At 61.6% G+C, this 57,671-nt stretch carries 48 protein-coding genes, 1 pseudogene and 1 riboswitch (2 of these 50 cut by a window edge); of the genes and pseudogenes, 26 read left to right on the top strand and 23 right to left on the bottom strand.

Annotation, left to right across the window (positions count from 1 at the left end; translation table 11 throughout):
- Nucleotides 1-193, bottom strand: the beginning of a protein-coding gene (locus tag U5G49_RS11150) for an MFS transporter (protein ID WP_018242255.1). Its footprint begins 1,211 nt before the window's first position; the window shows 193 of its 1,404 coding nt (coding positions 1-193); its start codon is at nt 191-193; the stop codon falls past the left edge of the window.
- Between the two features lie 174 nt (nt 194-367).
- Nucleotides 368-555: riboswitch (cobalamin riboswitch) on the top strand.
- A gap of 42 nt (nt 556-597) precedes the next feature.
- Here U5G49_RS11150 and bluB point away from each other — a divergent pair.
- Both bluB and U5G49_RS11140 read left to right on the top strand, forming a co-directional pair.
- Nucleotides 598-1,284: a 5,6-dimethylbenzimidazole synthase gene (bluB, locus tag U5G49_RS11145; RefSeq protein WP_193442452.1), complete on the top strand. Its 687-nt coding sequence runs from the start codon at nt 598-600 to the stop codon at nt 1,282-1,284.
- Nucleotides 1,281-1,958 (top strand): annotated as a pseudogene (locus U5G49_RS11140) (molybdopterin-dependent oxidoreductase); the annotation flags it as partial. The gene bluB and the pseudogene U5G49_RS11140, both read left to right, overlap by 4 nt.
- Before the next feature lie 109 nt (nt 1,959-2,067).
- Here U5G49_RS11140 and U5G49_RS11135 read toward each other — a convergent pair.
- Both U5G49_RS11135 and U5G49_RS11130 read right to left on the bottom strand, forming a co-directional pair.
- A complete protein-coding gene (locus U5G49_RS11135) occupies nt 2,068-3,252 on the bottom strand; it encodes a phosphatase PAP2 family protein (RefSeq protein ID WP_018242252.1) in 1,185 nt (394 codons plus the stop codon).
- A gap of 531 nt (nt 3,253-3,783) precedes the next feature.
- Entirely contained in the window at nt 3,784-4,626 is an 843-nt protein-coding gene (locus U5G49_RS11130; RefSeq protein WP_193442450.1) for a PhzF family phenazine biosynthesis protein, read from the bottom strand.
- A 313-nt stretch (nt 4,627-4,939) separates the two neighbouring features.
- Here U5G49_RS11130 and U5G49_RS11125 point away from each other — a divergent pair, with 313 nt between their 5' ends.
- Complete coding sequence (locus U5G49_RS11125; RefSeq protein ID WP_193442447.1) at nt 4,940-5,686, top strand: SDR family NAD(P)-dependent oxidoreductase; 747 nt, start codon at nt 4,940-4,942, stop codon at nt 5,684-5,686.
- A gap of 117 nt (nt 5,687-5,803) precedes the next feature.
- Here the strand turns inward: U5G49_RS11125 and U5G49_RS11120 are convergent, their stop codons facing one another.
- Nucleotides 5,804-6,901, bottom strand: coding sequence for a DUF2865 domain-containing protein (locus U5G49_RS11120; protein ID WP_047621324.1), 1,098 nt, complete (start codon nt 6,899-6,901; stop codon nt 5,804-5,806).
- A gap of 495 nt (nt 6,902-7,396) precedes the next feature.
- Here U5G49_RS11120 and U5G49_RS11115 point away from each other — a divergent pair, with 495 nt between their 5' ends.
- A complete protein-coding gene (locus U5G49_RS11115) occupies nt 7,397-7,930 on the top strand; it encodes a ribonuclease H family protein (protein ID WP_193442445.1) in 534 nt (177 codons plus the stop codon).
- Nucleotides 7,931-8,097: 167 nt separating this feature from the next.
- Here U5G49_RS11115 and U5G49_RS11110 read toward each other — a convergent pair whose 3' ends face one another.
- Nucleotides 8,098-10,410: an NADP-dependent malic enzyme gene (locus U5G49_RS11110; RefSeq protein ID WP_130652509.1), complete on the bottom strand. Its 2,313-nt coding sequence runs from the start codon at nt 10,408-10,410 to the stop codon at nt 8,098-8,100.
- A gap of 234 nt (nt 10,411-10,644) precedes the next feature.
- Between U5G49_RS11110 and U5G49_RS11105 the strand changes: the two genes are divergently transcribed.
- Nucleotides 10,645-12,084 carry an FAD-binding oxidoreductase gene (locus tag U5G49_RS11105; protein ID WP_193442443.1) on the top strand — a complete coding sequence of 480 codons (1,440 nt, stop codon included), beginning with the start codon at nt 10,645-10,647 and terminating at the stop codon, nt 12,082-12,084.
- Nucleotides 12,085-12,382: 298 nt separating this feature from the next.
- Here the strand turns inward: U5G49_RS11105 and U5G49_RS11100 are convergent, their stop codons facing one another.
- Nucleotides 12,383-13,132, bottom strand: a complete 750-nt coding sequence (locus tag U5G49_RS11100; RefSeq protein ID WP_193442440.1) for a histidine phosphatase family protein — start codon at nt 13,130-13,132, stop codon at nt 12,383-12,385.
- 211 nt (nt 13,133-13,343) lie between these two features.
- Between U5G49_RS11100 and U5G49_RS11095 the strand changes: the two genes are divergently transcribed.
- Both U5G49_RS11095 and U5G49_RS11090 read left to right on the top strand, forming a co-directional pair.
- Nucleotides 13,344-14,183, top strand: a complete 840-nt coding sequence (locus U5G49_RS11095; RefSeq protein WP_193442438.1) for a UDP-2,3-diacylglucosamine diphosphatase — start codon at nt 13,344-13,346, stop codon at nt 14,181-14,183.
- Between the two features lie 165 nt (nt 14,184-14,348).
- Complete coding sequence (locus U5G49_RS11090) at nt 14,349-15,569, top strand: MFS transporter (RefSeq protein ID WP_193442436.1); 1,221 nt, start codon at nt 14,349-14,351, stop codon at nt 15,567-15,569.
- On the opposite strand, the gene dgcA is transcribed toward U5G49_RS11090, so the two are convergent.
- Entirely contained in the window at nt 15,521-16,504 is a 984-nt protein-coding gene (gene dgcA / locus U5G49_RS11085; protein WP_193442434.1) for an N-acetyl-D-Glu racemase DgcA, read from the bottom strand. The genes U5G49_RS11090 and dgcA overlap by 49 nt on opposite strands.
- 100 nt (nt 16,505-16,604) lie before the next feature.
- Between dgcA and U5G49_RS11080 the strand changes: the two genes are divergently transcribed.
- From U5G49_RS11080 to U5G49_RS11060, 5 genes are all read left to right on the top strand, one after another.
- Nucleotides 16,605-17,774, top strand: a complete 1,170-nt coding sequence (locus tag U5G49_RS11080; RefSeq protein WP_193442432.1) for an ABC transporter permease — start codon at nt 16,605-16,607, stop codon at nt 17,772-17,774.
- A gap of 1 nt (nt 17,775) precedes the next feature.
- Nucleotides 17,776-18,621, top strand: a complete 846-nt coding sequence (locus U5G49_RS11075) for an ABC transporter ATP-binding protein (RefSeq protein WP_003559847.1) — start codon at nt 17,776-17,778, stop codon at nt 18,619-18,621.
- Nucleotides 18,622-18,630: 9 nt separating this feature from the next.
- Nucleotides 18,631-20,001, top strand: a complete 1,371-nt coding sequence (locus tag U5G49_RS11070; RefSeq protein WP_018072308.1) for an MlaD family protein — start codon at nt 18,631-18,633, stop codon at nt 19,999-20,001.
- Between the two features lie 24 nt (nt 20,002-20,025).
- The gene (locus U5G49_RS11065; RefSeq protein WP_113542080.1) at nt 20,026-20,637 is read left to right on the top strand and encodes an ABC-type transport auxiliary lipoprotein family protein; all 612 of its coding nucleotides are present in this window, start codon (nt 20,026-20,028) and stop codon (nt 20,635-20,637) included.
- 147 nt (nt 20,638-20,784) lie between these two features.
- Nucleotides 20,785-22,038 carry a sensor domain-containing diguanylate cyclase gene (locus U5G49_RS11060; protein WP_193442430.1) on the top strand — a complete coding sequence of 418 codons (1,254 nt, stop codon included), beginning with the start codon at nt 20,785-20,787 and terminating at the stop codon, nt 22,036-22,038.
- 143 nt (nt 22,039-22,181) lie between these two features.
- Here U5G49_RS11060 and U5G49_RS11055 read toward each other — a convergent pair whose 3' ends face one another.
- Entirely contained in the window at nt 22,182-23,057 is an 876-nt protein-coding gene (locus U5G49_RS11055) for a D-alanyl-D-alanine carboxypeptidase family protein (protein ID WP_193442427.1), read from the bottom strand.
- Between the two features lie 371 nt (nt 23,058-23,428).
- Between U5G49_RS11055 and U5G49_RS11050 the strand changes: the two genes are divergently transcribed.
- Nucleotides 23,429-24,178 carry an aminoacyl--tRNA ligase-related protein gene (locus U5G49_RS11050; protein ID WP_193442425.1) on the top strand — a complete coding sequence of 250 codons (750 nt, stop codon included), beginning with the start codon at nt 23,429-23,431 and terminating at the stop codon, nt 24,176-24,178.
- Between the two features lie 54 nt (nt 24,179-24,232).
- On the opposite strand, the gene U5G49_RS11045 is transcribed toward U5G49_RS11050, so the two are convergent.
- Both U5G49_RS11045 and U5G49_RS11040 read right to left on the bottom strand, forming a co-directional pair.
- Nucleotides 24,233-24,793 (bottom strand): cysteine hydrolase family protein, encoded by a 561-nt coding sequence (locus tag U5G49_RS11045; RefSeq protein WP_193442423.1) that lies wholly within the window; start codon nt 24,791-24,793, stop codon nt 24,233-24,235.
- 113 nt (nt 24,794-24,906) lie between these two features.
- On the bottom strand, nt 24,907-31,815 hold the full coding sequence (locus tag U5G49_RS11040; protein ID WP_193442421.1) for an apolipoprotein A-IV repeat region-like domain-containing protein: 6,909 nt from the start codon (nt 31,813-31,815) through the stop codon (nt 24,907-24,909).
- Nucleotides 31,816-32,277: 462 nt separating this feature from the next.
- Here U5G49_RS11040 and U5G49_RS11035 point away from each other — a divergent pair, with 462 nt between their 5' ends.
- Nucleotides 32,278-32,661 carry an Hpt domain-containing protein gene (locus U5G49_RS11035; protein WP_017964526.1) on the top strand — a complete coding sequence of 128 codons (384 nt, stop codon included), beginning with the start codon at nt 32,278-32,280 and terminating at the stop codon, nt 32,659-32,661.
- Between the two features lie 262 nt (nt 32,662-32,923).
- Complete coding sequence (locus tag U5G49_RS11030) at nt 32,924-33,244, top strand: 2Fe-2S iron-sulfur cluster-binding protein (protein ID WP_003540151.1); 321 nt, start codon at nt 32,924-32,926, stop codon at nt 33,242-33,244.
- Between the two features lie 316 nt (nt 33,245-33,560).
- Here the strand turns inward: U5G49_RS11030 and U5G49_RS11025 are convergent, their stop codons facing one another.
- Entirely contained in the window at nt 33,561-34,187 is a 627-nt protein-coding gene (locus U5G49_RS11025; protein ID WP_018242231.1) for a DUF922 domain-containing Zn-dependent protease, read from the bottom strand.
- A gap of 101 nt (nt 34,188-34,288) precedes the next feature.
- On the opposite strand from U5G49_RS11025, the gene folP reads away from it, so the two are divergent.
- Genes folP through folK form a run of 3 tightly spaced genes read left to right on the top strand, consistent with a single transcriptional unit; the run spans nt 34,289 to nt 36,031 of the window.
- A complete protein-coding gene (gene folP / locus U5G49_RS11020) occupies nt 34,289-35,158 on the top strand; it encodes a dihydropteroate synthase (protein ID WP_168320158.1) in 870 nt (289 codons plus the stop codon).
- Complete coding sequence (gene folB / locus U5G49_RS11015; protein WP_003540148.1) at nt 35,155-35,520, top strand: dihydroneopterin aldolase; 366 nt, start codon at nt 35,155-35,157, stop codon at nt 35,518-35,520. Before folP ends, folB begins: the two co-directional genes overlap by 4 nt.
- Nucleotides 35,513-36,031, top strand: coding sequence for a 2-amino-4-hydroxy-6-hydroxymethyldihydropteridine diphosphokinase (gene folK / locus U5G49_RS11010; RefSeq protein ID WP_193442481.1), 519 nt, complete (start codon nt 35,513-35,515; stop codon nt 36,029-36,031). Before folB ends, folK begins: the two co-directional genes overlap by 8 nt.
- A gap of 68 nt (nt 36,032-36,099) precedes the next feature.
- Here folK and U5G49_RS11005 read toward each other — a convergent pair whose 3' ends face one another.
- The gene (locus tag U5G49_RS11005) at nt 36,100-36,651 is read right to left on the bottom strand and encodes a hypothetical protein (protein ID WP_003540146.1); all 552 of its coding nucleotides are present in this window, start codon (nt 36,649-36,651) and stop codon (nt 36,100-36,102) included.
- Between the two features lie 9 nt (nt 36,652-36,660).
- On the opposite strand from U5G49_RS11005, the gene U5G49_RS11000 reads away from it, so the two are divergent.
- Nucleotides 36,661-36,798, top strand: a complete 138-nt coding sequence (locus U5G49_RS11000; protein WP_162804581.1) for a hypothetical protein — start codon at nt 36,661-36,663, stop codon at nt 36,796-36,798.
- Nucleotides 36,799-36,861: 63 nt separating this feature from the next.
- Here the strand turns inward: U5G49_RS11000 and U5G49_RS10995 are convergent, their stop codons facing one another.
- The 3 genes from U5G49_RS10995 to U5G49_RS10985 form a co-directional block, all read right to left on the bottom strand.
- Nucleotides 36,862-37,941, bottom strand: a complete 1,080-nt coding sequence (locus U5G49_RS10995) for a YcjF family protein (RefSeq protein WP_193442419.1) — start codon at nt 37,939-37,941, stop codon at nt 36,862-36,864.
- The gene (locus U5G49_RS10990; RefSeq protein WP_193442417.1) at nt 37,938-39,413 is read right to left on the bottom strand and encodes a YcjX family GTP-binding protein; all 1,476 of its coding nucleotides are present in this window, start codon (nt 39,411-39,413) and stop codon (nt 37,938-37,940) included. Before U5G49_RS10990 ends, U5G49_RS10995 begins: the two co-directional genes overlap by 4 nt.
- A 76-nt stretch (nt 39,414-39,489) precedes the next feature.
- The gene (locus U5G49_RS10985) at nt 39,490-39,984 is read right to left on the bottom strand and encodes a SixA phosphatase family protein (RefSeq protein ID WP_193442415.1); all 495 of its coding nucleotides are present in this window, start codon (nt 39,982-39,984) and stop codon (nt 39,490-39,492) included.
- Between the two features lie 276 nt (nt 39,985-40,260).
- Between U5G49_RS10985 and dksA the strand changes: the two genes are divergently transcribed.
- Nucleotides 40,261-40,680, top strand: a complete 420-nt coding sequence (dksA, locus tag U5G49_RS10980) for an RNA polymerase-binding protein DksA (RefSeq protein ID WP_017964517.1) — start codon at nt 40,261-40,263, stop codon at nt 40,678-40,680.
- Between the two features lie 138 nt (nt 40,681-40,818).
- Here dksA and U5G49_RS10975 read toward each other — a convergent pair whose 3' ends face one another.
- Together U5G49_RS10975 and U5G49_RS10970 are read right to left on the bottom strand one after the other, a co-directional pair.
- Entirely contained in the window at nt 40,819-41,454 is a 636-nt protein-coding gene (locus tag U5G49_RS10975; protein ID WP_018242225.1) for a DUF1062 domain-containing protein, read from the bottom strand.
- A 418-nt stretch (nt 41,455-41,872) separates the two neighbouring features.
- Complete coding sequence (locus U5G49_RS10970; protein WP_193442413.1) at nt 41,873-42,931, bottom strand: flagellar biosynthetic protein FliO; 1,059 nt, start codon at nt 42,929-42,931, stop codon at nt 41,873-41,875.
- 297 nt (nt 42,932-43,228) lie between these two features.
- On the opposite strand from U5G49_RS10970, the gene cckA reads away from it, so the two are divergent.
- Nucleotides 43,229-45,832, top strand: coding sequence for a cell cycle histidine kinase CckA (cckA, locus tag U5G49_RS10965; protein WP_193442411.1), 2,604 nt, complete (start codon nt 43,229-43,231; stop codon nt 45,830-45,832).
- 262 nt (nt 45,833-46,094) lie between these two features.
- Here the strand turns inward: cckA and U5G49_RS10960 are convergent, their stop codons facing one another.
- Together U5G49_RS10960 and U5G49_RS10955 are read right to left on the bottom strand one after the other, a co-directional pair.
- Nucleotides 46,095-47,021 carry a pseudouridine-5'-phosphate glycosidase gene (locus tag U5G49_RS10960; protein WP_018445184.1) on the bottom strand — a complete coding sequence of 309 codons (927 nt, stop codon included), beginning with the start codon at nt 47,019-47,021 and terminating at the stop codon, nt 46,095-46,097.
- 84 nt (nt 47,022-47,105) lie between these two features.
- Complete coding sequence (locus U5G49_RS10955; RefSeq protein ID WP_193442408.1) at nt 47,106-48,050, bottom strand: carbohydrate kinase family protein; 945 nt, start codon at nt 48,048-48,050, stop codon at nt 47,106-47,108.
- 229 nt (nt 48,051-48,279) lie between these two features.
- Here U5G49_RS10955 and recA point away from each other — a divergent pair, with 229 nt between their 5' ends.
- Both recA and alaS read left to right on the top strand, forming a co-directional pair.
- Nucleotides 48,280-49,374, top strand: a complete 1,095-nt coding sequence (gene recA / locus U5G49_RS10950) for a recombinase RecA (RefSeq protein WP_003540131.1) — start codon at nt 48,280-48,282, stop codon at nt 49,372-49,374.
- A 154-nt stretch (nt 49,375-49,528) separates the two neighbouring features.
- On the top strand, nt 49,529-52,183 hold the full coding sequence (gene alaS / locus U5G49_RS10945; RefSeq protein WP_193442406.1) for an alanine--tRNA ligase: 2,655 nt from the start codon (nt 49,529-49,531) through the stop codon (nt 52,181-52,183).
- A 94-nt stretch (nt 52,184-52,277) separates the two neighbouring features.
- Here the strand turns inward: alaS and U5G49_RS10940 are convergent, their stop codons facing one another.
- Nucleotides 52,278-52,910 carry a LysE family translocator gene (locus tag U5G49_RS10940; RefSeq protein WP_112903324.1) on the bottom strand — a complete coding sequence of 211 codons (633 nt, stop codon included), beginning with the start codon at nt 52,908-52,910 and terminating at the stop codon, nt 52,278-52,280.
- A gap of 128 nt (nt 52,911-53,038) precedes the next feature.
- Here U5G49_RS10940 and U5G49_RS10935 point away from each other — a divergent pair, with 128 nt between their 5' ends.
- Nucleotides 53,039-53,890 (top strand): AraC family transcriptional regulator, encoded by an 852-nt coding sequence (locus U5G49_RS10935; RefSeq protein ID WP_193442404.1) that lies wholly within the window; start codon nt 53,039-53,041, stop codon nt 53,888-53,890.
- A gap of 54 nt (nt 53,891-53,944) precedes the next feature.
- Here the strand turns inward: U5G49_RS10935 and U5G49_RS10930 are convergent, their stop codons facing one another.
- The 3 genes from U5G49_RS10930 to U5G49_RS10920 form a co-directional block, all read right to left on the bottom strand.
- Entirely contained in the window at nt 53,945-54,571 is a 627-nt protein-coding gene (locus U5G49_RS10930; protein WP_193442401.1) for a glutathione S-transferase family protein, read from the bottom strand.
- A gap of 88 nt (nt 54,572-54,659) precedes the next feature.
- Nucleotides 54,660-55,106, bottom strand: coding sequence for a GNAT family N-acetyltransferase (locus U5G49_RS10925; protein WP_018242216.1), 447 nt, complete (start codon nt 55,104-55,106; stop codon nt 54,660-54,662).
- A 71-nt stretch (nt 55,107-55,177) separates the two neighbouring features.
- Nucleotides 55,178-56,389: an NADP-dependent isocitrate dehydrogenase gene (locus tag U5G49_RS10920; protein ID WP_047621290.1), complete on the bottom strand. Its 1,212-nt coding sequence runs from the start codon at nt 56,387-56,389 to the stop codon at nt 55,178-55,180.
- 186 nt (nt 56,390-56,575) lie between these two features.
- On the opposite strand from U5G49_RS10920, the gene U5G49_RS10915 reads away from it, so the two are divergent.
- On the top strand, nt 56,576-57,124 hold the full coding sequence (locus tag U5G49_RS10915; protein ID WP_193442398.1) for a hypothetical protein: 549 nt from the start codon (nt 56,576-56,578) through the stop codon (nt 57,122-57,124).
- Between the two features lie 102 nt (nt 57,125-57,226).
- A protein-coding gene (locus tag U5G49_RS10910) for an FUSC family protein (RefSeq protein WP_193442396.1) crosses the window boundary here: on the top strand, nt 57,227-57,671 show its 5' portion. The gene runs 1,589 nt beyond the window's last position; 445 of the gene's 2,034 nt are visible here — the first part of the coding sequence; it begins with the start codon at nt 57,227-57,229; its stop codon lies beyond the right edge, outside the window.

Genomic DNA, 57,671 nt, shown 5'->3' with positions numbered 1-57,671 from the left:
TGTTGCGTGCGCCGAAACGATCGGACATCCAGCCGCTGATCGGGATGAAGATCGCCAGCGCCACGAGATAGCTGGTGACGGCGAGCTTCAGCGCGATCGGCGAGGTGCCGATATCAGCTGCGATCGCCGGTAGGCTGGTGGCGATCACGGTCGAATCCATCTGTTCCATGAACAGGGCGACCGCAAGGATCATGGGCGTGAGGCGGGGCACGGGCAACCAAAGTGCAAAGAGAAAAAGTGCGGCGCCATGGGCGTCGGTCAGGATCGGTTTGTTTCTAAGGCAGCGATGCGCCTCTGTCCATGAAGTCGATGTCGCATGCAACGTGTCTGCGGTATGAGGGCCGGCTTGCCGCCGCCGCGCTTTCCTGAAATAGATGCGCCGTCAGGTGCCCGCCGTCCAGGCGGGAGAATCGGGAATCCGGTGCAAAGCCGGAACGTGCCCAACGCTGTAAGGCCGACGCTTGCCGCTTCATCACGCCACTGGCTTCTCGCCGGGAAGGCTGCGGCAGACGGATGACGCCGAGTCAGAAGACCGGCCTGGCTAGATAGACCGATCCGCGCGGACGGCGGGGCGGTTGCGTTGTTGGGGATTTGACGATGCGACCCTTTGATGAGGATGCCCTTTCAGCGGCGTCCGGTTTTTCCTTGGCCGAACGCGAGGCCGTCTATCATGCGATCATGACGCGGCGCGACGTTCGCAGCCAGTTCCTGCCCGATCCCTTGCCGGATGACCTTGTGCAGCGGCTGCTGACGGCTGCCCATCATGCACCCTCCGTCGGCTTTATGCAGCCGTGGAATTTCATTCTGGTGAAAAGCGCAACCGTGCGGGCGCGCGTCCGGGATGCTTTTGGGAGGGCCAACGAGGAGGCGGCGCTGATGTTCGAAGGTGAACGACGGCAGGCCTACCGCTCGCTCAAGCTCGAAGGCATTGTCGAGGCGCCGCTCGGCATATGCGTGACCTGCGATCCTACCCGCAGCGGCAGCGTCGTGCTGGGGCGCACGCACAATCCCAGGATGGATAGCTATTCCACAGTCTGCGCCATCCAGAATCTCTGGCTTGCGGCGCGGGCGGAAGGGGTCGGGATCGGCTGGGTCAGCATCTTTCATGAAGGCGACCTGAAGAGCATTCTCGGCATACCCCAGCATATCGAGGTGGTCGCCTGGCTCTGTGCCGGTTTCGTCGACCGGCTCTATGACGAGCCGGAACTGTCCGTCAAAGGCTGGCGGCAGCGGCTGCCGCTCGAGGAACTCGTCTTCCATGATGGATGGGGACTGAACACCTAGAGGTCGTCTTCTTCGGCACCGACAAAGGCGAGGTCACGATTCGCGACATCAAGATGCAACAGAACTTCGCTCGCAGCATGTCGCTCGCAGACACGATGAACCCCGACAATCTGCTCTGCTACGAAATGAACGGGGCGACCCTGCCTGCCCCCAACGGTTTCCCGCTGCGGCTGATAACTCCGGGCTGGTACGGGATCGCCAACGTCAAGTGGCTGAAGGGCATCGAGGTTCGCGACACCCGCTTCATGAGCCTGCTGATGGGCCGCGACTATGTCACCATCCGGGAAGAAGAGCACAACGGCGAGACCGTGCGGGCCGAGACCTCGGTCGGCCGGGCCTTGCTGAAATCCGCGCCCGCCAAGGTCACGCGCAACGACTCGGGTCACCGGGTCGTCGGCGCAGCCTGGGGTGCACCGATCGACCGGGTCGAACTGAAAATTGATCAAGGGCCCTGGATGCCGGCAGTCATCGATCACAGCGAGGAGGCCGAATACGCCTGGAAGATTTGGTCACTGGATTGGCCAAATCCCTCGCCTGGAGAACACACGGTGACCTCGCGCGCGATCAGTACCGCAGGGCAAATTCAACCGGCGATGGACGATCCCTTGATCGCCAAAAAGCACACATACTGGGAAAGCAATGGCCAGGTGACGCGCCGCATCCGCATCGTTTGAGAAACGTTGCTGCCTCGCACGTCGGCTGCTGAGTGAACGGAACGTTCCACCGAGAACCCCTCGCTTAGGATTGCGACATTTCAGGAGAAAGGCGCTAGCGGCCCTTCCGCTAGTCTGCCCCGTCTTTTTTTGCCCGCTCGATGAATTTCCCGGCGACTGCTTTGCCAAGTGCGGCACCGGCCCGGTTGTCCATTTCATAGTGGATGCCGGCCCAGATGCGGGAATCGCCCGCTTCCTTGCCGACCGTTCGGATGAACTCCGCCTGGTCGGGGAACAGATAGGCAAGCACCTCGCATCGGGCAGTCGACAACGTGGAGTGATTCGACGGATAACTGGGATGGGCCGGCACTGCGAACAGGGGAGTGATGCTCGGGTCAAGCATGTTGGGCCGCAGGTACCAATAAGCGTATTTCCCGTCGTTGCTTGCGATGTAGGCGTCGTAATAGACCGTTGCGAGCATCGCGTAAGCCCGTGCGGCGCGCGGCGGGTTCGAATCCGTCTTGTCCTCGAACATCCACTTGCTGGCATAGTCATACCAGTCGGTGAACAGGCCGGATGGACTTTGCCAGTAGAACGCCTTGTAGCTGTTGGGGAATTTTCGCTCAAACTGGCGGACTGCATCCGTCTCGGCCTTCACGGCCGCAGACTTGCAGTCGGGCGGAGTCGGTGGCCTGAATTCATCGGCTGTCTCGAGCAGGATCGGCTTCCAGTTTGGCATGGTTGCATTGGCGGGTTTGTCTCCGACCCACATGCACGGCCCGGTCGGCACAGTGCCGGTCCAGACGGCATCGGAGCCGTCGGCCTTTGCCCGCGCAATCACTTGCTCTGCCACGCGTCGCCCCAGTTCCAGGCCGGCGGATGAATCGCTTGGGAACTGGACACCGGCAAGGACACGCGACTGTGCGGCTTCTTCGGCCATCGCCTGGAACGACGACGCCTCGTCGGGAAAGAAATAGGCAAGAACGGTCGCGGCGGCGGCGGCGGCGGCGGCGTGTTCGGATGGATAAGCGGGACTCCGAGGCGTAGGCAGCGCGGTCGGCAGTGTCGTATCCACCTCGCTCGGGCGGGGGCGATTGTAGAAGTATTTCGACTCCCAAGCCGCGATGGTGGCGTCGTAGACCGCCATCGTCAAATAGGTGTAGACGCGATGCGCATTGGGGATCGTCTGGTTTGCGAGAAGACGGTTGTTGACCAGGTCGATCCATCGATAGCCGGGCGAACCGGCGTCCCAGAATGTGATCTTGGCGGCGACCTGCGCATCGTTCTTTGCGACAAGTTCGCGGACCTGCTCCAACTCGGTTGCGGAAGTATCCGGTGGGGGCGGGACTCGGAAGTCTTTGCCCGACGTGATTACCCACGTCTTCCACATTCCAGCGTTTGGCTCTATCTGATCCGATTGGGCGAAAGCGAAGTTCCCTGACAAAAGGATTAGCGCGCAGGCCCTGCTAAAGCCGCTAAGCATTTTCGACCCCCATGGTTGATCCCCGGCCCAAAGACGGAAGGTTTTCTGTTTTGACGGCCGTCCCATTTTCTATTTTAGCCCGCTCTAATTATACCGCGAAGCGCTGCCAAGTGAAAGGATCAATGAGAGCAGGATCAAGGAGGCCGCTCTCGCCAAGATCGATCCGTATAATGGACAATCGCCTGGCCGGTTCAGGGCTGGCGACAATCTATTGGCGTTTTTAGACAAACTCTGATCCCTGCCGGAGCTAGGGACATCGCGGTGAGGGCCGCGACGTCCATGCCGACCCCACCAATTATCGAGGAACTTTCAGTAGGCAGAAAAGCGCCAATTGCAGTCATCGGCCTCAGGTCGATGACTGTCTTAGAGGATAGCTTTTCCGTTTATGCAGGTAACGACATTGCCGCCAACCCAAATATCTTCAGATTCGAGCCGGACATGTACCCGCCCTGACCTGCCCAAGACCGTCCCTTGCGCAGCGATGTATGAAGGCGGCGCGAGATTTGCGGAAATGAGCCATTTTGCCAAACCCGCATTTAGGCTACCAGTGACTGGGTCTTCGTAACCAGCGGCGGTGAAGGCGCGGACCTCGAAATCCACACCATCGACGTCCCCCAAACATGGTGCAATCAGGCCTACCCTTAGTCCGGAAATACTCTGGTAGTTCGGACGGACACGTAGGACATCGTCTCTGCTTTTCAGGAGCAAGGCCATCCAACCGGGACCGTTGTCTACCCAACTCGCATCGACTATCATCTCAGGTGACAGACTTAGACCGCTCATAACTCGTTTCATTAGATCGTTATCGATATGTCCAGTCTTGATCAAATCTGGAGCCAGAAATGAGAGGATATCGCCGTCTCTTCTGATCCCGATCAAACCCGCCTGACATTCCTGGATGACAACTGGCTGCTTTGGCTTTCCGCCCAAGGTCAGCCATGCGTGGCAGCTACCCAAAGTCGGGTGTCCGGCAAAGGGCAGCTCCTGATGCGGCGTGAAAATTCTGACGCGATAATCAGCATCCGGGACCGTCGGCTTTAGGAGGAAGGTCGTCTCGCTTAGATTGGTCCAGTTGGCAAACCTGGCCATCGTTGATGTATCAAGATCGTCCGCATCCACTACCACCGCAAGTGGATTTCCACCCATTCGCTCCGAGGAAAAAACATCAACCTGTTGAAACGATAGCTCTTTAAGATTGCTGTTCATAGCATCTCCTACTGTTCGTTCGCTAATAGCGTGCGCCAATGTCTATACACAAGGGGGCTGCAGAATGCCTTTCGGAGTAACGGATGCAGACAAAGATTTCCGCTTCGGGCATACCCGGTCTTCCAAAGCGTTCAAATTATGCCGAGCTTTTAATCCTTGATTACCGGAAATCTCGGGCTTTAGGGAATGGGCTCGGCATAGTTTCAGACTCGGGATAAATTCCTGACCTTCATATCGATACGCTGAAGGCGAAATCCCGGAATTTCCAATAGATATTCGGCTATCGGTGGCTCACTCGGAGGATAACGGCCCAATGAACATGATCGACTTGAAGGAACGGATCATCGTGATCACAGGCGGTGCGCGCGGCATCGGCTACGCTATCGCAGAGCGCGTCATCCAGTCCGGTGGCAAGGTGGCCATCTGGGACCTGAACGAAAACATGGCGAAGGACAGCGCTTCCGCTCTCGGATCTGGCACGGTCGCTTTCGGCGTCAACGTCGCAGATCCCGTATCAGTGAAAAATGCGGCGGCGGCGACCGAGGAGATTTTTGGCCGTATCGACGGCCTCGTCAATTCCGCCGGGATTACCGGTCCGGTAAAGCCCACGATCGAATACGATTTCGGTGAATGGAAAGACGTCGTCGATGTCTGCCTCACGGGAACCTTCAATTGTTGCCGGCACGTCGTTCCGGTCATGTTAAAGCGCGACTACGGGCGGATTGTGAACATCTCTTCGGTTGCGGGCAAGGAAGGAAATCCGAACATCGCCGCCTACAGCGCAGCGAAAGCTGGTGTGCTGGGCTTCACCAAGTCTCTTGGCAAGGAACTCGCAAAGACAGGAATCGCCGTGAACGCGGTAACGCCAACCACAGCAAAGACACCTATATTGGACGGGCTGACATCCGAGTTTATCGAATATATGCGCGTCCGCATTCCGCGCGACCGTTTTGTTGAACTTGGTGAAATCGCTTCGATGGTCGTCTGGCTGCTCTCCGAAGAGAACTCCTTCACGACCGCATCGACGTTCGACCTGAGCGGCGGTCGTACGACCTACTGACCATGCTCAAGCGACCCGCATTCACATCCCGCCGCACGTTCAGCTGACATCGCCGTCATCTCATGCGCCCTTGCACAACGCCGCTATGGCTCCGCCACCGCACCGTAAGCTGTTCAATCACTGCTGCTGTTGTGGCTGCGGGCCCGGCGTTGCCGGATTGGCGAGGTCGATCGAGCCCTGATCGCCGGCAAGAAACTGCGGGCCGACCTGACGGACGCGGTTCTGCGTGGGATCGTAGGGGCGCTCGGGAACGGATGGTTGCGGCGCGGCGGCTGCGGCATCCTTCGCCGGGGGATTGGTGCGGATGGTGGTGATCGAGCCCTGCTGCGGCGGTTCGCTTACCGCCTGCTTGCCGCGCATCTCCTCATAATAGGCTGTGAGATTGCAGGCGCAGGAGGATTTTTCCCCGGGCGTGCGGTTCTTGTAGGCAAAGGCATTTTTCATGGCGCTGTAGGGCGTGCCCGTCGCGACCGAGATCATGTTCGAGGCTTCGGTGCTCGTCACGTCACGATAGAACAGTTCGGTCTCGATGCCCGGGCACATCTTGGCGCAGGTCTGAGCATCGCGGCCGAAATCGACCGACGTGGCGTTCGAGCTGATCGGGAAGAAGCCGCCGTCGCAGCTGCGCACGCACATGGTGCTGACCGGCGAGAGCATCTCGGCCCGGGGCAGGCCGTAACGCGGATCGACCTCTTCGCCGCCGCCGAGCGGAATGAAGGTATCGGTGCGTAGCGCCTGTTCCTCGACGCTTGGCGCGGGGTCGGCGGCGCTGCGATCGCTCGGGGCATAGAAGTTTTCGCTGTTGCAGCCATTGCGGTCGAGAGCCGCGACCAGTTCGCGGCGCGCGTCGTCATCAGCGCCGTTCTGGTCGGCCAGTTCGTTGCGGCGGTCCTGGAGATAGTGGATATTGTCGATCATGCGCGCTTCGGACTGCGAAAGTTCGGCGCAATAATCGTCATTCTCGCCGCCGATCACCACCATGCTGCCCGAGGTGCAGCCATTGCTGCGCAGCTCGTTGCGAACCTTGCGCAGCTCGAGGTTCTGCTCGGCCATGGCGCTGGAATATTGGCGGGCTTCCGGGCCGTTGCCATTGCCGATCGATCGCGGCAAGTCGGCAAGGCGACCGTGCAGGTCCTCACAGACGGCGCTGTTTTGCGCGGCGGCAGGCGCCGCAAAGGCAAGGAGAAGGGCAAGAGACAGGTTTCGGCGTTTCACGGCGTCGTCCCGGAATGAGCAAAGAATCGATCGGTCGATTGCGGCCTCGATCACCGCGCGTTGTCTCTTAACGTGTTTCTCTTAATAAGCTTGGAGAAAATCCTAGCGCATTTTCGCGATCTTATCCAGCAAATGCGGGCGACCCATCTGTTGGGGGGAATTTGTTGTGCCGCCAAAAGCGGGACTTTCTTCTTTCAGTTTTCCGGGACTCGATTCTTCTTCTCGCTCGCCAGATCAGCTTTCATAGCTACCTCCGCCACTACCCCCCAACGAGGGATGGGGAGAATTCCGGTCGCTGCAATGCCGCTTGGCGCCGGGTAGGTTTACAGACGGTGCATTCTTTATGATACCGCACTTGCCACGCCTCGATGATGGCCAGTGCTTCGATGTTGACGCCGCCGCGGGAGGTGATCAAGACGTGGGATATGGGGGCAGGTCGCCGCAAGCCGCAGCGGTCTTGCGGTGGGCACGGCGAAGGCGAGAAGGACGGCGAAAATGTCAGGTATTTCCAACGAACTTCGCTCCCCTGCTGCGACAGTCGGGATACCCGAAGCCCAACACGGCCTCCACGTCTTCGTGGACGGTTGTCATGAACCCGGTTCCGGGCACGGGGGCTGGGCATTTGTCGCCTATCGTGATGCCGCAGAAATCGCCTCCGGCTTCGGTGGCGTCGAGGATTCCGCCAATAATTCGATGGAATTGACCGCCGTCCTCAGGGCGGCAATCTGGATCAACAGCGGAGCAAGCGGCGAGCCCGCGACTATCTGGTCCGATTCCGTCTATGCCGTCAAAGGCTGCAACAGCCGGCGACATATCTGGAAGAACAACGGCTGGAAGAAAAGCAATCCGAACGGGAATGCCCGAAGCCGAACGATCGCCAATGCGGAATTGTGGAAAGCGGTCGATCTTCAACTATCCCAGAATGGTCTGGTGACCATTGCCTGGTGCAAGGGCCATTCCGGCATTGCCGGCAACGAGCGCGCGGATGCGCTTGCGGATAAAGGGCGTCTGTCGTTACGAGGTGCCTGATATGGCATCAGGACATGTATCGGAGCGGCTTCAAGGGCCGCTCGCACCAGAGGATTTTATCCCAGGCCCCGGCCTGATATCTGCTGCATATCAACCGGCTGCAGATGCTCGGGACAAGCCCGAGCATGACGAAAGGGTGGCCGACTTTGTCAGCAGTCTGAGCCGGCTCAGGCCGGTTGCGATGCCTCGACGACGGCGAGTGCCGCCATGTTGACGACGCCGCGGGAGGTGACCGAGGGGGCGAGGATATGGGCGGGCAGGGCGGTGCCGAGCAGGATCGGGCCGACATGCAGGCCGTCCGTCATCGACTTCACCACACCGAGCGTGATGTTGGCGGCATCGAGGTTCGGGAATACCAGGAGGTTCGCCTCGTCGTGCAGCGTCGTGTCCGGCATGACGCGCTTGCGCAACGCTTCAGTGATGGCGCTTTCGCCGTGCATCTCACCGTCGACCTCGAGGTCGGGTGCGGCTTCGCGCACGAGCTGCAGCGCATTGCGCATCTTCGTGGCGCTTTCGGATTCACGCGAACCGAAATTGGAATGCGAGACCAGAGCGGCGCGCGGCGTGATGCCGAAACGGCGGATTTCCTCGGCCGCGAGCACCGTCGCCTCGGCGATCTCTTCGGCGTTCGGATTAAAGGTGACGTAGGTGTCGGTGAAGAAAGTGGCGCCGCGCTGCGAGATCATCAGGCTGAGGGCTGAGAAATCGCGGACATCCTTGCGCTTGCCGATGATCAGGCGGACGTCGCGCAGGTGCTTCTCGTAGCGGCCTTCGAGGCCGCAGATCAGCGCATCGGCCTCACCGCGCCGCAGCGCCAGTGCGCCGATGACGGTGGTGTTGGTGCGTACGATCGTGCGGGCAGCTTCCGGGATGACGCCGCGGCGGCCGACGAGGGAGAAATAGAGATCGACATATTCGCGGAAGCGCGGATCGTCTTCCGGGTTGATGACCTCGAAATCCTGCAGCGGCCGGATGCGCAGGCCGTAGCGCTTCAGGCGTGTCTCGATGACTTGCGGGCGGCCGATCAGGATCGGTTCGGCAAGGCCTTCCTCGAGCAGCACCTGGGCGGCGCGCAGTACGCGTTCGTCCTCGCCTTCGGAGAAGATGACGCGCTTGCGCTCTGCCGCCTTGGCGGCGGTGAAGATCGGCTTCATGACGAAGCCGGAGCGGAAAACGAAGCGGTTCAGCTGGTCGAGATAGGCGTCGAAATCCTGGATCGGGCGGCGCGCGACGCCGCTCTGTTCGGCGGCCTTGGCGACCGCAGGCGCGATGCGCAGGATCAGGCGCGGATCGAAGGGCGAGGGGATCAGATAATCGGGGCCGAAAACCGGGGTCTCGCCGGAATAGGCGCGGGCGGCGACATCCGACGGCTCTTCGCGGGCAAGGGCTGCGATGGCGCGCACGGCCGCCATCTTCATTTCTTCATTGATCGTCTCGGCGCCGCAATCGAGCGCGCCGCGGAAGATATAAGGGAAGCAGAGGACGTTGTTGACCTGGTTGGCGAAATCCGAGCGGCCGGTGCAGATCATCGCATCGGGTCGGGCAGCACGGGCGAGATCCGGCATGATCTCCGGCGTCGGATTGGCAAGCGCCATGATCAACGGCTTGTCGGCCATCTGCGCCAATAGTTCCGGCTTCAGCACGCCGGCCGCCGACAGGCCGAGGAAGACGTCGGCGCCGCCGATATTTTCGGCCAGCGTACGCGTCTCGCTCTTCTGGGCATAGATGGATTTCCATTCGTCCATCAGCTCGATGCGGCCCTCATAGACGAGGCCTTCGAGATCGTGAACCCAGATGTTTTCGCGTTTTGCCCCGAGAATGACAAGCAGGTTGAGGCAGGCAAGGGCGGCGGCACCGGCACCGGAGGCGACGATCTTGATGTCGGCGATGTTCTTACCGGCGAGTTCCAGCCCGTTCAGGATCGCGGCGGCGACGATGATCGCCGTACCGTGCTGATCGTCGTGGAAAACGGGGATCTTCATCTTCTCGCGCAGGCGCCGCTCGACCTCGAAACACTCCGGCGCCTTGATGTCCTCGAGGTTGATGCCGCCGAAGGTCGGCTCCAGCGAGGCGATGGTCGAAACCATCTGGTCGACGCCTGCCGCGTCGATCTCGATATCGAAGACGTCGATGCCGGCGAATTTCTTGAAGAGCACCGCCTTGCCCTCCATAACAGGCTTGGAGGCAAGCGGGCCGATATTGCCGAGGCCAAGCACGGCGGTGCCGTTGGAGATGACGGCTACGAGATTGGCGCGCGAGGTATATTCGGCCGCCATTTCGGGATTGTCGCGGATGGCAAGGCAAGGGGCGGCAACGCCGGGCGAATAGGCAAGCGCCAGGTCGCGCTGGTTGCCGAGCGGCTTTGTCGCCTGGATCTCCAGCTTGCCGGGGCGGGGATAGCGGTGGAAGAAAAGCGCCTGTTCGTCGAGATCGCCGCTCGTCAGATTCTTTTCCGTCTTCGATTTTTCCGGGTGATCCATCGCCGCCTCCGTGCACGTCTTTTGGGGAGTTCCCTCCATACATCAATCGGATACGGGCGACAGTATGGAAATGAGGGATGGGAGAAGTTTTCGTGAGATGGGCGGGGGGCCCGCGGGACGACCATTCGTCCCTGATGCCAATGGCTAATCCTTTTGGAAAACTTGTTTGACGACCTCAACAGGCGCAGGATGCCGGCCGCGACGGTGCGGGGCGCCGGTCGCATGGAGGAAATCATGGACAATTTGAACCTCACGACCCTGCAAAGGGGGCAGACGATGGTCAATGACGTGGCCATCGATGCTTTTGCCGCCGGATTTCGCGGCAGTCTCCTGACCAGTAAGGACATGGATTACAACGAAGCGCGGACGATCTGGAATGCGATGATCGACCGCCGGCCCGGGCTTATCGCGCGCTGCGCCGGTGCTGCCGATGTGGTGCGGGCGGTGCGGTTTGCACGCGACAATAATCTGCTCCTTTCGGTGCGTGGCGGCGGCCACGGCATCGCCGGCAATGCTGTCTGCGAGGGCGGTATCGTCATCGATCTGTCGGCGATGAAATCGGTGCGGGTCGATCCACAGACCAAGCGCGCCAGGATCGAGCCGGGCGCGACACTCGCCGACGTCGACAAGGAAACGCTGGCCTTCGGGCTGGTGCTGCCGACCGGCATCAACTCCACGACCGGCATCGCCGGCCTGACACTCGGCGGCGGTTTCGGCTGGCTGACCCGCAAATTCGGGCTGACGCTCGATAATCTGCTTTCGGTTGATGTGGTGACGGCCGATGGCGAGCTGGTCAAGGCGAGCGAAAAAGAAATGCCGGATCTCTTCTGGGCGCTGCGTGGCGGCGGCGGCAATTTCGGCGTCGTGACTTCTTTCGAATTCCAGCTCAACCCACTCAACACAGAGGTTCTCGCTGGGCTCGTCGTGCATCCCTTCGCCGATGCTGAAAAGGTGCTCAAGGAGTACCGGCAGGCGCTGGAGGCGGCCCCTGACGAACTGACCTGTTGGGTGGTGATGCGTCAGGCGCCGCCGCTGCCGTTCCTTCCGGCCGAATGGCACGGCAAGGAGATCGTGGTGCTGGCCATGTGCTATTGCGGAGACATTGCGGCGGGCGAAAAGGCAACGGCCAGATTGCGCGCGATCGGAAATCCGATTGCCGACGTCGTCGGCCCAGTGCCGTTCACCGGCTGGCAACAGGCATTCGACCCGCTGCTCACGCCCGGTGCGCGCAATTATTGGAAGAGCCAGGATTTCGCCTCTCTCTCGGATGCGGCGATCGACGTCCTGCTCAACGCCGTGCGCAAGCTGCCCGGACCGGAGTGCGAGATCTTCATCGGCCATGTCGGTGGTGCCGCTGGCCGCGTACCCACCGAGGCGACCGCATTTCCGCAACGAAGCTCGCATTTCGTCATGAATGTGCATGCGCGCTGGCGGGAAGCCGGGATGGATGGAAGCTGTATCGGTTGGGCGCGGGAGCTCTTCGAGGCAACCAAGCCGCATTCGGTCGGCACCGCCTACATCAACTTCATGCCGGAGGACGAGGTCGATCGGGTCGAAAGCGCTTACGGCGCCAACTACGGTCGCCTTGCCGAAATCAAGCGGCGTTACGATCCGAACAATCTGTTCCGGATGAATCAGAACGTGAAACCGATGGCGGCGGTGCGAGCTGCCTGACGGGACTGGCGTGGAATCAAGGCGTTGGAGCCTCCGCCGCGCGTTTGCTTAACGCGCGGCGGACCTGCCCAAGGCGAGCCGCAACCGCGCGGTGATGTCGCTCCAATGCATTGAGGCGATCCTCATGATAGAGTCGGTTTGTGGCCAACGTCCTCGCCATCAAGGGGCTCTAGTTTCGGGGCAAGGCCACATGACGCATTGATGTTCGCTGCGCGTGACGATTGGGCCGAATACGGCGCTGGCAATTTGGTGAGCGTGACCCGCCACTGGTCCTGTAGCGGCGCTCTGCAAGGCGTCGCTAACCGCCGGGCTTCGGCGTAAGCGTCACGTCGGCGCCATAGGCGTCGCGCAGTTCGCCTTCCTGTCCCGGTTGCCGGTCGGCGGCCTGATGCAGCAGGATCGACTCGTATCCTTGCGAGCGCGTCCCCTCGATCAGCGTGATATCGGCGTTTCCAGGATTGTCGGAGCGCTCGAACCACTCGACGGGGCGGTGCAGGAAATTCATTTCGACCGCCCGGTTGGTGACGCCATGACCGACGATCACAACGTTGTGGTCGCTATTTTCGGCATCGTGCATAACGGTCTGCAGGAACAGGCGCACCCGCTGGGCCACATCCGCCCGGCTTTCGCCATCCGGCGGTCGTGCGTAGAACTTGCCGCTGTTGCTGCGCAGCCTCGCCCATTTTTCGAACTCCTCGGGAAACTTCTGCTTCTGTTCGGCGTGGTCATAGATTTCGGTGAAGAGACCGAAATCCTGCTCGCGTAGCAGATAATCTTCCCTGATGTCGCCGACAAAGCTTTCCGGCAGGGCTTCGAGCAGCGCATCCTTGCTCTGCCGCGTCCTCAGAAAGGGCGAGTACCAGATCTGCAGCTTGCCGAAACCCGCGCTCGGCAATGCGTTGAGATAGGAGGCGATCACGCCGCCTGCCTCGAGTGCCTGCCGATGGCCCCACTGCGTCAGCGGCACGTTGTGATCGCCGAATTGGCGGTAGGCCTGTTCGTTGATGTTGCCGAGGGATTCGCCGTGGCGAACGAGAAAAAGACGCATCAGCCATCCCGCATTGTCGGATATGAATCGCCGCCATCATGAACGCCCTGAATGCGCAGGGCAACATGGCCGGTAGGCCTGGCGGCGACGGGCATCCTGCCCGCGTGGCGACAGGCATCCTGCCCGCGCGGAATGATCGGGTTTGCAGCGCTTTTCCCGGTCTTGTCATCTTCCTGAAACACGAGTCTGTTTTTGGAAGGCTAGATGAAAGATGGGACATGAGCGGCAGCTCGTGAAAGACATGATGGAACCCAGACATTTCCGCACGCTCTTCATTTCCGATGTCCATCTCGGCTCGAAGGCCGCGAAGGCCGACTTCCTGCTGGATTTCCTGCGCCACCACGAGGCCGATACGATCGTGCTCGTCGGCGACATCGTCGACGGCTGGCGTCTCAAGCGCAGCTGGTACTGGCCGCAGGTCTGCAACGACGTCGTCCAGAAGCTGTTGCGCAAGGCGCGCAAGGGCACGCGCGTCGTCTATATTCCCGGCAATCACGACGAATTCCTGCGGGCCTTCCCGGGCATGCATTTTGGCGGCATCGAAGTCGTCGAGCGCATGATGCATGACGGCGCAGACGGCAGAAAGTACCTGATCCTGCACGGCGACGAGTTCGACGTCGTCGTCCGCAATGCACGACTGCTCGCCTATCTCGGCGACTGGGCCTATGACACGGCGATCCGCATCAATATCATCCTGGCGGCGGTGCGCCGTCGCCTTGGCATGCCCTACTGGTCGTTCTCGGCCTGGGCGAAGCTGCAGGTCAAGCATGCCGTCAATTTCATCGGTGAATTCGAGCGCGTCGTGGCAGAGGAAGCCCGCAAAAATGGCGCCGATGGGGTGATCTGCGGACATATCCATCATGCCATCATCCAGGATATGGACGGTATCCGTTACATCAACACAGGTGATTGGGTGGAAAGTTGCACGGCGGTCGCCGAGCACGAGGACGGCACGTTCGAACTGATCACCTGGCGGGCGCTCGCCAGCAGTGTGACAGCACTTGCCGCCATCGAGCGGGAAGACGCAGAACTGGCTCCTCAGGCCGCCTGATTTTGGCGCCGGCGCATCCGCGCCTGCGCTCCCTCGAATTTAGCCGTTACCGTTAGGCGACAGGCCCTATTTATTTTCTAAAACGTTTCAGAACGGCTATTTCTCGTAATAGTCGCCTCCAGGGTGGTGTGTTAGGACAACGTCCAGTTTCCTTCAGGTCCACCCATGATTCCCGCTCAAAATTCCCCGACGGGTGAGGGAGCGCCGCCGCGCTTCCGGCTGCTTAGCGCGCTTTCCTATTGCGCGCCGCTGCTCGTCAACGGCATCGTCCTGCCGTTTTTTCCCGTGTGGCTCGCAACCCACAGCTTCAGCGACCACGAGATCGGCATCATCCTTGCCATACCGATGGTGGTTCGCGTGTTGGTGGCGCCTGTCGTCGCCATGATCGCCGATCGATTGAAGGAGCGCGCCGACGTGCTGCTTTGGTCGGGTTGCCTATCGCTGCTGACGGCGATCGCGCTTTTCTGGACGACGACCTTCTGGCCCGTGACGATCGTCTATGCGCTGCAGGGCGCCACTTTCGCGCCCTATGTGCCCGTCGTTGAATCGATCGTCATCTCGGGCGTGCGCCGCTGGGGGCTCGATTACGGATCGATGCGCGTGTGGGGCTCGATTGCATTCATCGTCTCGACGCTGGTCGGTGGCCAGTTGATAAGCCGGTGGGGCGGCGAAATGGTGCTGCCGGTCATGGTCTTCGGCTTTATCATGACCGTTGTCATGGCGATCTTCTGTCCGCGCATCGGACCGACGCGACGGCGCGGCCAGCCGATCGACATTCCGGCAGCCACCGGCAGCGGTCTGCGCGAGCCGCACCTTCTGCTGCTTCTGATCGGCGTCGCCATCCAGCAGTCGAGCCATGCGGTGCTGAACGCCTTTTCCTCGATCTACTGGCATCATCTCGGCTTCTCCGGCACGCAGGTCGGCCTGCTCTGGAGCGCCGGCGTCGCTTCGGAAGTGACTGTGTTCTTCCTGTCGAAGCGTCTCAACCGTCGCTTCGATGCCTGGACGCTGATCCGCTTCGGCTGCGCCATCAGCGTCTGCCGCTGGATCCTGTTTCCGATGAATACAGGCTTTGCCGGTTTCTTCCTGCTGCAATGTTTCCATGGCTTTACCTACGCCTTCGTGCATACCGGCGTGCAGCGGCGGATCGTGGCGACCGTGCAGGAAACGCAGGAATCCTCGGCGCAGGGCGCCTATTTCTTCTATGTCGGCATGGCGATGGCGCTGATGACCCTGGCGTCGGGTTATCTCTATGCCTGGCTCGGCGTCGTCAGCTATTACGTCATGGCCGTGGTCGCGTTCTCCGGCCTCGGCCTCGTCATCTCAGCCTATTATCTTCAGCCCCAGAGGGTGGTTTCGGGCGGAAAGACCAGGGAAGCGGCGTAACGAAGACCGGGTTCGCGGTCGCGGGCAAGCAGCAGCGGACCGTCGAGATCGACAAAATCGGCATTCTGAGCAAGCAGAACGGCGGGCGCCATGGCAAGCGAGGTGCCGACCATGCAGCCAATCATGATGCTGAATCCAAGCCGTTCGGCCTCGGCCTTCATCGTCAGCGCCTCCGTCAGGCCGCCCGTCTTGTCGAGCTTGATGTTGATCGCGTCGTAGCGGTCGGCAAGGCTTGCGAGATCGCCGGTGTGGTGGACGCTCTCGTCGGCGCAGACGAGGAGCGGGCGGCGGATTTCGGCGAGGAGCCCATCGCGGCCGGCCGGCAGCGGCTGCTCGACGAGGGCCACACCCGCTTGCGCCGCGATATTGAGGTGACGTTCCAACACCGCTTCCGGCCAGCCTTCATTGGCGTCGAGGATGATTTCGGCATCGGGCGCGGCGGCGCGGACGGCACGGATGCGGCTTTCATCGTCGCCGGTGCCGACCTTGACCTTGAGCAGGGCGCGGCCGGCATGCTCGCGCGCCTGGGCGGCCATCACCTCCGGTTCGCCGAGCGAGATGGTGTATGCGGTGGTGAGCGGCTGCGGAGCGGAAAGGCCGAGGCGGGCGGCGACGCTGTCTCCTGTCTGCTTCGCCTCGAGGTCCCAGAGGGCGCAATCGACGGCGTTGCGGGCCGCACCCGGCGGCATGGCCGACAGCAGGTCGCTGCGCGAGATGCCGGCCTCGATCAGCGGTCGAGCCGCCTCGATTTGGGCGAAAACGCTCTCCATCGTCTCGCCGTAGCGGCGATAGGGCACGCATTCGCCGAGCCCGTGCGCTCCCTCTTCGACAAGCGTGCAGGTGATGACCTCGGCTTCGGTCTTTGCCCCGCGCGAGATGGTGAAGGTCCCGTCAATCGGAAAGGAATTCGTCTGGATATCGAGGGTGCGCGGCATTATTGCTCTCCTGCAAGCATGGAAATTGCACGGTGCTTCTGTATATTGACGCGCCGGGCGAACGATCTGCTTCGCGATTCGCGCAATGTCGCTGTAAGCCTTGAAAGACACAAGTATCTTGAACGCCGAGAATCGCAACGCCGCCTCACTGCAAGTGGACGACCAGGCTGATGGCTCGGGACAGCGTGTGCGTCTTCAGGGAAATTGGCGCAGCGCCTACATCCATCTGGTGCTGCGCGATTTCGAAAAGCTCCTGCAGAAGAAGACCGGCGACCTGACGGTAGACCTCTCGGACATTGCGGAGATCGACACAGCCGGCATCTGGCTGCTGTGCCGGCTGAAGAAACAAGAAGAGGCTGGCGGGAGTACGGTTCGCTTCGAAGGCACCAACCCGCATATCGACGAAATGCTGGAGATGTTTTCCGAGGAGCCGGCCAAGCCCGAGCCGGAGCAGACGGAAAAAGTATCGCTTGCCGCGCGCATCTTCGCGCCGATCGGCAAGATGACCTACGACCTCTGGGACAATTTCGCCGCCTCCATGTATATCCTCGGCTCGGCGGTGCGCGGCGCGCAGATGAAGTTCGGCCGCGGCAGCGGCGTTTCGCCAGCCTCCATCGTCAACCAGATCGACCATATGGGCGTTCGCGCCGTTCCGATCATCTTGCTGATGTCTTTCCTGATCGGGGCCATCATCGCCCAGCAGGGCGCCTTCCAGCTGCGCTATTTCGGCGCTGAGGTTTTCGTCGTCGATCTCGTCGGCATCCTGCAATTGCGCGAAATCGGCGTGCTTCTGACGTCGATCATGATCGCCGGCCGTTCGGGCAGCGCCATCACCGCCGAAATCGGCTCGATGAAGATGCGCGAGGAGATCGACGCGCTGAAGGTGATGGGGCTGAACCCGATCGGCGTGCTGATTTTCCCGCGGCTGGTGGCGCTGACCATCGCGCTGCCGCTCTTGACGGTGCTCGCAAATTTCGCCTCGCTCGGGGGTGCTGCCGCCGTCGCCTGGGGCTATTCCGGCATCACCTTCGCCAATTTCCTATCGCGCCTGCATGAGGCGGTGACACTGTCGACGGTGCTTTCAGGCATGATCAAGGCGCCGTTCATGGCGCTGGTCATCGGCATCGTCGCCGCCGTCGAGGGGTTGAAGGTTGGTGGCAGCGCGGAATCGCTCGGCCAGCATGTGACGGCCGCGGTGGTGAAGGCGATTTTCGTCGTCATCCTGATGGACGGGCTTTTTGCGATGTTCTATGCAGCGATCGATTTCTAGGATGGCGGACCGCGTGGACGAGAAACCGATCGATACGGAAGACAAGGACGAAAGGGACATTGTGCTGTCGGCGCGCGACGTCACCGTCGGCTTCGGCTCCAAGGTCGTGCTCGACAATCTGAACCTCAATATCTACCGCGGCGAGATCCTGGGCTTCGTCGGGGCGTCCGGCACAGGCAAATCGGTGCTGATGCGCACCGTGCTCCGGCTGTTACCGCGCCGCTCCGGCACGATCAAGATCCTTGGCCAGGATTTCGACGAACTCGACGAGCCGCAGCGCAACGCGCTCGACATGCGGCTCGGCGTGCTGTTCCAGCAGGGGGCGCTGTTCTCGTCGCTGACGGTCAAGGAAAACATCCAGGTTCCGATGCGCGAATATCTCGACCTGCCGACTTCGCTGATGGACGAGCTGGCGCATCTGAAGATCCGTATGGTCGGGCTTGCAGCCGATGCCGCCGACAAATACCCATCCGAACTGTCCGGCGGCATGATCAAGCGCGCAGCCCTTGCGCGCGCGCTGTCACTCGATCCGGAACTCGTCTTCCTGGACGAGCCGACCTCCGGCCTCGACCCGATCGGCGCGGCCGAATTCGACGAACTGATCGCCAACCTGCGCGATAGTCTGGGATTGACCGTGTATATGGTCACGCACGACCTCGACAGCCTGTTTTCGGTCTGCGACCGTATTGCCGTGCTCGGAAAGAAGCGAGTAATGGTGGAAGGCACGATCGACGACATGCTGGCCTATGACGATCCGTGGGTGCAGGCCTATTTCAAGGGCAAACGCGCGCGGTCAATCGTGCCGCAGAACGCCGCTGCCGCGCGGCACGACAGCAGCGGAAAGTGACCGGATAAGATGGAAACCAAAGCCAATTACACGATTGTCGGTTTTTTCACGGTGCTGGTGATCGCAGCTGCCTTCGGCTTCGTCTACTGGATGGCCGAATATGGCCGCGGCGGCCCGATGACGGAACTGATCGTTCGTATTCCGGGCTCGGCCAACGGCCTCAGCGTCGGCTCGCCGGTGCGCTTCAACGGCATCCAGATCGGCTCGGTGCAGACGCTTTCGATCGATGCCGACGATCCGCAATATTCGCTGGCCTTCACCCAGGTGCGCACCGATGCGCCGATCTATCCCTCGACCAAGGCCGCCTTGGAAATCCAGGGTTTGACGGGCGCTGCCTATATCGAACTGTCAGGCGGCCGCAAGGGCGAGGAAAGCATCCTCCAGCATGCGATCGACAATGGCAAACGCGCTGTCATCGTTGCCGACCAGTCGAGCGTCACCAATCTGTTGGCGACGGCCGACAAGATCCTCGATCGCGCCAACGACGCTGTCGGTGAACTTCAAGGTTTCATTGAGGATTCGCGCGGGCCGCTGACCGAGACGTTCAAGAATGCCGAAACGTTCTCGGATGCACTGGCCAAGAATTCCGGCAATATCGACTCCTTCCTGCAGAGCGTCGGCCAGCTCTCGGAGACGGTGAAGGCGGTCTCCGGTCGTGTTGATTCGACCCTTCAAGCCGTCGAATCGCTGGTCAAGGCGGTCGATGCGCAGAAGATCGACAACATCGTTTCCAATGCCGAGAAGATTACCGCCAATGTCGCCGATGCCTCGGGCGACCTTAAGGGCGCGATCCAGAAGTTCGACCAGACGGCCACCACCTTCAATGATTTCGGCAAGCAGGCGCAGGCGACACTCGACCGCGTCGATACGCTCGTTGCCCAGATCGATCCGGCGAAGGTGAAGGGCTCCGTCGACGATATCTCGCAGGCGACCAAGGATGCGCGCGCCGCCGTCGCCTCGATCCGCGATGTCGCCAACACGGTTTCGGCGCGTCAGAAAGATATCGATCAGACGATCCAGGACGTGTCGCAGCTTTCCAATAAGCTGAATTCGGCCTCGACCCGCATCGACGGCATTCTCATCAAGGTCGATGCGCTGCTCGGCACCGACAATACGCAATCGCTGTTCACTGAAGCGCGCGATACGCTGGAATCCTTCAAGAAGGTCGCCGACAACCTGAATTCGCGCATTGGGCCGATTGCCGACAATCTGCAGAAATTCTCGAGCGGCGGCTTGCGCGACGTGCAGACTCTCGTCAACGACATGCGCGGAACCGTGAGTAATCTGAACGATACGATCACCAACTTCGACCGCAATCCGCAGCGCCTGATCTTCGGCGGGGACACGGTGAAGCAATATGACGGCCGGACGCGGCGTTAACTGGGAAATCAAGGGTAGCCTAATATGGTCGCATCGCATCTGTTGTCGCGCCGTTCTTGGATCAGGGGAACGGTGATCGCGCTGCCGCTGACGGCAATGATTCTTTCGGGGTGCGGCACCGCGGCCAAGAACGACACCTACGACCTGCCCGCCGCCGTCGATGGCAGCGGACCCGCGGCCAAATCCCGCCAGATCCTGATCGCCAGCCCCACAGCGCTAAGGTCGCTCGACAGTGAGCAGATCGTCATCCGTGTTTCGCCTTCGGAAATCCAGTATCTCTCAAAGGCGCAGTGGGGCGACAAGCTGCCGCGCATAGTGCAGTCGAAGCTGGTGGAAGCCTTCGAGAACTCGGGCAAGCTCGGCGGCGTCGGCATGCCGGGGCAGGGGCTGGCGATCGACTACCAGATCGTCACCGATATCCGCTCCTTCGAGATCGATGCTTCGAACGGCAACCAGGCGGTGGTCGAGATCTCCGCCAAGATCCTCAACGATCGCAATGGCTCGGTGCGCACTCAGAAGGTGTTCCGCGCCATGGCGCCGGCCGGCGGCGACAATGACGGCTTCGTCAAAGGCCTCGACCGCGCCTTCTCCACGGTTGCCTCCGAGATCGTCAGTTGGACACTGCGCTCAATCTGAACTGGAATTCCGAGGCCACCCCGTGAATATCGGGGGTTGTCGATTGTGAAAATTATTTGATCCCATGGCATAGGGGTCGTTATCGTATTCAATTTCTTCATGAATTTGTGGAACGCATCATGTTATCGCTGTCAGGAGGCATGCTGCATGGTGGCTGCACGAGTATTCGGGAAATCGTCATTGGAGGCGATCCAACGCGAAAATGATCGCCTGGCTGCGCTGCAGCAGCTCGATCTCCTCGACACTCCGAGGGACGAGGGCTTCGAGCGCATCGTACGCCTAATAAAGGAAATCTTTTCCATCGACATCGGCATCGTGTCGCTGATCGATGCGCATCGGCAATGGTACCAGGCTTGCTCCGGCCTTTCGGCCGACGAAGTGTCGCGCGAAGACACTTTCTGCCGCTACGTCGTGGACTGTGAAAGGCCTGTTGTCGTGCAGGACGCCACCAAGGACTTGCGGTTTTCACAGCATCCTTCGGTGACGGGCGAGGACAATATTCGTTTTTACGCCGGCGTGCCGTTGAGAACAAAAGCCGGGCACATGGTCGGAACGGTATGCGCGATCGACCGCAGGCCACGATCGTTCGGCAACAGAGATCTCGGCATTCTCGAGGAACTGGCGGGGGCTGCGATGGACCGCATCGAGCTCATGCAGTCGGCCGCGATTGACAGCCTTACCGAGGCGATGACGCGGCGGGCCTTCAAGCAGGAGGCCGATCAGCTCATTTCGCTCGCTCTGCGGCACAAGCACGACCTCTCATGCATCGTCTTCGATATCGACCATTTCAAGAAGGTGAACGATACGCATGGACATGCCGCCGGAGACGAGGTCCTCAAGGTGGTGGCATCGACCTGCAAGGCGACCCTTCGAGCCGGTGATCTGTTCGGCCGTCTTGGCGGCGAGGAATTTGCCGTCATCCTGCCGCATGTCGATCGGGAAGGTGCCGTCGCAGTCGCCGAGAAACTCAGAGCCGCTGTCGCCTCTGAGATCATTCGCGGCGATCATGGCGCTCTGACCGTTACAGCCAGCTTCGGAACTTCGGCACTCTCGATCGTCAGCAAAGAGATCGAAACCCTGCTGGCTCAGGCGGATGCGGCGATGTATCAGGCCAAGCATGGCGGACGGAATCGTTGCGTGTCCTGGAGTTCCATCCACGCCGATCACGCCATTGGCGCTCGACGGCGGGTGCTGAAGGCGGGTTCGATCCTGTTCAACGATCGACGCTCGACCATCGACTGCACCGTCAAATCCATTGGATCGGAGAGCGCCGGCATTTCGGTCTCCAATACATCAGGCATTCCTTCGGAATTCATTCTGGCCATCAAAGGCGAAGGATTCGAAACGAATTGCAGGGTGATCGCGCAAGACCGGCAGCATCTGGAAGTGGCTTTCAGATAGCCCGTTAGAGCGCCGTGCGTCCTTTCGGACGCATTAAGGGCGCTCCTCTTTCAATCCTCGCATCGTGCTTTCCGAAAAATCGATTCCGATTTTCGGGCCGATGCGCTAGCAAAAACCTGCCGGCAGGTCTCTGCTCATCGGGCCTATTTGGTCGGCTGCGAATCCGTCATCGTCGCTCCCGGCTGGCTGCCCGGTGTCGTGGAAGCCGTGGCGGTCGATGACGGCGAGAGAGTGCTGTCCAGCAGGCTTGCCATCTTGTCGTCGCGTATGCTCGCGGTCTTTTCGCCCATGACGACGCCGACCACGCGGCGGCCATCCTTCAGCGCCGACGTCACGACATTGTAGCCAGATGCGTCGGTGTAGCCGGTCTTGATGCCGTCGACGCCGTCATAGCGATACATGAGGTTGTTATGGCCGCGCAGCTTCATGCCGCGGAACTGGAATCCGCGCATGGAGAAGAGCTTGAACTCCTCGGGAAAGTCGCGCATCAGCGAAACGCCGAGTGTCGCCATATCTCGCGCCGTGGTGACCTGCTCAGGATCGGGAAGGCCCGACGGATTCTTGAAGACCGTATCCTTCATGCCGAGCTGACGTGCCTTCTCGGTCATCGCCTTGGCGAAAGCCGGTTCGGAGCCGCCAAGCTGCTCGGCGATCGCCACAGCCGCATCGTTGGCGGACAGCACGACAATCCCTTCTACCGCTTCGCGCAGCGTCACCTTGCGGCCGGCGCCGACGGCGAGCTTGAAAGGCTCCTTGCTCTCGGCATTTTCCGACATGGTGAGCTTCTGATCCCAGCTGAGGCGTCCGTCATGCAGGGCCTCGAAGGCGAGATAGAGCGTCATCATTTTGGTCAGCGACGCCGGATAGTTCAGATCGTCCTGGTTGGAGCCCTCGAGGACCTGACCGGACTGCACATCAACGACGAAGCTTGCCTGGCCTGCCTGAGCCAGAGTGAAAGCGCCCATCAGGAAAACGGAAGAGAGCGCGGTGGCAAGGAGCCGGGATGTCGTCTTGGTCATCAATGTTGCTGTCTCAATCGTTTGGATGGTGGAGTGAGCCATTCGCTTTAATGTGAGCGGATCAGAAAAGTTTGTGACGGAATGAAGGACAGGGGGCAATAAAAAAGGGTCATCCACAGCTGATTCCTTTTGTCTCACCCCCTTCGGTTTTGACAATGATGCGCTCGGCGCGTAGAAAACTCGCCGTGAGCATGAAGAGCGCGCCTTTCTCCCGTCGTATCAGCACCTGCCTGCAGGTCGCGATTGCGCGCGCTTTTGGCGAACGAGGTCTTCGCGTCCTGCTGTGACGTCAGGGCGCTCAGGCGTCCGGCGCGCTGCTGGACGTAAAGCCCCTCACCACGTCAATCAAGGCTGCCAGGGAGACAGGCACCGTGCTCAATATTTATCATGTCAATTCGCTCGTCCATTGGGAGGAGCGCGAGATCCATCTGCGCGATCATATGGTCGGCTTCTTCTCGCAAGAGGTCCGCAGTTTTCTCAGATCCGTCAATCCGGCCTGGGATGTCAGGAGGGTCGAGGCGCCGGCCCTGATGCCGCGGTCGCTGGTTTCAAGCGCCTATTCGAACGCCGATATCTGGGTTCAGGAACAGCTCTCCGCCAGCGATACTATGCTGGTGCTGAGACCGGAGACCACGCCGTCGACCTACATCTACATGCAGCATATTCTCGGCAATCACTCGAAGACACGGCTACCACTCTGCGTCTGGCAGGCCGGCAAATCCTATCGTCGCGAGCAGGAGCAGCCGACCAAACACATCCGGCTGAAGGAATTCTGGCAGCTCGAATTCCAATGCGCCTTCACGGCCGATAGCGGCAACGACTATCACGCCGCCTGCCTCGAGCCGGCCCGCCGCATGATCGCATCGCTGATCCATCTGCCGACGCGGATCGTACCCTCCGACCGGCTGCCGGCCTATTCCGAGGTGACGATGGATATCGAGGTCGACAATGGCGACAAGTGGATGGAGGTCTGCTCGATCTCGCGACGCACGGATTTTCCCCAGCGTTACCGGTTGCAGCCGAGGAAGGGAGCAGCCGTCGACCACGACGTGCTGGTGCTTGAGATCGCCATCGGCCTCGATCGGTGCATTTATAACTGGAGCGTAGCCGCCGATCGATGAGATATCGTGAATGGGGACCGCCAAACGGTCCCGGTTCACGTGTGGTCCGAAAATTTATGAAAAGTCGATCTCGGCGGCGAGGCGGATTTCTACCGTCGCCTTGCCCGCATCGAAACCATCGAGTGTTTCATTGTGGTGGGCAATGATCTCGGAGAAAGTGAAGGTCGCCGTGTCGCCTGTCGTGTGGCCATCGGCAATCAACGTCACATCATATCCGAGCGACACGGCTCGCCTGACTGTCGTATCGACACAGAATTGCGACATGCATCCACCGACGACGAGGTGAGTGACCGATCGGTCGCCCAGGCGTTCTGCAAGATCGGTCTCGAAGAAGGAGTCGGCGCTTTTCTTGCGCACAACGACCTCGGCCTGCCTCGGCGCGATCTCGTCGCGCAGCGCCCAACCCGGCGTGCCGGTAGCCAGTCGATGGCCGCTGTCGCCGTCATGCTGAACGAGCACGATCGGCGCGCCCGCCTGCCGAGCTTTTTCCTGCAGCACGGCCAGCCGTGCGACGGTCTCGTCGAGTGCGGCATCAATATCAGGTTGCCGCTCCGGCGAGGCTTTGCCGGAGAGGATGGCATTCTGGACGTCGATGATCAGAAGGGCCTTGGTCATTTCGGGCGAGGTTTCCGCGGCTGGATGGCGAATGGACAACACTCGCGCTTCAAAGAGCGAAAGCCGCCCGACACGTGGTCAAGCGGCTTTCCAATTGAGGGCACCAGTCAGGCTCAGCCGAGCCTGCCTGCGGCGTGGGCGAGCATGGTGTAGACCTTGCCCGTATCCGAGGTGAGGTAGGACTGCGTCACCGTCCGGTTCGGGTCGGTGCGGGCGACGTCGGCGAGCAGCTTTTCGAAATCACCAATGTAGCGGTCGACGGCGGTGCGGAACTCCGGTTCGCGGTCGTATTTGCGCTTGATCTCGTCGAAGGTCTGTTGGCCCTTCAGCGTGTAGAGGCGGCGGGTGAAGACGTCGCGCTCGCCGCGCTGGTAACGGCGCCAGAGATCGACCGAGGCGTCATGGTCGATGGCGCGGGCGATATCGACCGAGAGCGAGTTCAGCGATTCGACGACGTGACGCGGATTGCGGCTGTCGTTGCTGCGCGCGACCGGTGCGGCAGTTTCCGCCGGTCGGGCCGGAGCGCGGGCAGCCGCCTCGTCGGCAGCCTCCTCACGCGATGCGCCACGCAGGAGATCGCTGATCCAGCCGCCGCTTTCCGGACGCGCCGGCTCCTGACGGCCTGTTTCCTGGCGAGTGGGGGCAGGCTGCGGGGCGGCGCGCTGGGGAGCGGCAGCCGGCGCAGATGGTGCGATCGTTCCGCGCAGACCTGCCGCTTCGATCGGCGGGGGTGCTGCCGGCTGCGGCGGCTGGGCGACCGGCTGGGCGGGACGCGGGGCAGGCTGCACCTGAGCGAGCGTGCGGGCGACAGGCTCGGAGATCTCGAGCTGCTGGCTGGAGCGGCCGACGAGCTGGGAGATATCCTGTAGCGCCTTGATCTGCTCGGCGACGGCCCGGCGCATGGCCGAGGCGCTTTCCTTGGCTTCCTCGGGAAGATCGAAGGCGCCACGCTTCAGCTCGGCGCGGGTGGCGTCGAGCTCGTTACGGATGTCGGCCGCGGAGCGGCGGATATCCTCGGTGGCGCCGGAGAAGCGGCCGACGGCATCATCGATCGCCTCGCGCAGCGCTTCCCGCATGTTCTGGGCGGCACCGTCGGAGGCACGGCCGGCTTCCCCGAGCATACGCTCGACTTCCGACAGCGAGGCCGTGAGACCGCCGCGAATGCGATTGGAGAGATCGCCGGAACGGCGTTCGACATTGGCGAAGGTGCCGTCGATCGTCGTATTGGCCTCGTCGCCGGCGCGGGTGATCGCCTCGCGCATCGTCTCTGCCGCTTCCTGGGCACGCTTCTCGGTTTCGGTGAGAATGCGGCCGATATCGGCGAAGGAGGATTGCACACCTTGGCGCAGATTGCCGGTGACCTGGTTGGAGCGTTGCTCTGCCCGCTCGAACACAGTCTCGATCATGCTGCCGAGGCCTTGCATGGTCTTTTCGATCTCGGCGGAGCGCTGGACGAGGCCGACAGAGAGTGTCTGCAGCGCGCTCTCGCGCTCTTCGAGCGTCGAGGCGAGGTTGGACTGGGCGGCGCCGAGAAGCTGCGAGGCCTGAGTCAGGACCTTGGAGTGTTCGTCGAAGCGGCCGATGATGCCGCCGACCTGCGCCAGCGTCTGGCCCGAGATGTCGGAGAGGCGGTCGATCTTGCCTTCGAGGAGCCTGGTCGAGGCGGAGACCATTTCAGCGGCCTTGGTGGCGGAGTCGGCAAAGCGCGTGGTGGTGTCGCCGAGACGGCCGTCGACGCTGGCCAGTTGTTCGGCGGAGCGGTTCATCATCATCGCCATCGCCGCACTGCTTTCTGACATGCGCTGGACGAGGCCATTGACGTTGCCGACCAGGCTGTTTTCGATGGCGCTGACGGCATTGGCGACATTCTCGGTGCGGGCGGCAACGGCGCTGGCGAGTGCTTCGTTTTCGGCGCGCAGACGCTCGGCGCTGAGATTGGCCGCGGCGGTGATGCGGGCGGCAGCCTGCTCGCCGGCATCGGTGTAGCGGTCGATGATCGGGCGGGCCGTTTCGTCGAGGATGCGCGTCAATTCGACCGAACGGCCTGATAGCATCGAGTTGAGGTCGCGGGTGCGCTCTTCGAGCGTCGAGCGGATCGAGTTGCCGCGCGTTTCCAGTGCCCGGTCGATATCGGAGAACGTCGTATCGATCTCGCGGGCACGCTCCTCGAGATTGGTGCGAATGGCGCTGCTGCGCGCTTCGAGCGCCCGGTCGACATCCGCCATGGTGGCGGAAATCTCGCTGCCGGCGCCCGACAGTGTCGAGCGGATGGCATTGCCGCGTGTCTCCAGAGACTGGCCGGCATCCGACAGCACCTTGGAGATGGCATTGACTTGCGTGCCGACGATGGTCTCGGCCTCGGCGACCTTGTTGACGATGGCGTTACCGGCTTCCGAGAAGGTCTGGGCGACGGCAGCGGCCTGGCTTGCCAGCCGGTTCTGAGCTTCAGCGACACGGGTGACGATCTGCGACGAGCGCTCATCCATGGTGCGGGTGAATTCGTCGCTTTTCGCATTGAGATCCTCGGCGAATTGCTGGCCGGTCTTGCCAAGCAGTTCGGTGGTTCTCGTCGCTTCGCCTTCCATTCCCTGGGCCGCGTCGGCAACCGCGCTGCGCAGCGTCGAGGCGAGACCGGCGGCCTTGCCTTCGATGGTGCGGTTGACGGCCTCGAGGCCGACGGTCAACGCACGGTCCATGGTGGAGAGGCGTTCCTCGATGCGTTCATTGCCGCGGTCGAGCGTTTCGCCGAGGCTCGCGGTGCGGCCCTCGATGGCGCCCGTCAGGCTGGTGGTGCGGCTGTCCAGCGTCTCGGCCAGATTGGCGGTGCGGCTGTCGATCGCCTGGGTGAGGTTCGCAGCACTGCCTTCGAGCGTCGCGGAGATGCGCCGAGTGGTATCGTCGCTGAGCGCGCCGAGACGGGAGACGCCGTCGGCAAGCACGCCGGACAGCTGGCCGGTGGCCGCTTCGACCTTTTCGGCAACGCCGCCGACGCCGTCGCGGATGCGGGTCTCGATTGCTGCGAGACCGGTTTCCACACGTGATCCGGTTTCTTCAAAACGGCCCGTCAGGCTTTCGACCGACCGATCGAGATGGGCGGAGAAATTCTGGGTGGAGCTCGAAATCGCATGTGCCGCCTCCTGGAAGCGGCTGGCGATCTGGCCGGCGCCGGCATGCATGCGATCTTCCAATGTCTGGGCGCCGGCATCGATCGCCTGGCGGATCGCAGCTTCACGGTGCTCCAGCGACAATTCGAGCATGCCGACACTCGTCGCCACCGATGTGCCGATGCTGGTCGCCTGTTCGGCCAACGTATCGCTGATCAGAGCATGGGCCTGGTTCAGCGATAGGTCGATGGCGTTGGCGCGGTCTTCGAGCGTCGTGCGGATGCGCTCATGGGCAGAGGCGAGCCCACCCTCGATGCGCGCTGCGGCCTCGTCGGCGAGGCCTCCGAGCCGTGTATGTGCATCGGTCAGACGGCCTTCGATGCGGCCGGTCAAACCGCCGACGAGATCCTCGAAGCGGGCGCCGCCGGTATCGAGAACGCCCGAGAGGGCGGCGCTATGTTCGGAAAGCGCATTTTCGAGCCGCTGCTGATTGTCGGTATAGGCGGTGCGGATCGCATCGGTCTTGTCGGAGAAGGCGCCGGCGACTCGTGCCTCGGCACCGGAGACGGCCTCCATAATGGCGTTGCTGCGGGCTTCGAGCACACTGTCGAAGCGGCTCTGGTTATCGTCGAGCGAAATGGCGAGCGCCATGGTCTTTTCATCGAGCGTATCGGTGAGCCGGTCGTGGGTTGCCGTCACGGCGCCGATGATCGCGGCGGTGCGGTGCCCCAAGGCTTCCTCGAGGCGGGCCTGGCCTTCGTTCAGCGAGGCGGCGAGGGCGGCGGCCTTCTGGTCGAGCACACCGTTCAGGCCTTCGCGCGTGCCGGAGACCGCATTGGTGATCGCTTCGGCGCCTGTTGTCAGCGTCTCCTCGAGACGGCTCTGGCTCTCGTTCAGCGAGATGGCAAGCGCCATCGCCCGGTCGTCGAGTGTCTCGGACAGGCGGTCGTGGGTGGCGGAGACCGCATTGAGGAAGGATTCCGAGCGGCTCTCCAGCGTGTCCTGCAGGCGGCTCTGGCCTTGGTTCAGGGAGGCGGCGAGCGCCGTCGCCTTTTCGTCGAGTGTGTCCTCGATACGCGTCTGAGTTTCGTTGAGCGAAATGGCGAGCGTCATCGCCTTTTCGTCCAGTGTTTCGGAGAGGCGATCATGGGTGTCGGAGACAGCGTTCAGCAGAGCTGCGGAGCGGGTTTCGAGCGTATTCTCGATACGGGCCTGGCCTTCGCTCAGCGAGGTGGCAAAAGCTGCCGCCTTGCCGTCCAGAGTCTCCGAGAGACGGTCATGAGTGCCGGAGACGGCGTTCAGAAGGGCCGTGGAACGGGTTTCGAGCGTGTCCTCGATGCGGGCCTGGCTCTCGTTCAAGGTATTGGCCAGCGCCATGGCCTTCTCGTCGAGCGTCTCGGCAAGGCGATCGCGCGTGCCGGACACGGTGTTCAGCAGCGCCTCGGCGCGCGCTCCAAGCGCATCCTCGATGCGGGCATGGCGCTGGTCGAGCGAGGTCGTAAGGGCGGCCGCCTTGATGTCCAGCGTTTCTGACAGGCGATCATGCGTGCTTGATACGGCGTTGAGGAAGGCCTCGGAGCGGGTCTCGAGCGTATCCTCGATACGAGCCTGGTTTTCATTGAGCGAAATGGCGAGAGCCATCGCCTTTTCGTCGAGCGTCTCGGAGAGGCGGTCATGCGTGCTTGATACCGCATGCAGCAGCGCTTCGGAGCGGGTCTCGAGCGTGTCCTCGATGCGGGCCTGGCTCTCGTTCAGAGAGATGGCCAGCGTCATCGCCTTTTCGTCGAGCGTCTCGGCAAGACGGTCATGGGTACCGGAGACGGCATTGATGATGGCGTCGGAGCGCGTCGCCAAGGCTTCCTCGAAGCGGCCGTGATGGGTGGTCAGCGCCTCGACGAGCGCGCCACCGCGCTCTGCCATGACGCTGTCGATACGGCCGTGCGCCGTGCCGAGCGCTTCGCTGATTTCGGCCGCACGGGCAGTAAGCACGCCGCTTAGCTCCTCGGCGCGACCGCCGAAGGCAGCGGTCACCTGCTCGGTGCCGGCGGCAACGGCTGTCGTCAGATCGGTGGTGGTGGTGCGCAGAGTGTCGCGGAATTCGGCCGAGCGTGTCTGAAGGTTGTTCTGCAGCTCGGAGGTACCGGTCGCAAGCGTCAGCGCGATGTCAGACGTAGCGCTCTGCAGCGCCGAGGTCAGTTCGCCGGTGCGGCTGGTGAGTACTGTGGTGATTTCGTCCGCGCGGCTGCCGAGGGTGCTTTCCAGGACTTCGTGGCCGGTGGCGAGCGTGGTGGCGAGCGCCAGCGACTGGTCGGTCATCGACGAACCAAGGCGGTCAATGCCGGAATTCAGGATGCCGTCGATCGAATCTGAGCCGCCGGTCAGCGTCTCGTTGATACGGGCGAGGCTCTCCATCAGCTTGGTGTCGAGCGAGCCTGTGCGTTTGTCGAAGGCGCTGGTGAATTCGGCGACGCGTTCGTCGAAGGCGGTCGACAACTGGGCGACAGTCGTCTGCAGCCGCTCCTCGAAGAAGCCGGAGCGCACGTCGAGATCCATGACGGCGTCGTCGGCGGTGGTCTGCAGGCTCTGGCGGAAGCTTGCACCCTTTTCGTCGAGCGCGCTGTTCAACTTCGACAGCACGTCGTCAAGCGTGCCGCCGATCGTGCGTTCGCCTGACGTCAGGCTCTCGTTGATCTCGCGGGTGCGGGCGATCAGGATCTCATTGAGCTGGTGCGTACGCTCGTTCAGCGCCGCATTCAGCTTTTCCGTGCTGCTGTCCATGGTCGAGGCGCGCGTCTCGAACTGGCTGAGCAGCCTTTCGCCATGGTCGTTGAGATTGACGGAGAGGGCTTCGAGGCGGTTGTCGAATTCGGTGGCCAGCGCAAAACCCGATGCGTTCAGTGTCTGCAACAGGGTATCGGTCTTGGCTGCGAGCAGGCTGCCCATCGACTGCAGGGCGCTGTCCGACTTTTCCAGGATCGTCGCGGCGCGTGTATCGATGAGCGAGGCGAAGGCTTCGCCCGATGTGGCAAGCCGTACCGCGATCTCTTCGGTCGCAAGCGAGAGCTCTTCCTTCAACTGATCGTGTACGCTGCCGATCGAGGTGCGGATACGGTCGGCATGGTTGACGATCGCTTCGCGCTCGGAGCCGAGTTCGTGGACGAGACCGCGCACGCGCAACTCGTTGTCGGCATAGGAACGTTCAAGGGCATTGACTTCGGAATGGACGAGCGTTTCCAGCTCGGAGGCACGAGCGATGGTGCGTTCGATGCCCTCATTCATGGCCGAGACCTCACGGCGCACGGCCTGGCCGACCGTCATGATGCGCTCGGAGGCGATGGTTTCCGGCTCTGCCAGGCGCAATGCCACTTCTGCCATGGAGCGGGCGGCGTTGCGCATGTCCTGGGCGCGGGAGATCATGATGGCGAAGGCATAGAACATCATCACGGGAATGACGATGCCGACGAGGCCGGCGATGACGCCGGGCAGGGCGACGAGATCGGCGAGCGAACGGATCTGCCAGATCTGCGGAGAATAAAGCAGCGACATCAGACCGAGGCCGGCCATGACCCAAAGTACGGAAAACAGGGTGGCGGTACGCACCGCCGAGCGGCTGGAGGCGCCGTCAAAGGATTTCAGGATCGAGGCGGGCGTATTGCGGCTGGCATCGTTGGCGGGCGCGAAGGTCGGGCCCCTGGAAGCCTGCTCGCCGGCGGCACCGCGGCGGCTACGGCGCTGCGCTTCTTCCTGGGCCTGCTGATTGCGCGCATTCACTGGATCAGACACATTAGCCTCCGGGGCCTGGGGCGCGTCGCCGCGGCGAGACGGTACGTTATCCTTGCTGAAGTCGATCTGGAGCGCCTCGTCCAATGCCTTGAACGCCTTGTCCTCAATCGACTCGTTATATTTGTTGTTCGCCATTCGGGTATGCCTCGTTACTGTCAGCCGGCCCAACCGCGCATCCGGGGCTTCCGCCTCACCCGGGAACAACTTTGCCGTTCCAGCCTCCCATCCCAACGAAGGACGGATAAGCATGTCATTTCAGAGTAGATAGCCGCTTTTTCAAACGGAAGGTATCAAAACACTACCATTATCCACTCGCTCGGCAAAGGCGCGTACCATAAACCCGCTCCACCAGTATCGTAGTGACACATCTGGGCTCTTCACACAATTAATGAAGGCTTGAGATTCACGGCCCGTTAACCCGTTGTTAACATCTTTGAATCCTAGACACCGCTTAAAAACCAATAATTTAGGGATGTTTAACGGACGTTAACCATATGGCGAGATTTCCACCCTGAGTGTGCCGGAATTTAACGTGATAGCCACCCTCCTGACGCAGAACTGTTGCAACTGCGGACGACAGAGACGGGAGAATTGGCAATGGCAGCCCAGATGGCAGCATTGAACATCGTATTCGAGGCGCCGGATAATGCAAAGGGACCGTGTCCCTCGAAGGTCCGGCCGATCGATCTGGTCCATCTCGCAAAGCAGACGATGGGCGACAAGACGCTGGAAATCGAAGTCCTTCAGATGTTTGCGCGCCAGGCCCGTGCATGTCTACAGGATATTGCGAGCGGTGAAACCATCCGTATCGGGGCAGCCGCGCATCGGCTGAAGGGCGCGGCAAGCTCAGTCGGCGCGTTCCGCGTGTCGCAGACGGCGGAAGCGGTCGAGGAAACCGGTGGCGATGCCGGCGCGACGGCAGCGCTGGGTGCCGCCGTCATCGACGCCGAGAATTTCATCTTGAAGCTCTGCCGCGGCTGATCTCTAAGTCTTTATTTAATGCATGTCATTGTCCCAAAACCGCTGCACACTGTTGGACGACGTGCAGGAGATAGTGTTTTAACGAGGCCCGTTGTTCCATTGCGGAACCGCGGGTCTTTTTGCGACGTCCCGTATGACGCTTTGAAGACGGCGGGCGAAGGCCCGATCTGCGAGGCTATGGCGGATTTCGCCAATATTGACTGACGCGTCGAATTGTCGGAAGAAAATCCGCCCACCCACCTGAAGACCGGAAATAGTCCTGATGCCCAAACTTACCATCGTCGCCTTCGACGGCACGCGCTTCGACCTCGACGTCGACCAAGGCTCCACCGTGATGGAGAATGCCGTGCGCAATTCGGTGCCCGGCATCGAGGCCGAATGCGGCGGCGCCTGCGCGTGCGCGACCTGTCATGTCTATGTCGATGAGGAGTGGACGGAAAAGGTCGGCCAGCCGGAAGCGATGGAAGAGGACATGCTCGACTTCGCCTTCGATGTACGCCCGACTTCGCGGCTGTCCTGTCAGATCCGGATGAAGGCTGTCTATGACGGGCTCGTGGTCCACGTGCCGGAACGCCAGGCCTGAAGCACGTTACGCTTCAAACGTCGCCGAAACATTCGATATCAAAAAAGACGCCTCGCGCGCTTGAGCGAGCGAGGCGAGGCGGGCGCATTACCTACGGATGAGGGAGGAACATCCGCGGCTTCGGAACGCGCCAGGAGAACCCAGCGATGAAAGTGCAGATGCCGTAGCTGAACTTTCGAATGTGTTCATATTAACGCGTTCCGGTTGAGTCTGCCAGGATGAAAAATGACCATTCAATCGCTGGGGAGGGTGCAAGTTTCGCACAAGTTTCGTTGTGCAGCTAAGGTTTTCCGCTCGCAACCAGATTGAAAAAGCCTTATTTTTCGCCGGCTCGACCGTTGATTCGATTATTTAGCAACCTCAACATTCGCTTCTGAAAATTGACGGCCTCGACCCGATCGAATCGCGCCTGCTGCCGGTCGTGCTCCTCTATACCGCGAGCTGATTCGTTGGAGACGAGTTCCTGCATGGCTTCGCAGCTGCGCTGCTGGCGCAGCGCGCGAATGGCGCGCTCCATGGCGCGGGCCTGGTCGCGGGCGATCTCGGCATGGCGCTCCTCGTGGCGCTTGATATCGCTCGACAGCGCGTCCCAGATCATCGACAGCTCCTTGCTGGCGCCCTTGCGGCTGCTCCAGCGCGGCAGGATGATCTGGGTATGGACCGTGACCTTGACGTTGCCGACGCGGCAGCGCCCGTTATCCTGGATATAGGTTGCCTCGCCGCCGAAGCGGATCTTCGTGGCGCCGGGATGGCGGGCAGAGGAACCGCTCGCCGTCGGGCCCCGCCGGCTGAGTTCGCGGTCGAGCTCATCCGCTGTTTTGCCGCGAATGTCGAAATAGGAATAGCTTTTCGATGCGATCACTTCGGCTGCCACGGGGCTGCAAAGGGAAAGAGCAATGGAAAAGGCGATAGGAAGGACCATATAACGCACTGCAAGCGGCATTCTGAACGCAACCCGTGTTGAAATCGACAGGAGCTTGGGGCATAGCCACCGCAAGCGCAATATCGGATGGCGCTTTTTTCGTCCTCAATGGGATAAGTCTGGTGACAGGGCTCGAAGGCAGTATATGGCGTGTCGGCCATGGCCGGGAGATCGAACTCGGCCGTCGTTCGACGATCATGGCGATCATCAACGTGACGCCGGACTCCTTTTCAGACGGCGGTCGCTTTGAAACCGTCGATGCGGCGGTCGAACAGGCGCTGCGAGCGGTGAGCGAGGGCGCCGGCATTATCGATATCGGCGGCGAATCGACCCGACCGAACGCAGCAATCGTCAGCCCTTCCGAGGAGCAGGCGCGCGTGCTGCCCGTCATCGAGGCGCTACGCGGGCGCACCCAGGCGCTGATTTCCATCGACACCTATCGCGCCGAGACGGCACGGCTTGCGATCGGAGCTGGCGCCCATATCGTCAATGACGTCTTCGGGCTGCAGAAGGAGCCCGATATCGCCAATATCGCCGCGGTGACCGGAGCCGGGCTCTGCATCATGCACACCGGCCGCGATAGGGTAAAACTCGTCGATGTGATTGCCGATCAGGTACATTTTCTCGAACGGTCGCTTGCGATCGCCGCTGCATCAGGCGTCAACCGCGACCGCATCGTACTCGATCCGGGCTTCGGCTTCGCCAAGGAGACGGCGGAGGAGAACCTGGAGCTGATGGCGCGGTTTTCTGAACTTTCCCGTTTCGGCTTGCCGCTGCTCGCCGGCACGTCGCGCAAACGCTTCCTCGGCGCGGTGACGGGCCGTGAGGCACAGGACAGGGATGCGGCGACGGCTGTGACCAGCGCGTTGCTCAGACTTCAAGGGGCTGCGGTTTTTCGGGTGCACAATGTCGCAATCAACAGGGATGCGCTCGATATCGTCGATGCTATGCTCAATGCGCGCCAGGAATTCGAGAGGAAGCGGCCGACATGACCACCTACACGATCACGCTGCAGAACTGCGCCTTCTTTGCGCGCCACGGCGTGCATGACGAGGAGGAATTCCTCGGTCAGCGCTTCTTCGTCGATGCCGAACTCGATGTCGTCGCCGGCGAGGCGCTGGAAAGCGATTCGATCAACGATACCGTCAATTACGGCATCGCCTTCACCGTGATCGAGCAGATCGTCACCGGCAAGCGGCGCTACCTGATCGAGTCCCTGGCGCTCGATATCGCCAAGGGGCTTTGTGAGACATTCCCGCAGATCCGGCGGGCGAAGATCACGGTGCGCAAGCCGAACGCACCGGTGCCCGGCGTGCTCGATTTCGTGCAGGTGAGCGTTGAGCACTTTGCCTGAGGCCGCATTGCAATCCGCCACACTCGGTCTCGGCGGCAATATCGGCGACCCAGTGAAGGCGATGGCTGCGGCACTGCAGAGGCTGGATGGAAGGGACGACTGCCGGGTTACGGCGGTGTCGCGGCTCTATCGCACGCCCCCTTGGGGAAAGACCGACCAATCCTTCTTCTTCAACGCCTGCGCCGCCGTCAAGACCAGCCTGGAGCCCGAGGCTTTACTCGATGTCTGCCTGTCGATCGAACGTGAGATGAAACGCGAACGCATCGAGCGTTGGGGGCCACGGACGCTGGATATTGATGTGCTGACCTATGGCGACGTGATCCAGGACGCGCCGCGGCTGGAACTGCCGCATCCGCGGATGACCGATCGCGGTTTCGTGCTGATGCCGCTTGCCGATATCGCGGGGGGTCTTCTCGTCAGGGGCAGGGCGGTGAGTGACTGGCTTGATGATGCCGAGGTGACCGGCATCGAGGTTGCCGACAACAATCGAGACTGGTGGCGGAGCGCCTGAAGCAGGGAAGCTGAAACGGAAAACGGCGGGAAACCCGCCGCTTCAGGAAAATCCGCTGTGCGGTTTGTCTACTGGATAGAACCGACGGCCATCTCGTCGACCTGGCGGGTCAGCGTCAGGCCAATAACCGGGATCATCTGGCTTTCGACCTTGACCGAAACGGTGACGTTCATCGTCTTGTCGTCGCGCACGCGGGCGATCATCGCACCATTCAGCTTGGCGCGGTTGATGCCGACAACGACGGTATCCTCGCTGACGGCGCCGGAGACGACGTCAAGGCCCTTGCCGGCGGCGCCGTCGAGGAACTTGCCCTTGTAGCTCGAGCCCGACTGCGAGATGACGGCGGTCATCGGCTGCTTGAAGACGCCGACGCGGCAGGTGCCGTCGAGCTTGATGCCGGCGCTGCTGTCGCCGGTGGGCTCACCGATCAGGTTGCAGGTGAATTTCGTGCCCTTGTACTTGCCGGCGACGATTTCGCCGGGACCCTTCCAGGAGCCGGCGACGGAATCGAAGAAGGCCTTGTCACGGGTTGCAGCGGTGGCTGCCGGAGCGACATCTGCAACGGGAGACAATGCCGCGGCGGCCAGGCCGCATACGATGAGAAACTTGCGCGAATACATGGATTTTCCTTGGCAAACACCACTCACGAACTGGCTGCAAGTTTTGCCGAAGAATGGTTAATCCTTCCTTTCGATTGTGCCGAAATGCAAGGCAATACAGGGTTTTTGCGCGGTGATTATTTTAAAATACCGTCACTAGAGCGTTGAATCTGCTCAAATTTCTCTGGCATTACCTTAGGGGAGGCGAAAGCTGCGGAATCGCTGCTTCGTTCAAGGATTGTTGCCGCGCGGCGACATGGAGGGAGTGAGATCGCCGATGAAATCACCGATTCCCGGCCGCTTCAGGGCGTGGAAGGCAAGCGGGCGGCAGAGATCCATCGCCGCGATTCCGATGCGGGCGGTCATCAGGCCGTTGATGACACCTTCGCCGAGTCGGGCCGAGAGCTTCGAGGCAAGCCCATGGCCGAGCACCTGCTGGACTAGGCTGTCGCCGACGGCGATCGAGCCGGTGACGGCCAGGTGCGCCAGCACGTCACGCAGCAGGCGGAACATGCCGAGCGTGCCGGGACGGCCGCCGTACAGCTCGGCCATGGCGCGGATGAGGCGTACCGCCTCGTAGAGCACATAGAGCAGATCGACGACGGCGCGCGGGCTGACGGCGGTGACGATCGAGACACGCTTGGAGGCGTTGACGATGAGCGCCCTGGCCTTGCGATCGAGGGGAGCGAGCAGTTCGCGTTCGGCTAGCGCAATCAGATGTGGGGGATCGATGACCTCGCCTTCGGTCGCCTTCAGCGTCGCGCGACCCTTCGATGTCTCAGGATTTGCCGACAGCAGCGTGGTCAGCTGGGCGACGACGGCGCGCGCCTTGGCCGGCCGAGTCTCGAGTATCGCCGCCTCGGCTTCGGCCTTGATCTTCTGGACAGCGGCAAGGCGCATCATGCCGACGGTTTCGCGGATGACGAGGGCCAGCACGGCAAGAATGCCGATTGCCAGCACGGTAAGGGCTGCATAACCCAGCCAGTCGGCGCGGGTGAAGAGATCGCGGATCAGGCTATCGGTCCAGAGGCCGATGGCGAGCGACAGCAGGATGCCGAAGGCGCCGGCGGCGATCTTGCCGAAGGAGGTTCGACGTCTCAGCGGCGTTGCAACGGGGACCGCGCTCAGATCCTTCTCGGGATTGAGGAAGGGATCGTCCTCGTCAGGTGTGACAACGATATTTTCGGAGAAGCTTTCCGGCTTGCGCCGCCGCTCTCCTTGCCGGCCGTTGTCGCGCAGCTCGGCAGCCTCGTCCTCATAGGTGAAGGCAGCGGGTGCGCGGCGCGGCGGATCGGACGGGGGCTTGCTCATGCGAGACGGTCTCCGAACAGGAACTGCATGGCGCGGTCGAGGCGGATATGCGGCACCGACAGCTTGATGCCGCCGCCGGTTTCCTCGAGTTGCGGCGGGCGGAATCTGACGACGTTGACATCGGGCAGTTGCAGACCGGTGTCGCCCGCGGCGAGGCGATCGAACAGGCTTTCCGGATCCTCAGGCAGGTCGCCGGGGAAGATCGCGGTCTTTCTCTGGCCGTCAAAGCGCTCGCCGGCGATGGTTTCGCCCTCCATCGGCGTGCCGACGATGACCGGCAGTTCATGGCCATCACGTTTGACGGTCGCTTCGCGGGTGGCGCGCACGGAGGCAAGCGCCATGACGTCGATTCCGGCGCCTGCCATGCCGATGCGGTCGATGGCGCGATCCACCAGGCGGCGGGTCAGGGCATCGAGCCGGTCGTGGCTTTCATGGTGGAGATGGTCAGCCTTGGTGGCGGCGACCAGCACGCGGTCGATGCGGCGCCCGAGCAGGGAGGAAAGCAGCGAATTGGTGCCAGGGCGGAAACAGGCGAGCACATCGGTCAGCGCGCGTTCCAGATCCTGCACGGCTTCGGGGCCGCGGTTCATCGCCTGCAGTGCATCGACCAGGACGATCTGGCGGTCGAGCCGGGCGAAATGTTCGCGGAAGAAAGGTTTGACGACGACCGATTTGTAGGCCTCGTAGCGCCGCTCCATCATCGTCCAGAGCGAGCCGCGGCCGGGACGTCCGTCCGGCGGCAGCGCTAGCGGCGCGAAGGTCAATGCCGGCGACCCGTCGAGATCGCCGGGCAGAAGCAGGCGGCCGGGCGGCAGGGTGGAGAGCGAGCGTTCGTCGGCCTTGCAGGCCTTGAGATAATCGGCAAAGGCGGTGGCGAGATCGCGGGCGACCATCTCGTCGGCGCCGGCATGGATATCGGCCGTGCGCGTCAGCGCCAGCCATTCCCGTGACAGCTCGGAGCGGATGCCGGTTTCGGCGAGCGCGATCGTCTCTTCGCTGAAGGTGCGATAATCCTTGCCGAGCAGCGGCAGGTCGAGCAGCCATTCGCCGGGATAATCGACGATATCGATCGACAGGCGGCCGGGCGAAAACAGCCGGTTCCAGCCGCTGGCGCTCTGATAATCCAGCGTGATGCGCAGTTCGGATATGGCCCGAGTCGAATCCGGCCAGATACGGTCCTTCACCAGTGCGCGGATATGGTCCTCATATTGAAAGCGCGGCACGGCATCGTCCGGCTGCGGCTCCAGCCGCACCGCTGAGACGCGACCGGATTGCACCGGCTCGAACAGCGGTAGGCGGCCGCCATTCAACAGATTGTGGACCAGCGAGGAGATGAAGACCGTCTTGCCGGAGCGGGAGAGGCCGGTGACGCCGAGCCGCACGGTCGGATTGACGAGGCCGCTCGCCCGATCGGCGAGATTGTCGAAGGCGATGCGGGCGTCATCGGCAAAAGATGTCAGGCGTGGCGGCAAGGCGCGATTCCGATTGGTGACTGCCTCGCAATATAGGGAGGGCGCGCCGCCCGCAAAAGAAGCGGCGCGAAAGTCTTCAGACGACCACGAAATCGGTGAGGCGCCAGACGGCGGCGGAAGCATCGTAATCGACGACGGCAAGGCCTGCCGTCGGGAAGCCGCCGTGAAGGGCGCTTACCATCGCCTCGTGACCGATCAGCGCCTCCAGCGCCTGCTCCATGGTCGGATTGTGGCCGACCAGCATGACGGCAGATTCGTCCTGCGCATCGATGATCTCGAGATAGTTGTCGACCGTGGCATTATAGAGCGCGTCAACATAACGAACCTCGAGCGTGAGGCCCATCGCCCGGTACACCGCATCGGCGGTATCGCGGCAGCGCAGCGCGGTCGAACTGATCAGAAGATCGGGACGATAGCCCTTGTCGGCGGCCTTGTCGGCGATGATTTCGGCATCGCCAAAGCCCTTTTCGTTCAGCGGCCGGTCGAAATCGCGCTGCCCGGGTTCGGCCCAGGCGGCCTCGGCATGGCGCAGGAGATAGATGCGGTTGGGCGGAGGCAGGGGTACGGTCATGGGCAAATCCAGGATCCAGCGGGCTTTTTCAGTAGCGGTTGCAATCGGCCGGCGTCAACCGTCAGCGATGCTCCAACTGCCCAAAACGCGGCTGATAACACGGCGTTTTGAAGGCGAAGCAAAAAACGCAAGCCGGAATAATGATGAGAAAATAGTCTGTTAGCCGAAAACTGTGACAGATTTAAAAATCTGTTTACCTGTCGTATTTGGCTTGAATCGCGACTAGCGCTTGGGATATACACCCGGCCAGATGAGATGTTCTTCAGGAGAATCGCGTTGAGTGAGAAGATCGATCTTAGCAATTACGTTCCCTCGGAAGAGGAAGAATTCATGAACGTAAACCAGCGTGCCTACTTCAGGGCGAAGCTGGTTGCATGGAGAAATGATATCCTTAGAGAAGCGCGCGAGACACTCGACCATCTGGCCGAGGAAAGCGCAAACCATCCCGACCTCGCCGACCGGGCGTCGTCGGAAACAGACCGGGCGATCGAACTTCGCGCCCGTGACCGGCAGAGAAAGCTGATTTCGAAGATCGACGCGGCACTGCAGCGCATCGAAGACGGCACCTACGGATATTGCGAGGAAACTGGCGAGCCGATCGGCCTCAAGCGCCTCGACGCCCGCCCGATCGCGACACTATCGATCGAGGCGCAGGAGCGTCACGAACGCCGCGAAAAGGTCTATCGCGACGAATGAGAGTTTTCATGCAGGCATGAGAGCAGAATAAGCGCCGCGATCAGATCGCGGCGCTTTTTTGTTATCCATTGTCCTCGCGTGTTGGGGAACAAGCCACAAAGGCCCGGGATCGAGCCGTTGTCGCCGCAGATTCCGTGATTACAGCCGATCTCCTGATGCCAGAGGTTTCCACGATTGCTCTCGATCGGCCTGCATGGCGAGGTCGATCACGATAAGGGTGCCATTCCTGATGCGTCGCCGCATGACGTCTGATCGGTCAGGATCTGTGCGAACCATGCCTTCATCATGAAGAGCCTGCAGCCGGGAGCGCGAAACTTTCAACTCGGACGCGAGCAGACGGTCAAGCCGTATGCTGGTTGGAAATGGGACTATCAGTTCGATTGCCAAACTCGTCCAATGTGCAGTTTCGCGCTGGATTTCTTTCGCGATTTCAAATTCAGCAAACTCGTCCACACGTTGCGACTTGTGCCGGAGAGCATCCAGGTTGAAGGTTTCCGCCCGGATCCAGTCCGGATCGTTGGATTGTAACGCGTCAAGGATTGCAGGGTCGATGTCGCGAACATTGCGGCGCTCGATGATTGGCCGGTTCCATGTCCTTTCACAGGTCAGGCATTTGTAGATAAGCCAAGCATCAAGCTTGCGACCGTTGGCGTTGAGCCGGATCTTGCCGCTGGATTGGAAGGCTCTCAGGCTTCCGCATCCACTGCATGCAATCCAAGGCTGGGGAGCTGTCTTGGGAATAATGGTCCATCGGACCTGAAGCGTATTGCACATACCGTCTTGGTCTTCCGTTCGGAAGTCCACCAAGATGGTGCATGAGAAAACCCCTTGCGGGCGCGGTGTGGCGATGTTGTGGGCGGCTGAAGAGCTGAGACAGCGGAGCTGCACATGGCACATTGTAACAATGCCAAACCGGTCTCTCGCCACCACCCGATGAACATGTTCGCATGCCGCCAGCGTGTCGCTCTGCGGCAGTACGGGTGAAACTGGAGTGAGACCGGTATTTACTTAGGCAAAGTGCAACCTCGAATGCGCCAACGCTCTTCAACCCTAGAGATAACAAATGATTGGCATGAAAGGCAGCCCCCAAGCCGCTCGTGTGCTGAAAGCCAGGGCAATGCGGCTTTTATGCAACGTGATGATGAAGGAAGGGGGGCTCTGGCAATCCGATGTCAGGCAGGCGCGTTTGCCTTCACTTGTCGCGATTGACACTCATTTCGCCGAAGATGCGGGCGACTTCCTTCTGCAGCTCGGTATCGGCGCCGGTGATCGGGGCAAGCTCGGGATCACGGCGTGGCAGGTTGCCCGGCTGCGGCACCGCTTGGCGAGGCGCCTGGTTTGCCGGCGCCGGCACGATGCGTTCGGCCGTCAGATTGTTCGACATTTCCTCTTCCAGCACCCGCTGGAATTCATGACGGATCGCCGCTGCCGGCTGCGCAGCCGGCTCGTCTTCGGCCGTTGCAGGTGCGGCGCGCGCGGCCGCCGGCATGTCCTGGACAGACGGGGCTGAGACCTCGGGGTCGATTCGCTGTTGCGGCAGCACGCGCTGGCGGGCGGCATCGAGGATCTCGGCGGCACTTGAGGCATCGTGAAATGGTGCTGGCTGCGCGGCTGGGGGAGCGGCGGGACGCTCCGGCGGGCGCGGCTGGGGCGGGACGGCACGCAGAGGATTGTCGCGTTCGGCCGACAGCGGAGCTGTCAAAGGCTCTGCCGGAAGAGGGCTCGTGACCACCGGCGGTGCCACGGCCGGCGGGGCCGGCGGTTGGGCCGACGGCTCTGGGCGCGGGCGCGGCTCCGGCGAAACCGGCGCAGAGAAAGTGGGTTCGGCGGCCGGCTCGACACGGGCTGCGACCGGCGGGCGTGGTGGCGAGACCGGCGGCGTTTCCGGCCGCGCGACGGATATCGGACGCTGCTCGACGGGCTGCGGGCGGCTGGCACTGTCCGGCTGTTCGGCCGCTGCGGGGAGGATACGGCTCTCGATGACGATATCGCTCGGGCCGCCGATCATGATCAGGTGCTCGACATCGTCGCGGCGCACCAGCACCAGCCGGCGACGGGCATCGACGGCTGCGGCATCCAGCACTTGCAGCCGGGGCTGGCGGTTGCGGCCGCCGCGCACGAAGGGCGAGGGCGCCCGGCTGCGGATCACCCAGAGCACGATGATGAGCAGGAGAAGCGCCAGACCGACGCCACCGGCGGCAAGCAGGAAACGGCTGCCATAAGCTCCGACAACATCATCCAACATAGTCACTCACTCCATTTCGCATTCGGCACATATTGACGACTTTTCCGTTCCTTAGGCAAGGGCCGCCGATCCTGTCCAGTCACGGGAGAACGCGATTTCGTGTTCCGCTGCTTGGCACTCGGCGACCTTGCGCACGGTCTGCAGCTGGGCTTCTGGGGCAGATGGCGCTGTTGCCTGTGAATTCAAGCAGTCTTGCCGGCTAGCGGTGTTTTTGCCGACGCAGCAAATTGCTAAGAAGGAAAGAGTGCCTGATTCCTGCTTCGTGTTCGTGCTACGAAGCGGGAGGGCTTATGTGAGGAATATATGACGAAACCGCGTCAGGCCGACGACTATAACGCACCGCTTGTGGATCGTGGGGGGCGTTCTGGCACGGTCTTGCGCATTCTTCTGCTGGCGCTCGTGCTGATCGGTGCCGCCGGCGCCTTCGTCTTCTTCAAAAAGTCGCTCGACAACGAGGTCGTGCTTGGCGGTCTCGGCGTGCTCGCCATGGTCGGCATCTTCTTCCTGGTGTCCTCGGTCATCGGCTTCATCGAGGTGATGCCGCAGCGCCAGTCCGACAGTCTGGCGCGCGCCTTCCTCAACAGCCATCCCGACGGTACGCTGATCACCGACGAAAAAGGCCGGATCATCTATGCCAATTCGGCCTATGGCGCGCTGACCGGCGCGCGCAAGGCGACCGAGGTGCAGACGCTGGAAACGCTGCTATCGCGCCATCGCGAATCCAACGAGGCGCTCTACAGGCTGGTCAATGGTCTGCGCGAGGGCAAGGAGGGCCGCGAGGAGTTCCGCCTGCTGCGTGCCGTCGGGCCTGGCAGCAACAGCTCCGGCGCCCATTGGTACCGGCTGAAGGCGCGGCTGCTGCAGCCGGAGGAAAGCGGCGGCAGGCCGCTGCAGATCTGGCAGATCACCGACATCACCACGGAGCGCGACGATCAGGAGCGCTTCTTCAAGGAATTGCAGAACGCGATCGACTATCTCGACCATGCGCCGGCTGGCTTCTTTTCCGCCGGCAGGAAGGGCGAGATCTTCTACTTGAATGCGACGCTTGCCGAGTGGCTGGGCCTCGACCTCACCAAATTCGTGCCGGGCTCGATGACGATCGGCGACGTGGTGGCGGGCGAGGGGCTCGCGTTGATTCAATCGGTGCAGGCCGAACCCGGCCTGAAGAAGACCGTGACGCTCGATCTCGACCTGCGCAAGAGCAATGGCCAGAGCCTGCCGGTGCAGATCATCCACAGCGTTACCTCGATGCGCGACGGCGCACCCGGCGAAAGCCGGACGATCGTGCTGGCGCGTGAAAAGAGCGATGCCGGCGGCCAGTCCGCTTCGGCCGCTGCCATGCGCTTCACCCGCTTCTTCAACAACACACCGATGGCAATCGCCTCGGTTGACGGCGACGGGCGTATCCTGCGCACCAATGCACCATTCCTGAAGATGTTCTCCGGTGTCGTCTCGCGCGATGACCTCGAAAAGGCGCCGCATCTTGAAACCATCGTGCAGGAGAGCGATCGGCCACAGCTCGCCGCGGCGCTGGCGGCGGCCAAGGACCGGCAGGGCGACATTGCGCCGCTCGACACCCGCACACCGACCGACGAGGCGCGCTATTTCCGCTTCTATGTCAATGCCGTCATCGACCAGAGCGACGAGGCGCCCGAGGAGGCGGCGATCGTCTACGCTGTCGAGGTGACCGAGCAGAAGGCGCTGGAAGCACAGATGGCGCAGACGCAGAAGATGAATGCTGTGGGAACGCTCGCCGGCGGTATCGCGCATGATTTCAACAACGTGCTGACGGCGATCCTGCTTTCCTCCGACCATCTGCTGCTGCAGGCGCGGCCCGCCGATGCCAGCTTCGCCGACCTGATAGAGATCAAGCGCAACGCCAACCGTGCCGCAGTGCTGGTGCGCCAGCTGCTCGCCTTCTCGCGCAAGCAGACGATGCGGCCCTCGGTGCTGAACCTGACCGATGTCGTCGGCGACCTGCGCATGCTGGTCGACCGGCTGCTTTCCGGTACCAATGTCAAACTCGACGTGCAATATGGCCGCGACCTCTGGCCTGTCAAAACAGACCTTTCGCAGTTCGAGCAGGTGCTGATCAATCTCTGCGTCAATGCGCGCGACGCGATGCCCGAGGGTGGCACGCTGACACTGCGCACCCGCAATCTGACCGCCGCCGAGGTCTCCGCCTTCAACTACTCCTACATGCCGGCCGAGGACATGGTGCTGGTCGAAGTCGCGGATAACGGCACCGGTATCGCCCCCGAGATCATGGACAAGATCTTCGAGCCGTTCTTCACCACCAAGGATGTCGGCAAGGGCACCGGGCTTGGCCTCGCCATGGTCTACGGCATCGTCAAACAGTCGGGCGGCTACATCCAGCCGGAATCCGAAGTCGGCAAGGGCACAACCTTCCGCGTCTTCCTGCCGCGCCACATTCCGGAGCCGGCGGTGGCCGCCGAAGCGGGCTCGATCGACGGCGCCATCGCCGGAGCCGAAGTGGTGCCGCTGCCGGTATCGCCGCAGCAGCCGGAGGACCTGACGGGATCGGCCGTCATCCTTCTCGTCGAGGACGAGGAGGCTGTGCGCCGCGGCGGCAAGCGCATGCTGGAAACGCGGGGCTACACCGTGCACGAGGCGGGCTCGGGCGTCGAGGCACTCAGCATCTTGGAAGAACTCGACGGCAAGGTCGACATCGTCGTCTCCGACGTCGTGATGCCCGAAATGGACGGTCCGACGCTGCTGCGCGAGCTGCGCAAGACCTATCCCGACATGAAGTTCATCTTCGTCTCAGGTTACGCCGAAGATGCTTTTGCCCGCAACCTGCCGCCGGAGGCGAAATTCGGCTTCCTACCGAAGCCCTTCTCGCTGAAGCAGCTCGCTGTTGTGGTGAAGGAGACGCTGGATGGGTGAGTGAGGTGCTGTCGGAGGGCACGCTGTGGCGTGCCGCACCCCCCTCTGCCCTGCCGGGCATCTCCCCCACAAGGAGAGAGATCGGCTGGGTGCACTGGCTCCCTAACCAAATATCCATGCAGCTCGGCGAAACGTTGATGCGAAGCGAAGGTTTTGCCGCTTGTAATCTCCCCACCTGTGGGGGAGATGCCCGGCAGGGCAGAGGGGGCTGGAACGGCACCACCTCTCTGCTAAAAATTGATACCTGCCAGCCCGTCAACCTTCATTCACTCAACGCAACCGCAATCTCAGCCGCAAGCCGCGCATTATTCTCAACAAGCGCGATATTGGTCTTGAGGCTCTGGCCGTCCGTCAGGTCGAAGATGGTGGAGAGCAGATAGGGCGTAACCGCCTTGCCGGTGACTTCGTCGCGCTCGGCGCTGTCGAGCGCCCGCTCGATATAGATTTCCATCTCCTCGCGTGCGATCTCGTCGGCCTCAGGCACCGGATTGGCGACGAGCATGCCGCCGTCGACGCCGAGCTGCTCGCGCACCGTCTGGAAATTGGCGATGGCGGCCGGGCTGTTCAGCGACAGCGGGCTACGGATGCCCGAGGAGCGCGACCAGAAGGCGGGGAATTCCTCGCTCTCATAGGTGACGACAGGCACGCCGCGGGTTTCCAGCACTTCCAGCGTCTTTGGAATGTCGAGGATCGCCTTGGCCCCGGCGCAGACGACGATGACGCCGGTGCGCGCCAGTTCCTCGAGATCGGCTGATATGTCGAAGCTTTCCTCGGCGCCACGATGCACGCCGCCGATGCCGCCTGTGGCAAAAACGCGGATGCCGGCGCGCGCCGCCGCGATCATCGTCGCCGCGACGGTGGTAGCGCCGGTGCGGCGCTCAGCGATGGCGAAGGCGAGATCGGCGCGCGACACCTTCATCACTTCGGTCGCCTTGGCGAGTTGCTCCAATTCCGCGGCTTCAAGACCGATATGCAGCGTGCCGTGAATGACGGCGATCGTTGCGGGCACCGCACCCTGTTCGCGGATGATCGCCTCGACGCTACGGGCCATCTCGATATTGCCGGGATAGGGCATGCCGTGGGTGATGATGGTCGATTCCAGCGCCACCACAGGCGCGCCGCGCTGCTTGGCGCTGGCGACTTCCTTCGAATAGGCGATCGGTAAAAGAGGGGAGATGGGCTTAGTCATGGTCTGGTCCTGTGATCGACAGAGCATGATGCTGAAAAATGCGAGCGGTTTTCGGCATCATGTTCAACTATTTAATTGGCTGCTTCAATGCAGAATTCTGACCTTGGGAACAAGGGCAAGCGCCTCATTCAGCAGATCGGGCGTCAGATTTTCGTTGACGGCGTGCCGCGACTGCACGGTCAGTATGGCGGCCGCGGTGCCGTGGCGGACGGCTTCTTCGAGCGGCAGGCCTGATATCAAGGCGGCGAGTGTGCCGGCCGCAAGAGAATCGCCAGCACCCGTGACATCGGCAACGGTGTCGGCGATAGGCGGCTGCAACGTCACGGCGCGGCCATCGCAAAGCGCGACGAGCTCGCGCCGGCCACGGGTGACGACGGCGTTCCTGATGCCGATCTCGTTCAGCAACGGCGGCCAGCCCGCAGCCTCCTCCGGCCGTTCACCGGCAAGGGCGGCGGCTTCAGCCTCATTCAGGAACAGGTAATCGATATCCCCGATGCAGGGTTTCAGCCTGACGACCTTGGCCGGCGATATGGCGATTACCGCAACGGGCTTGGCGAGCGAATGCGCCTTTGCGACGATCGCCGCGATCGTCTCTTCCGGCAGGTTGGCGTCAAAGAGGATGAAATCATGGGCGGCGAAGGCCTCCCGCACCCAGCGGATGGAGAGACGCCGCGGTACGAAGAAGCGGTAAAGATCCATGTCGGCAAGGGCGATCACCAGATTGCCGTCCTTCTCGATGATCGCCGTATAGCTCGGCGTCTTGCGGTCGAGGAAGACGAAAGGCCGGTCGTCGATGCCGGCGAAATCGGCAGCTTCTCCAACCGTCTCGCCCATCGGATCGCCGCCGCGCGGCGAGATCATCGTCACCTGAAAACCGAGCCTTGCGAGGTTGCGCGCCGCATTGAAGCCACCGCCGCCCGGCTCCTCGAACCATGTGCCGGGATTGCTGGCGCCAGGCGCCGTCTCGCCGGAGATGCGGCCCCGCCGGTCGATATGGGCACCGCCGAGAACAAGAATCTTTTTCTTCATCCGATCCGCTCTCCCGATGCCCGAAGGACGAATCGATACGGTGCGCCCTGCCGCGGCCGAGTCGGCACTTTTGGCCTAAGTCGTTGCTTTTCATTGATAAAACAAATGCAGAACACGTGTCGTTTTACCTTTTTCTTTCAACTATTTGATCGCCTATTGCGAGAATGGAACAAATAGGGTACAAACTCGACATTGCTTGAGCGGCTTCAATAACCTAAAGGTGGATCGGATGTCTCAGAATTCATTGCGGCTGGTAGAGGACAAATCGGTGGACAAAAGCAAGGCGCTTGAAGCGGCACTCTCACAGATAGAGCGGTCGTTCGGCAAGGGCTCGATCATGAAACTCGGCTCCAACGAGAATGTTGTCGAGATCGAGACGATCTCGACCGGCTCGCTTGGCCTCGATATTGCACTCGGCGTTGGTGGCCTGCCGAGGGGCCGCATCATCGAGATCTACGGGCCGGAAAGCTCCGGTAAGACGACGCTTGCACTGCAGACGATTGCCGAAGCGCAGAAGAAGGGCGGCATCTGCGCCTTCGTCGATGCCGAACATGCGCTCGATCCCGTCTATGCCCGCAAGCTTGGCGTCGACCTGCAGAACCTTCTGATCTCGCAGCCCGATACCGGCGAGCAGGCGCTCGAAATCACCGATACGCTGGTGCGCTCCGGCGCCGTCGACGTTCTCGTCGTAGACTCGGTCGCCGCACTGACGCCGCGCGCCGAAATCGAAGGCGAAATGGGCGACAGCCTTCCCGGCCTGCAGGCACGACTGATGAGCCAGGCGTTGCGCAAGCTCACCGCTTCGATCTCCAAGTCGAACACCATGGTTATCTTCATCAACCAGATCCGCATGAAGATCGGCGTTATGTTCGGTTCGCCGGAAACGACGACGGGCGGCAATGCGCTGAAGTTCTATGCCTCCGTGCGCCTCGACATCCGCCGCATCGGCGCTGTCAAGGAGCGCGAAGAGGTGATCGGCAACCAGACCCGCGTCAAGGTCGTCAAGAACAAGATGGCGCCGCCCTTCAAGCAGGTCGAGTTCGACATCATGTATGGCGAGGGTGTTTCCAAGACCGGCGAACTGGTCGATCTCGGCGTCAAGGCCGGCATCGTCGAAAAGTCGGGTGCCTGGTTCTCCTATAACAGCCAGCGTCTCGGCCAGGGCCGTGAAAACGCCAAGACTTTCCTGCGCGACAATCCGGATCTCGCCCGCGAGATCGAACTGTCACTGCGCCAGAATGCCGGCCTGATCGCCGACCGCTTCCTGCAGAACGGCGGACCGGACCCGGATGACGGCGATGGCGATGCCACTGCGGAAATGTAATTTTCGCGCTTAAACTCATCGGATAGTTCCAACCGGCCGCATTCCTGATGAGAATGTGGCCGGTTTTGTTTGTCTGCTGGACAGTGGCGGGGGCGAACGTTAAAAGCCGATGAATTTAAATTTACCTGCCTCCGGCAGCATTGAAGGGCATAGCATGAGCGGTGTGAACGATATCCGGTCGACCTTCCTCGACTATTTCAAGAAGAACGGCCATGAGATCGTTCCGTCGAGCCCGCTCGTGCCGCGCAACGACCCGACGCTGATGTTCACCAATGCCGGCATGGTGCAATTCAAGAACGTCTTCACCGGCCTCGAAAAGCGTCCCTATTCGACGGCGACGACTTCGCAGAAATGCGTGCGGGCCGGCGGCAAGCACAACGACCTCGACAATGTCGGCTATACTGCACGCCACCTGACCTTCTTCGAGATGCTCGGCAACTTCTCCTTCGGCGACTATTTCAAGGAGAATGCGATCGAGCTTGCCTGGAAGCTAGTCACCGAAGGCTTCGACCTTCCGAAAAACCGCCTGCTGGTGACCGTCTATTCCGAGGATGAAGAAGCTGCGACGCTGTGGAAGAAGATCGCCGGCTTTTCCGACGACAAGATCATCCGCATCCCGACCTCTGACAATTTCTGGCAGATGGGCGATACCGGCCCCTGCGGCCCGTGCTCGGAAATCTTCATCGACCAGGGTGAGAATGTTTGGGGCGGCCCTCCGGGCTCACCGGAGGAAGATGGCGACCGGTTCCTGGAATTCTGGAACCTCGTCTTCATGCAGTTCGAGCAGACCGAACCCGGCGTTCGCAACCCGCTGCCCCGCCCGTCGATCGATACCGGCATGGGGCTGGAGCGCATGGCCTGCATTCTGCAGGGCGTTCAGAGCGTGTTCGACACCGATCTCTTCCGCACGCTGATCGGCACCATCGAGGACACGATGGGCGTCAAGGCGGAAGGCAGCGCCAGCCACCGCGTTATCGCCGACCACCTGCGCTCCTCGGCCTTCCTGATCGCCGACGGCGTGCTTCCGTCGAATGAGGGCCGCGGTTATGTGCTGCGCCGCATCATGCGCCGCGCCATGCGCCATGCACAGCTGCTCGGCGCCAAGGAACCGCTGGTCTACAAGCTGCTGCCGACGCTGGTGCAGCAGATGGGCCGCGCCTATCCCGAACTGGTGCGCGCCGAGGCGCTTATCTCGGAAACGCTGAAGCTGGAGGAAAACCGCTTCCGCAAGACGCTGGAACGCGGCCTGTCGCTTCTGTCGGACGCGACGACGGATCTTTCCAAGGGCGATATGCTGGATGGTGAGACCGCCTTCAAGCTATACGACACCTACGGCTTCCCGCTCGATCTGACACAGGATGCACTGCGTGCCCGTGAGATCGGCGTGGACATCTCCGGCTTCACCGATGCGATGCAGCGCCAGAAGGCCGAAGCCCGCTCGCACTGGGCCGGTTCCGGCGAGAAGGCGACGGAAACCGTCTGGTTCGAGCTTAGGGAAAAACACGGTGCGACCGAATTCCTGGGCTACGACACCGAAACGGCCGAAGGCGTCGTGCAGGCGATCGTCAAAGAGGGCGCGGTTTCGACCGAGGCCAAGGCCGGCGACAAGGTGCAGATCGTCGTCAGCCAGACGCCGTTCTACGGCGAATCCGGCGGCCAGATGGGCGATACCGGCGTGATCTCGTCCGACCACGCCAAGATCGAGATTTCAGATACGCAGAAGAGAGGCGAAGGCCTGTTCGTGCATCAGGGTATTGTCATCGACGGCGTGGTCAAGGACGGCGATGCGGTCGTGCTGACGGTCGATCATTCCCGCCGTTCGCGGCTGCGCGCCAACCACTCTGCGACCCACCTGTTGCACGAGGCTTTGCGCGAGGTGCTCGGCACCCATGTGGCGCAGAAGGGTTCGCTGGTCGCGCCCGAGCGCCTGCGTTTCGACGTCTCGCATCCGAAGCCGATGTCGGCCGAGGAGCTGAAGATCGTCGAGGATATGGCGAACGAGATCGTGCTGCAGAATTCGCCGGTTACCACGAGGCTGATGAGCGTCGACGATGCGATCGCTGAAGGCGCGATGGCGCTGTTCGGCGAGAAATACGGCGATGAAGTCCGCGTCGTGGCGATGGGCGAGGGCGTGCGTGGCGCCAAGGCTGGCAAGCCTTATTCGATCGAACTCTGCGGCGGCACGCATGTCGGGGCCACTGGCCAGATCGGCCTGATCCGCGTTCTCGGTGAAAGCGCCGTCGGCGCCGGCGTTCGCCGTATCGAGGCCGTCACCGGCGAATCGGCGCGCGAATATCTGGCCGAACAGGACGAGCGCGTGAAGACGCTTGCCGCCTCGCTGAAGGTGCAGCCGGGCGAAGTGCTGTCGCGTGTCGAAGCGCTGATGGACGAGCGCCGCAAGCTCGAAAAGGAATTGGCTGACGCCAAGCGCAAACTCGCTATGGGCGGCGGGCAGGGCGGCTCGGTCGATGCCGTGCGCGAAGTTGCCGGCGTCAAGTTCCTCGGCAAGGCGATTTCGGGCGTCGATCCCAAGGATTTGAAGGGGCTTGCCGATGACGGCAAGACCAGCATCGGCTCCGGCGTCGTTGCTCTCGTCGGTGTGTCCGACGACGGCAAGGCAAGTGCTGTCGTGGCGGTGACACCGGATCTCGTGCAGCGCTACAGCGCCGTCGATCTCGTCCGCATCGCATCTGCCGCCCTCGGCGGCAAGGGCGGCGGCGGCCGCCCCGACATGGCGCAGGCCGGCGGCCCCGACGGATCGAAGGCCGATGAAGCGATCGAGGCGGTTGCCGTGGCACTTGCCGGCTGAACTGCCGCCTGACAACAGTTTGAAATTCAAACCGGCTGCGAGATCATGGATTTCGCAGCCGGTTTTGTTTTCAACGACGGTGGTCAGTCGATGTTCAGTTTCGCGGCTGCAGCGCAAGGCGACAGGCGAGCCCGGTGAAGACCGTTGCCAGGATATATTGCGGCAACTTGGGGAAACGGCTCGCTGATTGAAGTCTCGAACGGATCGTGCTTCCGAGGAAAATCACGGCGCCATTCACGACGAGGCCGATACCGTTCAGGACGCTTGCAAGTATCAGCATCTGCATCGTCAGCGATCCGGCTGACGCATTCACGAATTGCGGAAAGAGCGCCATGACGAAGAGCGCCATCTTCGGATTGAGCAGATTGGTGGCAAGGCCCGCAAAGAAGATACGCCGGCCCGACAGCCGCTTCAGCGTCGATGCCGGCTGAAAGGCGGCGCCTTCCGAGCGGACCGTCTTGTAGGCGAGATAGAGAAGATAGCAACAGCCGGCCCAGCGCACAGTTTCATAGGCGGCAGGCACGGTCATGAAGAGCTGTGACAGCCCAAATGCTGCGGCAAGGGCGTGGCAATAGGTGCCGAGCGCGATGCCGGCATAGGTCAGGAAACCGGCAGCGCGTCCCTGGCCGATACTGCGGGAGGCGATCAGCAGCATGTCGGGGCCGGGCGTGGCTGTCAGCACCAGCGCTGCGGCGGCAAAGAGCATTAATGTTGAAAAATCCGGCATCTATCATTCCTTTTGGGTTCGAGCCGGAATTCCGGTCTACGCAGGATTCGCCGAAGGTTCAAGTCCGCAGGATTTGTCAAATCGGGTTATGGTTCTCTCAAGCCGATCGAATTGCACGAGGTTTTGACATGAATGGCGAAACGGCATGGGCACTTTATGAAAACCGTCTGAGACGGGTTTCGGCCTATATTCACGACCACTTGGACGAGGAGCTGGATATGGAGCGCCTTGCCGAAATCGCCTGCATGTCGAGCTATCACTGGCACAGGATCTACCGGGCGATCTACGGCGAGACGCTGGCGGCAACCGTCAAGCGGCTCAGGCTGCATCACGCGGCGGGCGAGATCGTCCGCACGGAACTTGCCGTCAGTGAAATTGCGAAGCGATCAGGCTATCCCAATCTCCAATCCTTCAATCGTATTTTCAAATCGGTCTACGGCATGCCGCCAGCCCGCTACCGGAAAGAGGGAAGCCACACAGCCTATGAGCCCTCACCTGACGGAAAGACCAAAGTCATGTTAGACGTTACCATACGCCAGATCGCGCCGATCGAGCTGATCGGCGTTGCCCATACCGGTTCCTACATGCAGATCGACAAGGCCTTCGAGATGCTGTTCGGCACGCTTTACGCCCGCGGCCTCGCCAAGCCCGACATGCGGATGATTGGCGTCTATCTCGACGATCCCGATCTTGTGCCGGAGGAAAAGCTGCGCTCGATCGCCTGCGTCACCGGAGCTGCCGACGTGCTGGCCGATGCGCCGTTCGAGCGGCGCGTGATCGACGGTGGCGATTATGCGGTGCTACGCCACAAGGGTCCCTATGCCTATATGCCCAAGTCCTATCAGTGGCTGTTTGCCGAATGGCTGCCAAAATCCGGCCGGCAGTTGAAGGACAGGGTCATGTTCGAGGAATATCTCAACAATCCCCGCGACGTGCCGCCGACCGAGCTTCTGACGGATATTCACATGCCGCTCGTCTGAGGCCGTCGATGGGGCGCGGCGGATCAGCCGCGTCCCCAAGATGCTGAACCAAGCTCAGGCGGCCTGCATCGTCTTGATGGCTTCGTCATCAAGAGCGTTCGCCCGCTTGTAGGCCTCACGCTCTTTGATGCGGCCGAAATAGTCGATGAAAGCCTGGCGCTTCTCGATCGATCCGAAGCCGAGGCCCCAGGCGATATGGGAGCCGACATAGACGTCGGCGGCCGTGAAGCGCTCGCCGGCGACATAGGTCGAACCGGAGACGGCTTTCTCAAGCGTGTTCATAACGTCGCCGAAGTCGCCGCAGCCGGCCATGCGCAGGCGTTCCTTCGGAATTTCGAAGCCGAGAGCCTTCATCGTCACCGCCGATTCGAGAGGACCGGCGGCAAAGAACATCCAGCGATAATAGCGGGCGCGCTCGTCCGGCCTCGGCGCCAGCGCCTTCTCAGGAAAGGTTTCGGCGAGATAGGCGCAGATCGCCGCGCATTCGGTGACGATGGTATCGCCGTGGCGGATCGCCGGCACCTTGCCCATCGGATTGACTGCGAGATATTCGGGCGCCTTCATGGTTTCGCCGAAGGTCAGGTATTCGGTGCGGTAGGGTTGGCCGATCTCCTCCAGCATCCAGCGCGCGATGCGGCCGCGCGACATGGGGTTCGTATAGAATACCAGTTCTTCAGTCATGACATCCTCCTCGTGTTCCCGTTATTCTACGGCCTTGCCGTTCCCCGGAATCAATAGTGCGGCAGGGCCTTTGTGCAACCCCAGACCGTTAGAGCGCCTTGCGGTACTGGATGAAACCCGAGCGCTCGGCGATCCGGTCGTAGAGCCGCCGCGCCGTTGCATTCGTTTCGTGCGTCATCCAATAGAGCCTGCCTGCGCCGTTTGCGCGGGCGAGGTCGGCGACGGCCTCGATCAAAGCGGCACCGGTGCCGAGCCCGCGCTGACTGTTATCGACATAGAGATCCTGCAGATAGCAGGTCCATTGCGGCAGCCAGCAGGAACGGTGAAAGATGGCATGGACGATACCGACGAGACGGCCATCGTCGTCAAAGGCACCGAGCGCGTGCATCGGTTCTTCAGGATCGTGGAAGCGAGTCCAGGTGAGGTCCGTGGTTTCAGGCGGGATGACCACTTCGTAGAAGCGCTGATAGGCCTCCCACAGGGGCTCCCAAGCGGCGCGGTCCGAGGCTTCAAGCGGCCGCAGGATGACCGTCATCGGTTCATTCTCCCAAAATGAAAACGGCGGGGAAATCCCCGCCGCTTCGATGTTATCTTGGAAAGGCCGGCTTACGCCATGGCCTTCTGCAGGTTCTGGTCGATCTTGTCGAGGAAGGCGGTGGTCGACAGCCACGGCTGGTCGGGGCCGATCAGCAGCGCCAGGTCCTTGGTCATGAAACCGGATTCGACAGTGTCGACGCAGACTTTTTCGAGCGTCGAGGCGAAGCGGGCGAGCTCGGCATTGTCGTCGAGCTTGGCGCGGTGCGCCAGGCCGCGGGTCCAGGCGAAGATCGAGGCGATCGAGTTCGTCGAGGTTTCCTGGCCCTTCTGATGCTGGCGGTAGTGACGGGTGACCGTGCCGTGAGCGGCTTCGGCTTCGACCGTCTTGCCGTCGGGCGTCAGCAGAACCGAGGTCATCAGGCCGAGCGAGCCGAAGCCTTGGGCGACCGTGTCGGACTGGACGTCGCCGTCGTAGTTCTTGCAGGCCCAGACGTAGCCGCCGGACCACTTGAGCGCCGAAGCGACCATGTCGTCGATCAGGCGGTGTTCGTAGGTGATGCCGGCTTCCTTGAACTGATCCTTGAATTCGGTCTCGTAGACTTCCTCGAAGATGTCCTTGAAGCGGCCGTCATAGGCCTTGAGGATGGTGTTCTTGGTCGACAGATAGACCGGCCACTTGCGCATCAGGCCGTACATCATCGAGGCGCGGGCGAATTCGCGGATCGATTCGTCGAGGTTGTACATGGCCATGGCGACGCCGGCGCCCGGTGCGTTGAAGACTTCCTTCTCGATGACGGTGCCGTCCTCGCCGACGAACTTGATCGTCAGCTTGCCCTTGCCGGGGAACTTGAAATCGGTGGCGCGGTACTGGTCGCCGAAGGCGTGGCGGCCGACGACGATCGGCTTGGTCCAGCCGGGAACCAGGCGCGGCACGTTCTTGCAGATGATCGGCTCGCGGAAGATGACGCCGCCGAGAATGTTGCGGATCGTGCCGTTCGGGCTCTTCCACATTTCCTTGAGGTTGAATTCCTTGACGCGGGCTTCATCCGGCGTGATCGTCGCGCACTTGATGCCGACGCCGTACTTCTTGATGGCGTTGGCGGCATCGACGGTGACCTTGTCGTTGGTGGCGTCGCGGTTTTCGACGGAGAGGTCGAAATAGTCGATGTCGAGGTCAAGATACGGATGGATCAGCTTATCCTTGATGAGCTGCCAGATGATGCGCGTCATTTCATCGCCGTCGAGATCGGCGACGGGATTGGCGACCTTGATCTTGTTCATGTATCTGCCTCGTTCGAGCTTGAATGGGGACGGGGTCCCGGGTGGGTGATATGATCCGGAGCGCTATAGCATTGTGAACCGGGAACGCAAAGCTGCAAGGGGTTCGACAATGCGTTTTTGCCGGCATTGCCAAGCGCTGAAATTTAGCTAGTGTCCGCCGCGATCTGCCGCTCCGGACATTCGACCATGAAGACAATCGCCATTGTTATCGCAAGCCTTATGGCCTTTTCAGGCATCAGCCACGCCGCCGGCGGCATCGGTGATGCCGCCGACATTACCGCTCCCGTGAAGGAGATCATGGAGGTGACAAGGAGCAACTGGGCCGACAACAACAGCGACTGGACCGACATCTTCGATGCGAGCCGGCTCGAGCATCTCTACAGCCGCGATTTCGTCGCGAAATACCAGGCGGCGGCGCAGTTTCCCGCCATCGATGACGACGGCATATCGCCCTTCGACTACGACGTCATCGTCAACGGCCAGGATGCGTGCCCGCTGGAGGATCTGACGATGGCGGCAGCGCCTGTGGTCGACGGCGTGGCCGAGGTGACGGTGCGCTTCAGGAAATCCGCCTGCTCGGATGCGCCCGATGCCAAGGACTATACGACCGTTCGTTTCGAAGTGGTCGAGGAAGGTGGTAAGCCCGTCATCGACGATATCGTCACCGAGAATATCGAAACGCAGGCGCGCGATTCCCTGAAGACGACCATGGCGCTGATTGCCAAGGGCCAATAGGCGCGCGACATTCGAGAGCATCGAGATTCGATCTCGGGCAGTTTGATTTCCGCTGTTGCGGCGGTATCTGTTGATCCTGGGCGGCATGAGGGGCTCTCGCATTTGTTTTCCGGTTTTCAGTTCCGCGACTGGCTGCTTGCCAACGATCCGGCGCTTTCGCGTCTGCGTATGGCCTCGCGTGTAACGCTGACGATCGTTTTCTCGTTTTTAGTCCTGCTCGCCATCCAGATGTTCATTCTGCCGTTGCCGACGGCCGCCTTCGGTCTTGGCATCGTGCTGTCGATCGAGGGCGGGGTGGCGGTTCGCGACAAGGGCAATACGCGCCAGCTGGTGACGCGGCTCTTCGGTTGCGTCGCAAGCCTTGGTGTCGTCGCCATCGCGGCGGGCCTCGAAGATCAGCGTTTTCTCTCCGATCTCGTCTTCCTGGTGGTGATCGCGCTCGCATCGGCGGGCCGCGTGTTCGGGCCGCGCGGTTTTGCGATCGGCATGTTCGCCTTCACCTCTTATTTCATGGGGTCTTATTTCCGGCCTTCCCTTGCCGAGCTGC

Origin of the sequence: Rhizobium indigoferae (assembly GCF_034554815.1) — a bacterium.
In the GTDB taxonomy this organism is placed as follows: domain Bacteria; phylum Pseudomonadota; class Alphaproteobacteria; order Rhizobiales; family Rhizobiaceae; genus Rhizobium; species Rhizobium leguminosarum.
This window is presented reverse-complemented; position numbering and strand designations above follow the sequence as displayed.

Bases quoted from the DNA above. Each gene is read 5' to 3' on its own strand.
- bluB (WP_193442452.1), top strand. From the start codon at position 598: ATGCGACCCTTTGATGAGGATGCCCTTTCAGCGGCGTCCGGTTTTTCC.
- U5G49_RS11130 (WP_193442450.1), bottom strand. From the start codon at position 4,626: ATGAACAGCAATCTTAAAGAGCTATCGTTTCAACAGGTTGATGTTTTT.
- U5G49_RS11125 (WP_193442447.1), top strand. From the start codon at position 4,940: ATGAACATGATCGACTTGAAGGAACGGATCATCGTGATCACAGGCGGT.
- U5G49_RS11115 (WP_193442445.1), top strand. From the start codon at position 7,397: ATGTCAGGTATTTCCAACGAACTTCGCTCCCCTGCTGCGACAGTCGGG.
- U5G49_RS11110 (WP_130652509.1), bottom strand. From the start codon at position 10,410: ATGGATCACCCGGAAAAATCGAAGACGGAAAAGAATCTGACGAGCGGC.
- U5G49_RS11105 (WP_193442443.1), top strand. From the start codon at position 10,645: ATGGACAATTTGAACCTCACGACCCTGCAAAGGGGGCAGACGATGGTC.
- U5G49_RS11100 (WP_193442440.1), bottom strand. From the start codon at position 13,132: ATGCGTCTTTTTCTCGTTCGCCACGGCGAATCCCTCGGCAACATCAAC.
- U5G49_RS11095 (WP_193442438.1), top strand. From the start codon at position 13,344: ATGGGACATGAGCGGCAGCTCGTGAAAGACATGATGGAACCCAGACAT.
- U5G49_RS11090 (WP_193442436.1), top strand. From the start codon at position 14,349: ATGATTCCCGCTCAAAATTCCCCGACGGGTGAGGGAGCGCCGCCGCGC.
- dgcA (WP_193442434.1), bottom strand. From the start codon at position 16,504: ATGCCGCGCACCCTCGATATCCAGACGAATTCCTTTCCGATTGACGGG.
- U5G49_RS11075 (WP_003559847.1), top strand. From the start codon at position 17,776: ATGGCGGACCGCGTGGACGAGAAACCGATCGATACGGAAGACAAGGAC.
- U5G49_RS11070 (WP_018072308.1), top strand. From the start codon at position 18,631: ATGGAAACCAAAGCCAATTACACGATTGTCGGTTTTTTCACGGTGCTG.
- U5G49_RS11065 (WP_113542080.1), top strand. From the start codon at position 20,026: ATGGTCGCATCGCATCTGTTGTCGCGCCGTTCTTGGATCAGGGGAACG.
- U5G49_RS11060 (WP_193442430.1), top strand. From the start codon at position 20,785: ATGGTGGCTGCACGAGTATTCGGGAAATCGTCATTGGAGGCGATCCAA.
- U5G49_RS11055 (WP_193442427.1), bottom strand. From the start codon at position 23,057: ATGACCAAGACGACATCCCGGCTCCTTGCCACCGCGCTCTCTTCCGTT.
- U5G49_RS11045 (WP_193442423.1), bottom strand. From the start codon at position 24,793: ATGACCAAGGCCCTTCTGATCATCGACGTCCAGAATGCCATCCTCTCC.
- U5G49_RS11040 (WP_193442421.1), bottom strand. From the start codon at position 31,815: ATGGCGAACAACAAATATAACGAGTCGATTGAGGACAAGGCGTTCAAG.
- U5G49_RS11035 (WP_017964526.1), top strand. From the start codon at position 32,278: ATGGCAGCCCAGATGGCAGCATTGAACATCGTATTCGAGGCGCCGGAT.
- U5G49_RS11030 (WP_003540151.1), top strand. From the start codon at position 32,924: ATGCCCAAACTTACCATCGTCGCCTTCGACGGCACGCGCTTCGACCTC.
- U5G49_RS11025 (WP_018242231.1), bottom strand. From the start codon at position 34,187: ATGCCGCTTGCAGTGCGTTATATGGTCCTTCCTATCGCCTTTTCCATT.
- folB (WP_003540148.1), top strand. From the start codon at position 35,155: ATGACCACCTACACGATCACGCTGCAGAACTGCGCCTTCTTTGCGCGC.
- U5G49_RS11005 (WP_003540146.1), bottom strand. From the start codon at position 36,651: ATGTATTCGCGCAAGTTTCTCATCGTATGCGGCCTGGCCGCCGCGGCA.
- U5G49_RS10995 (WP_193442419.1), bottom strand. From the start codon at position 37,941: ATGAGCAAGCCCCCGTCCGATCCGCCGCGCCGCGCACCCGCTGCCTTC.
- U5G49_RS10985 (WP_193442415.1), bottom strand. From the start codon at position 39,984: ATGACCGTACCCCTGCCTCCGCCCAACCGCATCTATCTCCTGCGCCAT.
- U5G49_RS10975 (WP_018242225.1), bottom strand. From the start codon at position 41,454: ATGTGCAATACGCTTCAGGTCCGATGGACCATTATTCCCAAGACAGCT.
- cckA (WP_193442411.1), top strand. From the start codon at position 43,229: ATGACGAAACCGCGTCAGGCCGACGACTATAACGCACCGCTTGTGGAT.
- U5G49_RS10960 (WP_018445184.1), bottom strand. From the start codon at position 47,021: ATGACTAAGCCCATCTCCCCTCTTTTACCGATCGCCTATTCGAAGGAA.
- U5G49_RS10955 (WP_193442408.1), bottom strand. From the start codon at position 48,050: ATGAAGAAAAAGATTCTTGTTCTCGGCGGTGCCCATATCGACCGGCGG.
- recA (WP_003540131.1), top strand. From the start codon at position 48,280: ATGTCTCAGAATTCATTGCGGCTGGTAGAGGACAAATCGGTGGACAAA.
- alaS (WP_193442406.1), top strand. From the start codon at position 49,529: ATGAGCGGTGTGAACGATATCCGGTCGACCTTCCTCGACTATTTCAAG.
- U5G49_RS10940 (WP_112903324.1), bottom strand. From the start codon at position 52,910: ATGCCGGATTTTTCAACATTAATGCTCTTTGCCGCCGCAGCGCTGGTG.
- U5G49_RS10935 (WP_193442404.1), top strand. From the start codon at position 53,039: ATGAATGGCGAAACGGCATGGGCACTTTATGAAAACCGTCTGAGACGG.
- U5G49_RS10930 (WP_193442401.1), bottom strand. From the start codon at position 54,571: ATGACTGAAGAACTGGTATTCTATACGAACCCCATGTCGCGCGGCCGC.
- U5G49_RS10925 (WP_018242216.1), bottom strand. From the start codon at position 55,106: ATGACGGTCATCCTGCGGCCGCTTGAAGCCTCGGACCGCGCCGCTTGG.
- U5G49_RS10920 (WP_047621290.1), bottom strand. From the start codon at position 56,389: ATGAACAAGATCAAGGTCGCCAATCCCGTCGCCGATCTCGACGGCGAT.
- U5G49_RS10915 (WP_193442398.1), top strand. From the start codon at position 56,576: ATGAAGACAATCGCCATTGTTATCGCAAGCCTTATGGCCTTTTCAGGC.